Source organism: Streptomyces sp. NPDC059866, assembly GCF_042731325.1.
Lineage (GTDB): Bacteria > Actinomycetota > Actinomycetes > Streptomycetales > Streptomycetaceae > Streptomyces > Streptomyces flavusporus.
This window is the reverse complement of the sequence record NZ_JBHWJT010000034.1, coordinates 1-56,182: the sequence shown is the minus strand read 5'-3', so window position 1 is coordinate 56,182 and position 56,182 is coordinate 1. Positions and strand designations below refer to the sequence as shown.

Genomic DNA, 56,182 nt, shown 5'->3' with positions numbered 1-56,182 from the left:
TTTTGCTGCTTCCTGCCGCCTGTTTCCCGGGACCGCGTCGAGCCGCGGCGCGTACAGCCCGTATGGCCGTCGCGGCGGTTCTTCACACCAAGCAATTTCCGACGGGCCCGCTTCTGCACGCTGCAAAGAAGGTTCGGTGAGTCAGTGCCATCATCGGTGACAGATACACTCAGCCACCATCTCGCTCACATCACTGCTCTTGCACCGGACGAAACCGCCTTCACGTTCGTCGACTACAGCGCTCATGTCGAGGGAGCGGTCTCCTCACTGAGCTGGCGGCAGCTGGAGGACAGGGTTCGTGCCGCTGCCAACGGACTGCGCCAGCTGGCAGCGCAGGGTGAAAGAGTCGCCATCGTCGCGCCGCAGAGTCTCGACTATGTCGTGGGCTTCCTCGGCGCCGCCTGTGCCGGAACGATCGCGGTCCCTGTGTTCTCCCCGTCGCTGCCGGGTCACGAGGAGAAGCTGGCGGCGGTCGTCAAGGATGCCGCCCCCACGGTGCTGCTGACCGTCGAATCCCAAGGCCGGCTCCTCGCGGACTTCTGCGCGAGGCACGGTCTGGCCTCCGACAGCCGCATCGTCACCGAGCGGGACTTGCGCGAGCAGGCGGCACACTCTCAAGCCGGGATCGTCCGGCTGCGGCCCGACGACGTGGCGTACCTGCAGTACACCTCGGGCTCCACCCGTGTTCCGACCGGGGTGGAGATCACGCATGCCAATGTGTGCGCCAACGCGCGCCAGGCGCTTGAGGCCTACGACCTGCGGCGAGGCCGCAACTGCACCGTGGGGTGGCTGCCGCTCTACCACGACATGGGCCTCGTGCTGGCGATCGCACTGCCGGTCATCGGACACATCCCCTCGGTCCTCATGGATCCCCTGGCCTTCCTCCAGCAACCGGGGCGCTGGCTGCGCCTGCTGAGCCGGCACCCCGGGGCCCTGACCGCCGCTCCCAACTTCGCCTACGACTACTGCGTCCGACAGGTGGACGCCGATGAGCGTGCCGGGCTGTCGCTGGGGGCGGTTGCCGCCATGGTCGACGGCAGCGAACCCATCACACCGGACACCCTCGAACGCTTCCAGGCGGCCTTCGCCCCGGCCGGCATGCTGCGCACGATCATGAGACCGTCCTACGGGCTGGCCGAGGCGACCGTGTTCGTGTCCGCCTCTCCCGCGGGCGAGGAACCGACCGTCATCGCCGTCGACCGGGAGGCGCTCGGCCAAGGCATGGCCCGCCCCCTGGAGATGACCGACCAGGCAGCGGCGGTCGAACTGGTGTCATGCGGCCGGCCGACCGGTCAGGAGATCGCGATCGTCGATCCGGCGACATGTCAGCGCAGGGAAGACGGTCATATCGGCGAGATCTGGGTGCGCGGCCCCAACATCGGACGCGGTTACCGGGGCCGCCCGGAGCAGAGCGAGGCCACCTTCCGCGCGGTCCTCCACGGCGAGGAGCACGGCGGGCCCTGGCTACGCACCGGAGATCTGGGCGTGTGGCACGACAAGCAGCTGTACGTGACCGGCCGGTTGAAGGATCTGGTGATCATCGACGGCACCAATCACTATCCGCATGACATCGAAGAGTCGGTCCAGGACGCCCATCCGGCCATCCGGCCTCACCACATCGCCGCCTTCGCCGTGGCCACCGGCGACGGCGAGCGCCTCGTCGTCGTGGCCGAGCACCGCCGCGATACGAGCCCCAACGACGTCGCCGTACAGGAAGTGACGAGCGCGGTGCGGTCCGCGGTCGCCGGCAGGCACGGAGTCGCCGTCCACGACTTCGTGCTGGTGCCGCCCGGCAGCGTGCCGCACACCACCAGCGGCAAGGTCGCCCGCAGCGCATGCCGGGAGCAGTACCTGGCGGGCGCCTGGAACACGGCCGCCAGAACCTGAAACGCCGGGAGTCGGCACCATCGCAAGGGGCGGGCAGGGAGAGAGCCAGATGGAACCAGACAGGGAATCGGCCGCAGCATCCGGGCAGACGCCGGCCGGCGCCGCCGAGCTACGGGCAACCCTGCGCACACTCGTCACCGAGACCTGCGGTATCCCCGAGGAAGAACTCGACGACACCCGTCCCCTGGTCGACCACGGTCTCAGCTCGCGTGCCGCCGTCGGCCTGACCGGACGTCTGGAACGTGCACTGGGCCGGCCGCTGCCGGCCACGCTGCTGTGGGAGCATCCGACGGTCGAACAACTCGTACAGCTCCTGAGTACCCCCCAGCAGCCCGCGCCGGAGGACAGGCGGGAGAACCAGGAGCATGCCGCGCACTGCGACTCCCGCAGTACTGCGGCTTCCGCCACCGGCGGCGACTGCCGGAAACCCGCCCCGGTGGTGTGCCCCGTCGCCGTGATCGGCATCGGCTGCCGCCTGCCCGGTGGCATCCACGGACCCGAGGAGTTCTTCAGACGTCTCCTGGCGGGCAGCGACCTCGTCGGTCACGTCCCCGCCAGACGGTGGCGGGACTTCGCCACCGGCCCCGGCGCCGGTGCGCTCCTGGAGCGGACCACCCGCCAGGGGGCCTTCCTCGACGACGTCGAGGCCTTCGACGCGGGCCACTTCGGCATCACGCCGCGCGAAGCCGACGTCATGGACCCCCAGCAGCGCCTGCTGCTGGAAGTCGCCTGCGAAGCGCTGGACCATGCCGGACGCCCCGCTTACAGCCTCGAAGGCAGCAATACCGGAGTGTTCGTCGGCATCAGCGCGCTTGAGTACGGACAGCTGACCACCGCAGACCCCGCGCGTCTGACCCCGTGGACCAGTACCGGGGCCGCCGGCAGCATCGCCGCCAACCGGCTGTCGTACGTGTTCGACCTGCACGGTCCGAGTCTGACCATCGACACGGCCTGCTCCTCGTCCTTGGTGGCGGTGCACCAGGCGTGCCGGAGCCTGGGCAGTGGCGAGTGCGACACCGCGCTGGCTGCGGGCGTCAACGCCCTGCTCTCACCCGTGGTCATGGCGTCGATGGGGCAGCTGGGGGCGCTCGCCGCGGACGGACGCTGCAAGCCGTTCGACGCGTCCGCGAACGGCATCGCCCGCGGTGAGGGCTGCGGTGTCGTCGTACTGAAACGACTGGTCGAGGCCCAGCGCGACGGCGACCGGATCCTGGCCGTCATCAAGGGCACAGCCGTCAACTCCGACGGCCGCTCGGCGGGCTTGATGGCCCCCAACCCCGCTGCTCAGGAGAGCCTGCTGCGCAGCGCGCTCAGCAACGCGCAGGTCGACGCCGCCGACATCGACTACGTCGAGACACACGGAACCGGGACACTGCTGGGAGACCCCATGGAGGCATCTTCCCTGGGGGCCGTCGTCGGCCGTGGCAGGCCGGCCGACCAGCCACTGCTCATCGGCTCCGTGAAGAGCAATCTGGGCCATCTGGAAGGCGCCGCGGGCATCGTCGGCCTGATCAAAACAGTCCTGGCACTGCATCATCGGCACCTCCCGCACAGCCTTCATTTCCACACGCCCAACCCGCACATCGACTTCGAAGCGCTGCGCCTGCGGGTCGTGACCGCGCCCACCGCCTGGCCCGAGCGGGGCCACCCGCCCCGGGCCGGGGTGTCCGCCTTCGGCTTCGGCGGCACGAACGCACATGCCGTCCTCGAACAAGCGCCCGCGAGCCCGCCCGGCGACAGCGTGCCCCACAGCGGCGACGGCCAGGCAGTACGCCCGCATGCGCTGGTCGTCTCAGCGCGCTCCCGGCATCGCATCGGCGACGTCGCGGCCGGTCTGGCCCGGCAGACGGTGGCCGACGACGCGCCGACGCTGAAAGATCTCGCGCACACCCTGGCCGGTCACCGAAGGGGCCCGGTTTGTGCCGCCGTCGTCGCACGCACCCGCCAGGAGGCGGCCGACCGGCTCGCCGCGCTGGCAAGCGACCAGGAAGGCCCCGGCATCGTCGCACCCTGCACCGACAACCCCGCTGCCCGCTCGTCCGGCACCCGCCGCCCCGTGTTCGTCTTCTCCGGCCACGGCTCGCAGTGGCCGGGCATGGGTGTGCGCCTCCTCGAAGAGAACCCCTTCTTCGCCGCCGCCGTGGACGGACTGGACCCCGTCTACCAGGAGCAGGCGGGCGTGACGCTACGGCAGATGCTCACCCGGCCGGCCCCCGGCAGCGGCTTCGAGCACCTCCAGCCTGCGCTGTTCGGGATGCAGATCGCCCTGGCCCGGACCCTGCAGTCCTACGGAGTGCACCCTGCTGCTGTCATCGGCCACTCGGTGGGAGAAGCCGGCGCCGCGGTCATCGCCGGAGGCCTCGACCTGGCCGACGGCCTGCACGTCGTCCTCAGCCGGTCGGCGCGACTGGCCACCCTCGACACCGAGGGCGCCGGTGCGATGGCCGCGGTGGAGGTGGCCGTCGAGGACCGTGCAGAGGTTCTGTCCCGCTTTCCCGGCGTGGAGATCGCCGTGGATTCCTCCCCGCGCCGATGCACCGTCACCGGCCCCGGACCCACCGTGCGTCGGCTGGTCGACGAACTCGCCGCCGAGGGTCGTCTCGCGCGGCTTCTGGAGATCGGGGCAGCCGGCCATTCCCCCGCGGTCGACCCCCTCCTGCCCGAGGTGCGGCAGATCCTGGGCACGCTGAGCCCCCGTCCGCCCGCTGTCCCCTGGTACACCACCGTGCTCGACGACCCACGAGCCGACGTGACCGCCGACGCCGCCTACTGGTGCGCCAATCTGCGCCGTCCCGTACGTCTGCACCAGGCGGTCGCAGCCGCGGCGGCCGACGGCCATGATCTCTTCCTGGAGGTTTCGCCCCACCCCATTGCCCTCATGCCCGTCAGTGAGACCCTGCAGACGGCGGCAAACGGCTCTGCGGCGATCGCCGTGTCCACCCTGCGCAAGCAGGGCGACGAAGCCGTCGACCTGTGCACGGCACTGACGCGGCTGCACTTCGCCGGGGTGCGGGTGGCGGAGGACCAGCTGTGGCCCCGGGGCACCCGGATCCCGCTGCCCAGCCCCCTCTGGCGCCACGAACGCCACTGGTTCGGCCGCCGCGGCCCGGCAACCGGAGCCATCGGCCAGTCCCACGCCGTGCTGGGTCGCCGTACCGACGATCCCCGCTCGGGCGCCGTCCTGTGGCAGACGGACCTCGGCACGGGCGATGCGCAGGCCGCCGGACGCCGCCTGCACGGTCGGCCCGTCCTGGACCTGCCCGCGGCCGCCACACTCATGATCACGGCGGCGCAGGAGATCCACGGGCGGGACGGCATCGCAGGCCTGCGCATCGAGGAGCTCGCCGTTCACCGGTGGCTGCCGCTGTCCCGCAGCACACCCGTCACCATCACCTGGGAGCCCATGGACGCCCATGCGGCCGTCGCCGTCAACGCCCGGGCCACGGACGGCACATGGCACTGCTACGCATCGGCACGGGTGCACACCGACCTCGAACCGATCAAGGACGACACCCCGGACACCCCGCCCGCCGTCGTGACACGCTGGGCCCCTGCCACACCGGAGGAGTCGGGCCCGCCCTCGTACGAGGAGCTCCTCGCCGCCGTGCTGCACGCACCCGCCGAAACCGGCAGGGCCGCCTCCGACGTCGTCCCCGCCCTCGTGCAGAGCCTGCAGCTCGAGGACCTCACCGCACTCGGCACGGAGTGCACCATTCAGGCCTTTCCCACCCCGCTCGCGGCCCACGAACTCGCGTCCGGCGCACCCACCCCCAGCGATGACCAGGGCCTGAGCTGGACCGTTGTGGCCGACGGGGCACAGTCGAGGATCACCGCAACAGGGGTGCAGCCGGGTCCGGCCTCGCGTTGCGACGTGCCCAAGCCCTTGGAAGCACTCACCTACGAGATCGAGTGGCAGAAGTCGCCCGTGCCGCTGCCCGGCCGGCTCGGCAGCGCCCTGCTCCTCGTCGACGAGCCCACAGCCGGGACAGGCAGCACCCTGGCCACCGCCCTCGGTGCGGCGCTGAAGGCCAGGAACGTGTCCACCACCACTGAGGCCGCTGAGGCAGCCCGCTCCGGGCAGTTGGTCGAGGACTGGCTGCAGAACACCGCGCCGGAGGGTCCCAGGGCTGTCGTGCTGCTGCTGACCCGGCCGGCCGAGACCCATGACCTCCAGGCTCTGTACACCGCCGCACAGACCGCGCGCCGCCTCGCCTCCCGCCCCGGCGGGGTGCAGCCGCCCCGGCTGTGGCTGGTGACCGAGCGGTCCCGCTGCGCCGCACCGGGCGAACCCGGCCGGCCGGACCTGGCCTGCCTGCGCGGTCTGGTACGCACACTCGCCATCGAGGAGCCCGCTCTGCGGGCCTGCCTGGTCGACATCGACACCCAACCCGAAGCCGTCGAGAACCTCCTGCAGGAACTGCTCGGCGACAGCACCGAAGACGAAGTCGTCTGGCGAGCCGGAACCCGCCTCGTCGCCCGTCTGACCTCCGCCGACCTGTCGGGACAGCAGTACGAGGCGCCGTTCGTCCGCGGCGACGGCGCCTACGTCATCACCGGCGGCCTGACCGGTCTCGGCCTGGAAACGGCCCGCCGCCTCGCCGAACAGGGAGCCGGCCGCCTCGTCCTCAACGGCAGGCGGCCCCCCACCCCTGCAGCCGAGACGGTCATCTCCCGGCTCGGCGCCAGCGGAACCTCCATCGCCGTGGTGCAGGGAGACATCGCCGACGCCGGTGTGGCCGAGCGCCTGGTGCAGGCCGCGCTCAGCGAGGGACACACCTTGCGCGGAGTCGCCCACTGCGCGGGCGTCCTGCGCGACCGTATGATCACCGATCTCGACACCGCCGACCTCGACACCGTGCTGCGGCCCAAGGTCACCGGCGCGCTCAACCTCGAGGCCGCCCTGGCCCACCACGACATCGACTGGTGGGTGTTCTACAGCTCGGCAGCGGCTCTGCTCGGGTCACCCGGACAGGCCGCACACGCGGTCGCCAACGCCTGGCTGGACGCGATGGCGCAGCTACGCAGGGCGGAAGGCAAGCCCGCCATGTCCATCGCCTGGGGTCCCTGGCGTGACGCCGGTGCCGTCGCCGACGATCGGGTCCTGGCTCTGGACTCCCTCACCGTGGACGAGGGACTGGATGCCCTGCAGACCCTCGTCGTCCACAACCGCACGCACACCGGCGTCCTCCATCTGGACCCCCCGCGCCTGTTGGAGGCGTTCCCCGGCTTCTCCGGCATCCCCTTCTTCGCCAACAGCCTCCGTACCGACGACCTGCCCCCGGAGGAGGACTGGAGGGGTCCCGCCGGCATCGACGCTCTCGGTGACGGCGCGGCGGACAAGGTGCGCCGGCGCCTGGCCGAACGCGCCGGCGCCATCATGGGCTTCAGCGCATCGGGCCTTGACGAAGCCGTGCCGCTGCCGCAGCTCGGCCTGGACTCGCTGATGGCCGTGCGCATCCGGAACGCGGTCCAGCAGGACTTCGCCGTCGACCTGCCCCCGGCCCTCATGCTGCGCGGCGCGACCCTTCGCGACCTCGGCGACACCGTCCTGCGAGCACTCGGAATCCGACGGGAGACAGCCGAGCCGGCCGCGTCACCCGCACCGCTCGACGCATCCGACGACACCACGCCCCTCGGCCCACCCGCCGTGACAATGCCGTCCACCATCCAGCCGCGCGATGCCGCCGAGCGCGTGGTGGCCGGCGCCTGGGCGGAGGTCCTGCGGCAGCCCCCCACCGACGTCCGCGCCGACTTCGTCTCGGCCGGTGGCGACCAGCGCGCGGCCGAAGACCTCGTGGGCCTCATCCACCGTCGGCTGGGCTGCACCCAGCTGGACCTCACCGCCCAGGCCGTGCTCGAGCAACGCACCGTCGCCGCCATCGCCGAACTGATCCGCCCGATCGTCAACCACTCCGGCGACTGCCTGGTGAATGTCCTGCGTCCGCCTCGAGCGGGTTCCTCCAGGCCCCCGCTGTTCACCTTCCATCCGGGCGGCGGTCCCACGTCCGTCTACCAGCCCCTGACCCAACTCCTGCCGTCGGACCAGGCCGTGTACGGAATGGAACGGCTGGACGCGCTGGGCACCATGGAGGAAAAGGCCGCCCACTACATCGCCCTCATGAAGGATCTCCAGCCGCAGGGACCCTATCGGCTCCTGGGCTGGTCCTTCGGCGGCTTCCTCGCCTACGAGACGGCGCAGCAGCTGACGGAAGCCGGGAAGACCGTCGACTTCCTCGGCCTCATCGACACCATCCTGCCCGCATCCCGACCGGACCTGAACTCGTCGCAGGTGCTGCTCGAACGCTTCGGCCGTTTCGCCGAATACATCGAGAAGACCTACGGCCACCACCTGCAACTTCCCTACGAGGAACTGGCGGCCACACCCGAGGACAAGCAGATCGACGTCGTCATGGGTCTGGTGGCCGACGCCGGCCTCGACATGAGCCCGGGGATCATGGAGCACCAGCGGACGTCCTACCTCGACGCCCGTGTCGGTGAGCGTTACCGGCCGCGCCCCTACGACGGCCAGGTGGTGCTCTACCGCGCTCGGCAGGCCCACAGACTCATCAGCGCGCTCGACCCGCGCTATCTGAGGACGGAAGCCGACCTCGGCTGGGCGTCCTTGTGTCCGCGCCTCGAAGTGGTGCCCGTCGAGGGCGACCACCTCTCCCTCATCGACCCGCCCCACGTCGCCACGATCGCCCACCACCTCGAGCAGTCCTTCGGGGCGTGATCGCCATGCCGTCGGCGGCGCAGCCGCGGCTGCGCCCGTACGGCCCCGCCTGCGTCGCTTCCGCGGTCCACCGCCACTCCGCGCACATGAGGTGAACCGGGTTCGGGCAAGGTCATCGCATGCACCGCTCGACCACTGCCGCGACCCGTTCTGTGGCCGGTGAGTTCTGGCGTGCTCGGCGTGCGAGTCCCAGTCGGACGGTTTCGGTTTCGGTGAGCGGGGCGTAGGTGACACCGTCGAGGCGGAGGCTCTGGACCGACTCCGGGACCAGAGCGACACCGTGTCCGGCCGCGACGAAGACGACCAGGGTCGAGGTCTCGCCGACCTCGATCAGGGGTGAGGGCTCGAACCCGGCGCGAGCGCACGCGTCGAGAATCCGGTCGTGCATGGAGGAACGGCTCCGGGACGGGTGGACGACGAACGGCTCGCCGGCGAGTGCCGCCAGGGGGACCGTGCGGCGGCCGGCCAGCGGATGGCCGGTGGGCAGGACGGCAACCAGTCGTTCGGACCGGAGCGCGGTGACCTCGAAGTCGGCGCCCACCGGAGCGTCGGTCCGCAGCAACGCGAGGTCGTAGGTGCCGTCGAGCAGGCCTTCGACGAGTTCGGGGTTCAGCAGCTCACCGTGCAGTTCCAGCGTGATGTCCGGGAGCTGCGCCCGTACCGTACGGGCGATCCGCGGCAGGACGTCATACGTGGCGGTTCCGACGAACCCGATGGACACGCGGCCGGCCTGGCCGGTGGCGAGCAGGGACATCTGATCTTGGGCTCGTTCCACCTCGACCAGGATCGACCGGGCGTACGTGACCAGGTGCCGGCCGGCCTCGGTGAGTTCGACGCGCCTGGTCGACCGCGTGAACAGCGTCGTCCCGAGCTCCTTCTCCAACTGCTTGATCTGCTGGGAGAGGGCCGACTGCACCACGTGCAGGCGCTCGGCGGCGCGGCTGAAGTGGCGTTCCTCGGCGAGCGCGAGGAAGTAACGGACATGCCGGAGCTCCATGAGCGCATCTTATCTGGATCAGTGATTAATTGAGCAGAACTGGACATTGGACGAGATCAGTCCCTGAACCTACGTTGAGTCCCATGGTTACCAGCTTCGTTTACGACGCAGTGCGAACGCCCTTCGGACGGTTCGGTGGTGCCCTCGCCGACGTCCGGCCCGATGACCTCGCCGCCCTCGCTGTCTCAGGAGTCCTGGCCAAGGCTCCGTCACTCGACCCCGCCCTGATCTCGGACGTGGTCTGGGGCAACGCCAACGGCGCGGGTGAGGACAACCGCAACGTCGGCCGGATGGCCGTCCTCCTGGCGGGGCTGCCGACGTCGGTGCCGGCCACGACCGTCAACCGGCTCTGCGGCTCCTCCCTCGACGCGGCGATGATCGGCTCCCGTGCCGTCGAGACCGGCGACGCCGACATCGTCCTCACCGGTGGTGTGGAGTCGATGACTCGCGCCCCGTGGGTGCTGCCCAAGCCGTCACGCGCTTTCCCCGCCGGCCATGTGACCGCCGTGTCGACCACCCTGGGGTGGCGGCTGGTCAACGACCGCATGCCGAAGGAGTGGACGGTCTCGCTGGGGGAGGCGAACGAGCAACTGGCCGAGAGGTTCCCCATCCCCCGGGAACGGCAGGACGAGTTCGCCGCCCGCTCGCACAACCTCGCGGACGACGCCTGGAACTCCGGGTTCTACGACGAGCTCGTCGTGCCGGTCGTGGTGGACGGCGAGGTCCGGCTCGCTCGTGACGAGGGGATCCGGCCCGGATCCACGCCGCAGAAGCTGGCAGGCCTCAAACCGGCGTTCCGCCCCGACGGCGTCATCACGGCCGGGAACGCCTCTCCGCTGAACGACGGTGCGTCCGCCGTGCTGATCGGCTCCGAGGACGCGGCCTCGCACATCGGCCATGCGCCACTGGCGCGGATCGCCGGCCGCGGGGTGGCGGCGCTGGAGCCGCAGATGTTCGGGTTCGCGCCGGTCGAGGCGGCCGAGCGTGCACTGAGCCGGGCGGGGATCTCCTGGTCGGACGTGTCGGCGGTCGAACTCAACGAGGCCTTCGCCGTACAGTCGCTGGCCTGCGTGGATGCCTGGAAGATCGATCCGGCGATCGTGAACACGAAGGGCGGTGCGATCGCGATCGGCCACCCGCTCGGCGCCTCCGGCGGCCGCATCCTCGGCACGCTGGCCGCGCGACTGCGTGAGTCGGGGGAGCGGTGGGGTGTCGCCGCGGTCTGCATCGGTGTCGGGCAGGCGCTGGCCGTGGTCCTGGAGAATGCGGCATGAGCGTCGAGCTGTACGCGCATGCCGATGACGCCGTCGCCGGGATCGAGGACGGATCGACCGTGCTGGTCGGCGGGTTCGGTATGGCCGGTATGCCGGTCGAACTGATCGACGCGCTCATCCGGCAGGGCGCGACCGATCTGACCGTGGTGTCGAACAACGCTGGCAACGGCGACACGGGGCTGGCCGCGCTGCTGGCCAAGGGACGGGTGCGCAGGATCGTGTGCTCCTTCCCCCGCCAGTCCGACTCGTGGGTCTTCGACCGGCTCTACCGCGAGGGACGGATCGAGCTGGAAGTGGTTCCTCAGGGCACCCTCGCCGAGCGGCTGCGCGCGGCCGGGGCCGGTATCGGCGCGTTCTACTCGCCCACGGGCGTCGGCACGCCGCTCGCCGAAGGCAAGGAGACCCGCGAGATAGCGGGCCGTTCCTACCTCCTGGAGCACCCGATCAAGGGCGACGTCGCGCTGATCGGCGCCCACCGGGCCGACCGGATGGGCAACCTCGTCTACCGCAAGACCGCTCGGAACTTCGGGCCGGTCATGGCCACCGCCGCGACCACGGTCGTGGCACAGGTGCGCGAGATCGTCGAGACCGGTGACCTCGATCCGGAGGCCGTCGTCACGCCGGGCATCTACGTCGACCGCGTCGTACAGGTGGTGCCGGCCGCATGAACCCGACGAACGCCTTCGTGGAGAACCTCGACCGGGAGCCACTGACCAAGCACGAGATGGCCGCCCGGGTGGCGCGCGACATCCCGCACGGTTCCTACGTCAACCTGGGCATCGGCCAGCCGACCCTGGTCGCCGACCACCTGCCTGCGGGATCGGGCGTGGTGCTGCACACCGAGAACGGCATGCTCAACATGGGCCCGGCAGCCCAGGAGGGGCAGGTCGACCCCGATCTCACCAACGCGGGGAAGGTCCCGGTCACCGAACTCCCCGGGGCCGCCTACTTCCACCACGCCGACTCCTTCGCGATGATGCGCGGCGGACATCTCGACGTCTGCGTACTCGGCGCCTTCCAGGTGTCCGCGGCCGGCGACCTGGCCAACTGGCACACCGGCGCGGCCGACGCCATCCCGGCCGTCGGAGGCGCGATGGACCTCGCCATCGGCGCCAAGAGAGTGTTCGTGATGATGACGCTCTTCGCCAAGGACGGCACACCGAAGCTGGTGCCTCGGTGCACCTACCCGCTCACCGGACTCGGGTGCGTCGACCGCGTCTACACCGAGTTCGCGACGTTCCGCGTCGGTCCCGGGGGCGTGACCGTGCTCGAGACCTTCGGCATCACGTACGACAATCTCGCGCAGCGCCTCGACGTCCCCCTGTCGCTGCCGGACGGCAGCTGACCGGCCCTCGGCCGGCTGCGGCGCATGGGCGGCGTTCCATGGCCCAGGGCATGCGACTGAAGCACTCGGTCAGAGACTCGCCGCGTGATCGGGGACGTAGGTCTGCAGATCGCGCGGCGGGCGCTCGTAGCCCGTCGACGCAGGCCGCTCCGGCAGCTCCAGCACCGGCGGCGGCACCTCGTGGTACGGCACGGAGTCCAGCAGGTGGGCGATCATGTTCAGCCGGGCCCGCCGCTTGTCGTCGCTCTCGACGACGTGCCAGGGCGCCTCGGCGATGTCGGTGTGCACCATCATCTCGTCCTTGGCCCGGGAGTACGCCTCCCAGCGGGTGATCGACTCCAGGTCCATCGCGGACAGTTTCCAGCGCCGCAGGGGATCCTCCAGCCGGCGCCGGAAGCGCTCCTGCTGCTCGGTGTCACTCACCGAGAACCAGTACTTGCGCAGCAGGATCCCGTCCTCCACCAGCATCCGCTCGAAGATCGGGCACTGCCGAAGGAAGAGCTGGTGCTCCTCCTTCGTGCAGAAGCCCATCACGTGCTCGATGCCGGCCCGGTTGTACCAGGACCGGTCGAACAGCACGATCTCCCCGCCGGCCGGCAGATGCTCGACGTACCGCTGGAAGTACCACTGGCTGCGCTCGCGCTCGGTCGGCTTGGGCAGCGCCGCGATGCGTGCGACACGCGGGTTGAGATGTTCGGCGACCCGCTTGATGGTGCCGCCCTTGCCGGCCGCGTCCCTGCCCTCGAAGACCACGACCAGCCGGGCGCCCTCGGCACGTATCCACTCCTGCAGTTTCACCAGCTCCGTCTGCAGGCGCAGCAGTTCCTCTTCGTATGCCTTGCGCGGCACCTTCTCCGCCTTCTTGCCGGTCATGCCGCCTCCATCGCCCGATGACCTACGTCGATGACTTCAACGTAGTCACTGTTGTTCAAACCGCGAGGACAGGTGCGGCAACGATCTGTGGCGTACGGGCCGGGGTGTCGCACCTCCGTCTCCTGGGCCGGTGAGCGCGGGGTCGAAGCGTCAGACAGTGGCGTGGGGGTGTGCGGGGCTGATGAAGTGGACGGTGGTCTTTTCGGCGTGCGGGACGAGCAGACCCTGCAGTTCGTCTGCTGCCATCTTGAGGTGGTGGCCGTCGCGGGTGGCGTGGAGGGTTTCGAGGACGAAGACGACGTGGGTGGAGTCTTCGGTGACGCGGGTGCGGTGGGCGTCGCGGTGGTTCCAGTGGCGGGTCAGGACGCCGGTGGTGTCCGCGTAGATGATCTCGCCGGGCTTGGGGTTCTCGGTGGTGCCGGGTTCGCCGAGCGGGGTGAACTCCTCGCTGCCGTCCGCATGGCGGATGTCGACGTCGCCGGTGACGTGAGCGAGGTCGAAGGCGCCGGCGGGCAGTCCGTTGCGGACGGAGACGGCGTTGTAGGAGTCGACGGCCGGGTTGATGCGCGGCAGCGTTCCCTTCTTCGCGAAGCGCCGGCCGAGCGCGTCGACGCTGGGGCGGATACGGCGGGGGTTGGTGCCGAAGGACCGGTAGGCGGTGTGCCACGCCTCGATCCGGGGATCGGTCTCGTCGGCGGGCTGCCAGGTGCCGTCGGCGAGCTGCTGCTCCAGGTCCTCCAGGGCGGCGGTGGTCTCGGGCCAGGGTTCACGGCCGCGCAGGCCGGTGGCGGTGATCAGGGCGATGAGGGTGTCGGGGAAGGCGTCGGCGACGGCGGGGGCGATCCGGAGGGCGGTCATGGGCGGGGCTCCGTTCCTTGGTGGGTGCGGATGGATCGTGTGCGGTGGACGGGGTCAGGGCTTCCAGGGGCCGATGCGGTCCAGGCCGCGAAGCTGCCGGCGCATGCTGCTCCTTGCGCGGTCGTGCTGCGGGGGGTGGCGGCGGGCCGGCGTCAGGTGAGGGCGAGGAGGCTGACGGCGACGGCGGCGGTGCCCAGGCCGACGAGCTGGCCGCGGTGGATGCGTTCGGCGAGCACGCTGCGGGCGAGCAGGACGGTGCCGGCCGGGTAGAGGGCGGTGATGACGGCGACCACGGCGAGGTCGCCGCTGCGGACGGCGAGCAGGAACAGCAGGTTCGCCACCGAGTCCAGCACGCCGGCGGTGGCTGACATCGCGTAGGCGGGCCGCTCGGGGCCGAGCCTGCGGTGCAGCAGTCCGGCTGCGGTCAGGGTGACGGCGGAGGAGACTGCCCGGCCGATGATCAGCGGGCCGACGCCGCTGTCGGACGGGGCCTGGTGCAGGAAGATCAGCTGGAGGGCGATCGCGGCACCGGCGCCGAAGGCCAGCAGCAGCGCGATACGGGAGGGACGTGCGCTTCCGGCACCGTGTCCGGCGCTGACCAGTACCACCGCCATCAGCGCGAGCGGCAGGCCCACCAGCCCGGTCAGGCCGAGGTGTTCGCCCTGCAGCAGGCCCACGCCGACCGGCAGCACGGCGGACACCAGCGCGGTCACCGGCGAGAGCACGTTCATCGGACCGATGGCCAGGGTGCGGTAGAGCAGGGCGAACGCGGCGGCCGACGCGACACCGGACGCGGCGCCCCACCCCAGGGTCTCGGCACTGAACGAGGCGCCGAGGAACGGCCACAGCAGCAGCTCGACCGCGAGAGAGGCCGGGGCGGCGATCATCACGGTGCGCAGCACATGCGCCTTGCGGGCGCCGAGGCCGCCGAGGAAGTCGGCGCATCCGTAGGCCAGCGAACTGCCCAGGGCCAGCAGCAGAGCGATCACGGTGTATCCCTTACTATTTCAATGGAACGACCAAACCGTACAACGGACCGACCGGGGGTCGTCAACCAAACGACCGGACGGTGCATTGAAGTGGTCCACTCACGAGGAGGGTGATCGGATGGCCGAGACCGAGGCAGCCCTGCGGACGCTCGCGCACAACGTCAGGGCGGCCCGCAACCGCGCCGGCCTGTCCCTGGACGAACTCGGCCGGCGCGCCAAGGTCAGCAAGGGCGCCCTGGTCGCACTGGAGAAGGCGCAGGGCAACCCGAACTTCGCCACCCTGGTCCGGCTGGCCGACACCCTCGGCATCTCGGTCTCCGCCCTGATGGAGGGGCGGACCGAAGGGCGCGTCCGCGTCGTGTCCGCCGACACCGTGATGCCGCTGTGGACCGGAGAGCAGGGCAGCGAAGCCCGGCTCATGCTGACGACCTCAGGCCCGGCCCCGACCGAGGTCTGGCGCTGGAAACTGGAGCCCGGCGAGGAGTACCCCAGCCACCCCCACCAGGCCGGCGTCGTCGAAACCGTCAGCGTCACCGCCGGACGGATGACGCTGATCGTCGACGGCGTCGAGCACCCGGTCGAAGCCGGACAGACCGCCACCTTCGACGGCGACGCCCCCCACACCTACCGCGGCAGCGGCACCACAACCTGCCATCTGATCATGACCGTCCACCTGCCACCCGGCCCCGCCTCCGCCACCTGACCCGCCCCTGCGTGCGCCCGGGGGACGTATCGCATGCAGTACGTCCTCCTTGACTTGAAGCGCGCTTCAAACTGAAGACTCCCGTTCGTGCCCGCACAAGCGGGCCGAACGGGAGGGACCACCATGAAGTACCGCACCATCGGCACCGATCCGCGCCACCGCCGCGAGGTCAGCGTGCTCGCGCTCGGCGCGATGCTGTTCGGCTCGCTCACGGACGAGCAGACCTCCTTCGCCGTTCTCGACCGCTATGTCGAGGCCGGCGGGAACTTCATCGACACCTCGGACAACTACGCGTTCTGGACCGACGGCAGCCAGGGCGGCCACAGCGAGGAACTGCTCGGCCGGTGGCGGCGCAGCCGAGGCGTCGGCGACGAGGTCGTCATCGCCACCAAGCTCGGCGCCCGCCCGCTCGCTCCCGGCACCAGCTACACCGACAACGCGGAGGGCCTGTCGGCGAAGGTGATCCGCGAGTCGGCCGAGCGCAGCCGGGAACGGCTCGGCGTGCAGAAACTGGACCTGCTGTACGCGCACATCGACGATCACGGGGTTCCCCTCCAGGAGACCGTCGAGGGGTTCGCCGCACTGGTCGCGGAGGGCACCGTCGGTCTGCTCGGCGTCAGCAACCAGGCGATCTGGCGGGTGGAGCGGGCCCGTGCCCTGGCTGCCGCGGCCTCCCTGCCCGGCTATGAGGTGCTCCAGTACCAGCACAGCCATCTGCGGCCCCGCTTCGACATGCCCAGCGACCTCTTCCCCGACGGCAGTCTCGGCCACGCCGGTGCCGAACTTCTCGGCTATCTGCGCTCCGAGCCCGCGCTGACGCTGGTCGCCTACTCACCACTGCTGGGCGGGGCGTACGGGCGGGCGGACAAGCCGCTGCCGCCCGACTACGACCACCCCGGAACGCCGGCCCGGCTGGCCGTGCTGCGTGAGGTGGCGCGGGAGACCGGGGCGAGCGTCAACCAGGTGGTGCTGGCCTGGCAGATGGGCGCGGAGCTGCCCGTCGTTCCGCTCGCGGGGGCGTCGTCGGTGGCCCAACTGGAGGAGAACCTCGCCGCCGTGGACCTGGAACTGTCGGCGGAGCAACGGGCCCGCCTCGACGCGGCGCACTGACGTCAGGGTCGTACCAGCAACTGGAAGTCGAACGCGTACCGGGACGCGCGGTAGATGTGCGTCCCGTACTCGACGGCGCGGCCCGTGTCGTCGTAGGCCGTGCGCTGCATGGTCAGGAGCGCGGCGCCCTCCCGCTCCTGCAGGAGCGCGGCCTCCTCGGCGGTGGCGCAGCGGGCGCCGATGGACTGGCGGGCGCTGTGCAGGGTGATGCCGGCGGAGCGCATCATGCGGTACAGGCCGGTGGATTCGAGGGCCTCGGAGTTCAGGCGCAGCAGGTCCGTGGGCAGGTAGTTGACGAGGAAGGCCACCGGCCGGCCGTGGGTGCAGCGCAGCCGCTCCAGAACGGTGACCTCGCTGTCCTCGGCGACGCCGAGGGCGGCCGCGACGTCGGGTGGGGCCGGCACGGACTCGGCCCGCAGCACGCGCGTGGTGGGGCTCTGGCCCGCCGCCTCCAGGTCGTCGTAGAGGCTGCTGAGCTTCAACGGGCGTTTGACCTGGCTGTGGACGACCTGGGTGCCGACGCCCCGGCGGCGGACCAGCAGACCCTTGTCGACCAGGGACTGGATGGCCTGGCGGACCGTGGGCCGGGACAGTCCGAGACGTACGGACAGATCGACCTCGTTGCCGAGGCGGTCGCCGGGGGCGAGCACCCCGCGCTCGATGGCCGCCTCCAACTGCTGTGCAAGCTGGTGGTAGAGAGGTACGGGGCTGGTGCGGTCGACTGTGAAGCGTACGGCGGCGAGTCCGGAGTCAGTGCTGGGCATGGCATCCCTCCCGCGGCCCACCGTAGCACTTTGTACTTACATTCTGACCTGTTTGTGAAATGATGTCTTAACAAAGTATTGACAGTGGTGGCGCCAAGGGAGTTGGATCCGGTCCCAACACAGCCTTTCCCCCGGTCGCACAGTGAGGTGCAGGAAAGATGGACCGCTCTCGCAGAATCATCCCCGCCCTGGCCGTGGCAGCGGCGGCGGCCCTGGTGCTCGCCGGCTGCTCCAGCAGCTCCGGCGGCAAGAAGGCCGAGGAGGGAGCGGACGGTGCCTCGGCAGGCAAGGCCACCACGCCCCGGATGACGGTCGCGCTCGTCACCCACCAGGCGTCCGGCGACACCTTCTGGGACATCGTGCGCAAGGGCGCCGAGGCCGCCGCCGCCAAGGACAACATCGACCTCGTCTACTCCGCCGACCCCAACGCCGGCAACCAGGCCACCCTGGTGCAGAACGCGATCGACCAGAAGGTCGACGGCATCGCCGTCACTCTTGCCAAGCCGGACGCCCTCAAGGGCGTCATCGGCAAGGCGGAGGCGGCCGGCATACCCGTGGTCGGACTCAACTCCGGGGTGAGCGACTGGAAGGACCTCGGCCTGCTGGAGTTCTTCGGCCAGGACGAGACCGTGGCCGGTGAGGCGCTGGGCAAGCGGCTCAACGAGGTCGGCGCGAAGAAGGCCGTCTGTGTCATCCAGGAGCAGGGCAACATCGGCCTCACCCAGCGCTGCGACGGGGTGAAGAAGACGTTCTCGGGCACCACGGACACCCTGAACGTCAACGGCACCGACATGCCGTCCGTGAAATCGACGATCACCGCCAAGCTGAAGCAGGACAGCTCCCTCGACTACGTCGTCACGCTCGGCGCCCCCTTCGCGCTCACCGCGGTGCAGTCGGTGTCCGAGGCGGGCAGCAAGGCCAAGGTCGCCACCTTCGACCTCAACAAGGAGCTCACCAGCGCCATCGAGAGCGGCGACATCCAGTTCGCCGTCGACCAGCAGCCCTACCTCCAGGGCTACCTCGCGGTCGACTCCCTGTGGCTCTTCAAGAACAACGGCAACTACAGCGGCGGCGGTGAGCAGCCGGTGCTGACCGGCCCGGCGTTCGTCGACAAGTCCAACGTCGAGCGGATCGCCGGGTTCGCCGCGAAGGGCACCCGGTGATGAGCATGGCCCAGCAGGCTGGGCCGGCGGTGACCACCCCGCCGGCCCCCGGCCCCGGGCAGTCCGACGGGCGGACCCGGCAGCGTCCCCTGGCGCTGCGGCTGCTCGCCCGGCCCGAGGTCGGTGTCTTCCTCGGCGCCGTCGCGGTGTTCGTCTTCTTCCTGATCGCGGCGCCCTCGGTCCGCCAGGGCTCGTCGATGGCCACGGTCCTGTACCAGGCGTCGACCATCGGGATCATGGCGCTGCCCGTGGCGCTGCTGATGATCGGCGGCGAGTTCGACCTGTCGGCCGGTGTCGCCGTGATCACCTCGGCGCTGACCGCGAGCATGCTCAGCTACCAGCTGACGCTGAACATCTGGATGGGCGTGATCGTCGCGCTCGTGGTGTCGCTCGGTATCGGTGCGTTCAACGGCTGGATGCTGGTGAAAACGGGGTTGCCGAGCTTCCTGGTCACCCTGGGCACCTTCCTGATCCTGCAGGGCGTGAACCTCGCGGTCACCAAGCTGGTCACCGGCAACGTCGCGACCGACGACATCAGCACCATGGACGGCTTCGACCAGGCGCGGGCGATCTTCGCCTCGTCCTTCGACGTCGGCGGTGTCCAGGTGAAGATCACCGTGGTGTGGTGGCTGGTCTTCGCGGCCCTGGCCACCTGGGTGCTGCTGCGCACCAAGTACGGCAACTGGATCTTCGCGGTCGGCGGCAACCAGGGCAGCGCCCGCGCGGTCGGTGTCCCGGTGACCTTCACCAAGATCACGCTGTTCATGCTGGTCGGTTTCGGTGCCTGGTTCGTCGGCATGCACCAGCTGTTCTCCTTCAACACCGTGCAGTCCGGCGAGGGCGTCGGCCAGGAGCTGATCTTCATCGCCGCGGCGGTGATCGGCGGCTGTCTGCTCACCGGAGGTTACGGCTCCGCGATCGGCCCGGTCTTCGGCGCCTTCATGTTCGGCATGGTGAACCAGGGCATCGTCTACGCCGGATGGAACCCCGACTGGTTCAAGGCGTTCCTCGGTGTGATGCTGCTCGGGGCCGTCCTCATCAATCTGTGGGTCCGTCGCACGGCGACCCGGAGGTGACGCAATGACCAACGCCAACGGAACCGGCACCCACGGAGCCGTCCTGAAGGACACCGTCCCCGAGCAGGACCGGCCGATCGTCGAACTGCGCGGCGCCGGGAAGTCCTACGGCAACATCCGCGCCCTGCACGGCGTCGACCTCGCCGTCCACCCGGGCAAGGTGACCTGCGTCCTCGGCGACAACGGCGCCGGCAAGTCCACCCTGATCAAGATCATCTCCGGGCTGCACCAGCACACCGAGGGCGAGTTCCTCGTCGACGGAGAACCGGTCCGCTTCTCCACCCCGCGCGAGGCCCTCGACCGGGGCATCGCCACCGTCTACCAGGACCTGGCGACCGTGCCCCTGATGCCGGTGTGGCGCAACTTCTTCCTCGGCTCCGAGATGACCAAGGGCCCCTGGCCGATCCGCCGCCTCGACATCGAGCGGATGAAGAAGACCGCCGACGAGGAACTGCGCAACATGGGCATCGTCCTCGACGACCTGGAGCAGCCCATCGGCACGCTCTCCGGCGGCCAGCGCCAGTGCGTGGCCATCGCCCGCGCCGTCTACTTCGGCGCCCGCGTCCTCATCCTGGACGAGCCCACCGCCGCCCTGGGTGTCAAGCAGTCCGGCGTGGTCCTGAAGTACATCGCCGCCGCCCGCGACCGCGGACTCGGCGTCATCTTCATCACCCACAACCCCCACCACGCCTACATGGTCGGCGACCACTTCAGCGTCCTGCGCCTCGGCACCCTGGAACTGAGCGCCGACCGCAGCGAGATCGGCCTCGAGGAGCTGACCAACCACATGGCCGGCGGCGCCGAACTCGCCGCCCTCAAGCACGAACTGGCCCAGGTGCGCGGCGTCGACGTCGAGGAGCTTCCGGAAGAGGAAGACCTCACCGCGCCCGCGAAGGCATCACCCGCTTCTCCCGAAGGGACCTCCTGACATGGCAACCGCCCCTTCCCTCGACCGTATCCGGGTGGGTTCGGCGCCGGACTCCTGGGGCGTCTGGTTCCCCGACGACCCTCAGCAGGTGCCCTGGGAACGCTTCCTGGACGAGGTCGCCGAGGCGGGCTACTCCTGGATCGAGCTGGGCCCGTACGGCTATCTGCCGACCGACCCGGCCCGGCTCACCGACGAGGTCGACAAGCGCGGCCTGAAGGTGTCGGCGGGCACGGTCTTCACCGGCCTGCACCGCGGGCCGTCCGTCTGGGAGTCCACCTGGGAGCACGTCAGCCAGGTCGCCGCGCTCACCCGGGCCATGGGCGCCCGGCACCTCGTGGTCATCCCGTCGTTCTGGCGCGACGACAAGACCGCCGAGATCCTGGAGCCGCCGGAGCTCACGGCCGAGCAGTGGGCCCACCTGACCAAGGGCATGGAACGCCTCGGCCACGAGGTCAAGGAGACGTACGGCCTCGACATCGTCGTCCACCCGCACGCCGACACCCACATCGACACCGAGGCGCACGTCGAGCGCTTCCTCGACTCCACCGACTCCGAGCTGGTCAACCTCTGCCTGGACACCGGGCACTACGCCTACTGCGGCGGCGACAGCGTCAAGCTGATCGAGACGTACGGCGAACGCATCGGCTACCTGCACCTCAAGCAGGTCGACCCGGAGATCCTCGCCGACGTCGTCGCGGGCGGGGTGCCGTTCGGGCCGGCCGTGCAGCGCGGGGTGATGTGCGAACCCCCCTCCGGTGTACCGGAGTTGGAGCCGGTGCTGGCTGCGGCGCAGGGGCTCGGCGTCGAGCTGTTCGCGATCGTCGAGCAGGACATGTATCCCTGCGAGCCGGACAAGCCCCTGCCGATCGCGGTCCGCACCCGGAAGTTCCTGCGTTCCTGCGGCGCCTGACCACGTCGGTCTCGGGTCTCTTGCGGCGCGCGCGTCACCCGTCCTCGGGACGCGCCCGCCCGCGTACCAGCAGCACACCCCCCGCGGCCGCGAGGACGAACCCCGCCGCGGCCGCACCGATCGGCACGGTCCGCCCGACCGCGCGCAGCCGCACACCGTCCTCCTCGGCCTTGCCGACCGCGAACTCCTGCGTGGCCGGCGTGTGGCTCAGCTTCGGCACGTCCAGGAGCACCACGGCATCCTTTGTGCCGCCCGGTGCGCGCAGGGTCTGGCGGGGGCCCAGTTGGGCGGAGAGGACACGGCCGGTGGCCTGGTCGACGACCAGCTTGATGCCGTGGTTGGAGTACCACTCCTCGGCGAACACCTGAGCCGCCTCGGGCCGGCCGACCAGGGCCCCCGGGACCTGACGGGTACCGATCTTTGTCGGCGGAACGGTGCCCGTGAAGACGTACCCCTGGTAGCCGCGGATCTTCTCGGTGCCCCGGTAGGAGAGGGTGACGGCCCCGCCGAGCTGGCTGTCCCACCAGCGGTACGGGCGTTTCTGTACGTCGAAGGGGAACTTCAGGTAGGCCTCGCCCTCGTGGTACGGCTGCTCCTGGCAGCAGTGCGCCGGCCGGTTGGTCCGGCGGTCGGTGACCCAGCGGGCGGTGGAGAAGTCCAGCGCGTCATGCGGATCGGCGGCCGGCAGGGACTTGTCCGTGTCGACCGTGGTGACCACGTCCCACACCGCCCGGCCGCTGCGTTCGCTGTCACCGACGTCGCCGCGCACCCGCTGGGTGACCGTGATCCGCTTCTCGCGCAGCGTCTCGGCCTCGTCGACGTCGAAGTAGCTGCCCGTGCCGGTGTAGACCGCGGTCACATCGATGTCGACCGGGTTCACCGCCGCGCGCGGCTTGACGTACCACGCGAGCATGGGCGCGAGGACCAGCAGGAAGACACCCAGGCCCAGCAGGAGCAGGGCGAGGGGGGAGGAGCTACGGCGCATCCGGCACTCCAGGGCTTGGCTGCCCGGAGACCGTAGGTGCTTGCCGTACGGCGCGTCTACGCATGCGCGTGACAAAAACGCCGCCCGGGGCGCAGGTCAGCGGCTCGCGGCGAGGGCCGCCAGCACGGCGTGGGTGAGGCGGGTGACGTAGGCGTCGTCGGTGGGGCCGCCGACCGCCAGCACCCTGAAGTACAGCGGGGCGCCGAAGAGGTCGACGGCCAGGCCCATGTCGATGTCCGCCGGCAGCTCACCGCGGTCCACCGCCTGCCGCAGGAGGGTCGCCACCGCGGCACGCCGGGGCGCGAGGACCGCCTCGTGCAGGGCGTCGCGCAGGGACGGGTTGCGGGCCGACTCGGCGACGAGGTCCGGGATGATCCGGCCGACCAGGGGATGGCGCAGGTCGGCCATCGTGTCGCGGACGAAGCGCTCGACGTCGGCGGGCAGTGAACCGGAGTCGGCCGTCGCCGGCAGGTGGGCGGCGGCGGCCTCGGAGACCAGCTCCACCACCATGGCCTCCTTGGTGGGCCAGCGGCGGTAGAGGGCGGCCTTGCCGACGCGGGCCCGGCGGGTGACGGCCTCCATCGACATCCGGGCGTACCCGGTCTCGGCCAGCTCCTCGAACATCGCCCGCCGGATCGTCTCCGTCACCGACTCCCGGAGCGTCGCGGAGCCGGTGGGCCTGCGGGGGTCCAGTGCGCTTCTGCCGGTCGAGTCCCTGGTCGAGTCCACTGCGGGAGGTTAACACCGGACGGAACGGTTGCGTTCCGTTCCGGGCGGGTGTACGTTCCCGGCCAGACGGAACGGACCTGTTCCGTTCCGCCGAGCTCCGTTCGGAGCATGGGGGTCTGTTCGGGGCAAAGGGGGCCCGGATGAAGTTCCTCTTCGACCGGCACGACGAACGGCCGGCCCGGGCATGACCGTGGAGGCCCGCACCGAGCCCGCCGCGTCCGACGGCACCGGGCCCCGCGCCCGGACCGTCCTCGTCCTGCTGGCCCTGTTCATCGTGATCAACGCCGCCGACAAGGCCGTCCTCGGGCTGACCGCGGGGCCCATCAAGGACGATCTCGGGCTCACCGCCACCGAGTTCGGCACCATCGCCAGCAGCTTCTATCTGCTCTTCAGCCTCTCCGCCGTCTCGGTCGGCTTCCTGGGCGACCGCATCCACCCCCGGCCCCTGCTCGCCGTGCTCGCCCTCGTGTGGGCGGCGGCTCAGCTGCCGATCCTCCTCCCCGCCGCCGGATTCGGCGCGCTCGTCGCCACCCGGGTGGTGCTCGGGGCGGGTGAGGGGCCGGGCTATCCGCTCGCCAACTACACCGCGTTCACCTGGTTCCCGGAGAAACGGCGCGCCCTTCCCTCGGCCGTCGTCGTCGCCGGCGGCGCGGGCGGCACCGTGCTGGCCGCGCCGCTGGTCATCCTGGTCAGCGACACCCTCGGCTGGCGCGCCGTGTTCGGACTGCTCGGGGCCGTGGGGGTGGTGTGGACGGTCGCGTGGCTGCGACTGGGCGGCGGCGGACCGTACACAGCACGGCTCGGCCCGGCAGCCACGGACGACGATCCGCCAGAAGCCCCCCGCGTCCCCTTCTGGCGCATCGTCACCACCGGTACCTGGCTCGGCGCCACCCTCTCCACCTTTGCCGTCATGTGGACGCTCGCCCTGGGCTTCGCCTGGCTGCCGCTCTATCTGGAGGAGCAGGTGGGGTTCAGTGACGCGGAGGTCGGTGCGATCGTCGGGCTGCCCGCCCTGTCGATGGCCGTCCTGGTCCTCACCGCCGGCGCCGTCGCGCACCGGCTGCTGCGGAGGGGGGTGACCGCCCGGGTCGCGCAGGGACTGCTCGGCGCGCTGCTGCCGCTGCTGGCCGGGCTCTGTCTGCTGCTCGCGACCCGGGCCGGTCCCGCCGCCCTCCTGCTGCCGCTGCTCGTGCTGGCGTTCTCCGCGGGCAACGGCCAGACCCCGCTCACCAACGCGGCCATCGCCGACATCTGCCCGCCCGCCCGGCGCAGCGCCGCCCTCGGACTGTCGTACGCCCTCGCCGCCCTCTCCAGCCTGCTCGCCCCCTACGTCACCGGCCGGATCATCGACGCCGCGCCGAACGAGACCGTCGGCTACGGCCGGGCCTTCGACCTGGCCGCCTGCCTGCTGATCGGCGGCGCCCTGCTCGCCGCGCTGCTGATCCGCCCCGACCGGGACGCCCGGACCCTGCGCCCGGCGCTCACCCGCACGAGTCCCGAGGAGTGAAACCGATGTCCCCGATGCCTTTAGACATCGCCGTCGTCAACGGGGCCCGCACCCCGATCGGCCGGTACCAGGGCGCGCTGAGCTCGGCCCCCGCCCACCGGCTCGGCGCCCTTGTCGTCCGCGAGGCCGTCGTCCGTGCCGGGCTGCAGCTCGGCGCCGTCGACGAGGTCGTCCTCGGCTGTGTGGGCCAGGTCGGCCCCGAGGCGTTCAACGCCCGGCGTGCCACGCTGAGCGCGGGCCTGTCCGTGCGGGTCACCGCCCACAACGTCAACCGGCTGTGCGGATCCGGACTCCAGGCGGTCTGGTCGGCCGCGCAGAGCCTCGCCCTCGGCCTCGCCGACGTGATCGTGGCGGGCGGCAACGAGTCGATGACCCGTCAGCCGCGGCTCGACTACAGCGAACGCGCCCGCGACGAACTGCCCGGAGAACCGGCCGTCGACGGCACCGTCTCCCTGGTCACCGACCCCTTCGGCCACTACCCGATGGGCATGACCGGCGAGGTGGTCGCGGGCCGGTACGGCATCTCCCGGGAACGCCAGGACCGCTGGGCCGCCGAGAGCCAGCGCCGGGCGGCCACGGCCGTGGCGGCGGGGCGGTTCGACGCGCAGATCGTGCCCGTCGCCACCCCGGACGGCATCGTCGAGCGCGACGAACACCCCCGGCCCGGCACGACGGTGGCGAAGCTCGCCGCCCTGCCCCCGGTCTTCGCGCAGGACGGCACGATCACCGCCGGGAACTCCGCGGGCATCAACGACGGCGCCGCCGCCGTGCTGCTGATGCGCGCCGGCGACCTGGAGCGCGGCCCCGCCCCGCTGTGCCGGCTGCTCGACGCGGTCGTCACCGCGCTGGAGCCGGAGATCATGGGTGTCGCCCCCGCCGACGCGATCCGCGCCCTGCTCCAGCGCCACGACCTCACCCTCGACGACATCGACGTGATCGAGCTCAACGAGGCGTTCGCGGCCCAGGTGCTGGCCGTGATGGACACCCTCAAACTCGACCCGGACCGGGTCAACCCCAACGGCGGGGCCATCGCCCTCGGCCATCCCATCGGCGCCACCGGCACGGTGCTGCTGCTCAAGGCGGCCCACGAACTGCGCCGCACGGGCGGCCGGTTCGGCGTGATCGCCCTGTGCATCGGCGGCGGCCAGGCCATCGCCGCGCTGATCGAGAACGGGGCCCGATGAGCGCCTACGCCTGGTACCCGACACCGGAGTTCACCGAGCACGGCAACATCGCCGCCTTCTGCCGCCGGCACGGCGTCGAGGGCGGCTACCGCACACTCCAGGCCCGGTCCGCGGCCGACCCCGAGTGGTTCTGGGAGCGGGCCCTGCCGGACATCGGCATCGTCTGGCATGTGCGCCCGCAGCGTATGTGCGACGAGTCGGGCGGCATCGCGTTCACCCGGTGGTTCCCGGGCGGGCGCACCAACCTCGTCGACTCCTGCCTGGAACGCCACCTCCGGCAGGGCCGCGGGCAGGCGCCCGCCCTGCGCTGGGAACGCGAGGACGGGACGCTCGGGACGCTGTCGTACGAGGAGGTCGCCGCGTACAGCGCCCGGGTGGCCGGCGGGCTGCGTGGGCTCGGGGTGGGGGGAGGGGACCGGGTGGCGTGCTGTCTGCCCCCCGGTCCCCATGCCTTCGTCCTGCTCTTCGCCTGCGCGCGCATCGGCGCGATCCTCGTGCCGCTCTTCTCCGGCTTCGGCGCCGAGGCGATCGCGCTCCGGCTCCTCGACGCCGGCGCCCGGGTGCTGGTGACCGCACGCTCCACCCTCCGGCGCGGACGCCGGTACGACCTGGAGGCGGTGGCGCGCACGGCCATGGCCGGGGCGCCGAGCGTACGTCGACTCGTCGTCGTGGCCGACGGATCGGGCGACTGGGAGCGGCTGGCCGCCGCCGAACCCGTCGGAACCGAATCCCTCTCCGCGGCCGCCCCCTTCCTCCTGCTGCACACCTCCGGCACCACCGGCCGCCCCAAGGGCGCGGTCCACACCCACGGCGGATTCCCCGCACAGGTCGGCAGCGAGACCCGCTACAACCTCGATCTACGGCCGGGCGACATGGTGTTCTGGGTGACCGACCCGGGCTGGATCATGTTCCCGCTCGTCGCGATCGGCGCCACCCTCGCCGGTGCCTGCGTCCTGGCGTACGAGGGCGCGATCGACCACCCGGACGTGAGTCGCCTGTGGCGGCTGCTCGACGAGCACGAGGTCACCGTCTTCGGCAGCTCGCCCAGTCTGTCCCGGATGCTGATGGCACGGGACTCACGGCACCCGGCCGCGCCCCCCTCCGTGCGGGTCCTCGGCTCGACGGGGGAGCCGTGGACCGAGGAGGCGTGGCGCTGGTACTCCGCCGAGTTCGGCGGCAAACGCTGCCCGGTGATCAACATCTGCGGCGGCACCGAGGTCGGCGGCTCCCTGCTCGCCTCCGCGCCCACCCTGCCCCAGTCGCCGTGCGGCTTCACGGGACCGTGTCTCGGCATCGACGCGGCCGTCGAGGACGAGGCCGGTGCCGAAGTGGCCGAGGGGCGGCTCGGGGAGCTGGTCGTACGGCGTTCGTGGCCGGGGATGACCCGGGGGCTGTGGCAGGCGCGGGAGCGGTTCGCCGACGCCTACTTCGGGCGCAGGCCGGGGCGCTGGTCCCACGGCGATCTGGTGTCACGGTCGGGGGACGAGTGGTTCGTGCACGGCCGGCTCGACGACGTCATGAAGGTGGCCGGCAAGCGCCTCGGACCCGCCGAAGTGGAGGACGCCGTCCTCGGCGACCCGGCCGTCGCCGAGGCCGCCGCCGTCGGCATACCGCACCCCGTCTCGGGCGAGGCCCTGTGGTGCTTCACGGTTCCCGCCCCCGGCCGGACCCTCGACGCGGCGGACGCCGAGCGGATCCGCGAGCGGGTCGCCGCCGCGCTGGGACCCGCGTTCCGGCCCGGCCGGGTCGTCGCCGTGCCCGAGCTGCCCAGGACCCGCAACGGCAAGGTGATGCGACGTCTGGTCCGCGCCCTGGTCACCGGTGAGGAGCCCGGCGATCTGTCCACGCTCGTCAACCCGGCGAGCCTCGACGCGATCCGCACGGCCGTACCCGGCACACCCGACCACCGTCCGTGAACAGCCCCCGCCTCCAAGGGAGTTCCATGCCGACGATCGACATCCTCCTGCCCGGCTTCGCCATCGACACCGACCAGGGCTATCCCGCCTTCTGCGGGGTGTTCCTGGTCCGCGGCCCGGACGCCGCCGGACGGCCCCGCACCCTCCTCGTCGACGCCGCCCACGTCGGCCGCCGTCCCTTCCTGTGGGATGCGCTCGCCGCCCACGGCCTGACCGCCGACGACATCGACACCGTCGTCCTCACCCACGCCCACTGGGACCATGTGCAGAACATCGACCTGTTCCCGCACGCCACCCTCGTCCTCCACCCCGACGAGCGCCGCTACGCCCACACGCCGCACGCCAACGACTGGGCCACGCCCGCCTGGACCGGGCTGCTGCTGGAGCAACTGCCCGTCCGCGAGGTGGCGGACGGCGAGGAGCTCATCCCCGGCGTGTCCGTGATCGCCCTGCCCGGGCACTCGCCGGGCAGCATCGGCGTCGTCGTGCAGACCGAGGCGGGCCGCGCCACCATCACCGGCGACGCCCTGCACTTCGCGTACGTCGCCCGCACCCGGCGCAACCCGCTGGTCTTCTGGGACTCCGACGCCGCCGCCCGCAGCATCGACCGGGTGCTGGCCGTGTCCGACCTGATCTACCCGGGCCACGACCGGCCGTTCCGGCTCGCCGCGGACGGCGGCATCGACTACCTGGAGTCCTTCGCGCTCACCCTCACCGGGCTGCGCCCCGACACGGAGGGCCTCGCCTTCGCCGACGGCTCCGCACGCCCGCTGTGGGTGATGCCGGGCGTGGAGGAGCAGCGCGCGCTGTATGCGAAGAACGCCGACGACATCGAGCGGCGGATCAGCCGGGTTCCGCGCGTGGTGGGCCCTGCGCGGCAAGGAGCCGGTCCAGGGAGCGGTTGAGCCGGTCGAAGAACGGCACGGGCGCCTCGCGGGGGAAGAAGTGGCCGCCGGGGACGGTGGTGAGGCGGAAGCCGCGCGCGTACCGCGCCCAGGCCCGTACCGCCTCCGCGTCGACCAGCGGGTCGTCGGTGCCGGCGAAGGCCTCCACGTCCAGCGGCAGCCGGGCCCGTTCGTCGTCCGGGTCCGGCAGCCGCGCCCGCCGATGGCTGGCGCAGATCCGCAGATCGTCCCGTACGACCGGCAGCAGCGCCCGCAGCCAGTCCGCCCGGTCCAGGAACTGCGGGGCGAGCCCGCCGAAGTCCACCAGCAGGCGGGCCAGTTCACCGTCGTCGTACCGGTCGGGCGCCGGCAGCGTGGGCGTGCGGTGCGGCGCCGCGTACGCCCCGAGGAAGAGCGCCTCGGGGCCACGGGCGCCCGCCCGCAGCCGGGCCGCCGCCAGCGCGAAGGCCAGCAGCGCGCCCATGCTGTGCCCGTACGCCGCCCAGGGCCCCTCGTCGAGCAGGGACCCGAGGTCGCGGTCGAGGGCCTCGACCGCCTCGCCGGCGTCCTGGAAGCGGCGCTCGCAAAGGCGGGCCTCGCGGCCGGGCAACTGCACCGGCAGAACGTCCACTTCGGGCGGCACGCGGGCGGGCCAGGACGCGAAGAAGGAGGCCCCGCCGCCCGCGTGATGGAAGCAGAACAGCCGCAGCCGGGCATCCGCCCGGGGCTCCCGGCCCAGGCAGGACGCCGGAGCACTGGTGGTCATACGGGGGCTCCCGCCGACGTACGGGCGAGGCGGTGACGTGCCCTGAGGACCCGGGCCCGGGCGGACGCGGCCCGCCGCACGCCACCGGCCGTACCGGCCATCCGCAGCGCCTGCGCCAGCAGCCACAGCCGGGTCTCGGCCGCCCGCTCGGGCGCGCCGCCCAGCACGTCGTTCTCCACCAGCCGCAGATGCGGCACGCTCCGCTGGAGCAACTCCGCGTCGGAGTACGGCGCGATCTCGTCGTCGCGACTCACCGCACAGGCGACCGGGATGCGCAGCCGGGCGAGTTCGTCCTCGGCCAGGCCCCAGTCGGCGAGCGCGGCCGGGAGACGGTCCAGGGGGGTGCGGGTGACGTGGGACAGGGTCAGGTTCACCAGCTGCGGCAGCCCGGTGCCCTGCGCGGCGCGCACGAAGAAGTCCCGGACCGGTGCCCCGACGGTGGCCAGGCCCCGGACACGGTCGTCCGCCAGGGCGTACCGCAGTGCCAGGTGCCCGCCGAAGCTGAGGCCCACGACACAGGTGCGGGTGGTGTCGGCGGCGCGGCCGAGCAGACCGACGAGGTACATCAGCATGCGGGTGCTGTCCGTTCCGTAGGGGAGGGTGTTCTCGCCGACCCCGGGCAGCTCCGTCACCACGACGGCGGCGCCCAGCCGGTCGGCCTCGGCCAGGACGGGCGCCCACTGCTCCTTGGTGCCGGTGATGCCGCCGACGACGAGGATCAGCGGCAGCCGTCGATGCTGCGACAGGCCGGCCGCCCAGCAGGCGAAACCCGTGTCGTCGAAGGGCAGGTCGAGCCGGGTGATCCCGCCGGCGCGCTTGCGCCAGCGGTCGAAGGCCGCCACGCAGCCGTCCTGCGCCGCGCGCCGCTCCGGGCCGTCGACGTAGGGGAAGCGGGCCATGGCGTAGTAGCGGACGGCGTCCAGGTTCCGGCCGCGGGCCTCGGCCGCCACCGCGAGCGACGACCAGGCGTGGGTCCAGGCGCCGGGACCCTCGTCCTTGGCGTCGTCGCTCAGCTGGTGCAGCACCCGGTGCAGGACGTCCGGGGGGACGCCCTGGGCGTGCGCGTGCGGGAGGGCGAACCTGCGCAGCTCGGCCAGGGGGATCATCGGACCGCTCCTTTCTCTGCCGGGATGTCCTCCGGCTCCTTGTCAGGCAGGGGTGGGGGATCGCCGGCCGGCGGCCGGCCGCGCCCGCGGCCCGCGACGAGCCGCGCGAGGCCGGGCGGGCAGAAGATGTCCAGCTGGGTGTCGAGGAACAGGGCGTGGAACCGCAGACAGGGTTCGGGGTCCGGCTCGGGCGTCGTGGTCATCGGCCCGCCACCGCCTCGTACAACTGCCGGAACGTACGCGCCTGCAGCAGGTCCGCCACCGGGATCCGCCGTCCGGCGAGGCTCTCCACGACGGTCACCAGCCGCAGCAGCAGGACCGAGTCCCAGTCGGGGAAGTCGTCCAGCGGCCGGTCGAGGTCGTCGGCGTCGACGTGCAGGCCGAGTTCCTCCTCGAGGAGGATGCGGAACTCAGTGGGGTCGGCGAGTGCCGTGGTCATCACTTGTCTCCGTGTCCGTCGGTTGCCGCGTCGAAGGGTCCGAACGCCGCGTCCAGCCGCAGATGGGCGGGGGCCGGGGCGACGGTCGCGAGGTCGTGCCGGAAGTGGACGGCGTCCGGGTCGTCCCCGTCGCCGCCCAGGACGGCGAAGCCGTGGTCGGCGTAGAAGGTGGCGAAGGCGGAGTTGCGCGGCGAGGGCAGGTAACGGCCCGTCACGGCGCTCGCCCCGGTGGACCGGGCGAAGTCCAGCACCGCCGCCACACAGGCGCTCTCGATGCCCCGGGAGAACACCCGGCAGCTCAGCACGAAGTTGTCGATGCGCAGCAACTCGCCCTCGCGCCGCAGGAACAGCGCACCGATCAGCCCGTGGTCGCCGAACCGGTCGCGGGCCCGGACCGCGATCACATGCCGGCCGGGGTGCGCCGTCCAGTCGGCGACCTGCGGCACCTGGAGGCGCTCGGTGGCCAGGTGGAACTGGTTGGTGCGCAGGGTGAGCTGGGAGACCCGGGCGAGCTCGGACTCGTCCGGCGGGCGCAGGACCACCTCGATACCGAGCCCTTCGAGGTAGTCCTGGTAGGAGCCGACGTCCTCGCGGAACTCCTGCCGCAGCGCCTCGGTGCGGTAGCGGCCCGCCCGCTCCAGATCGGCCTCGGTCAGCTCGAACAGGTCGAACCAGCCGTCCGCCAGCAGCGCCGACGGGTGCAGGGCCGGCTCCTCGTCGACCGGGACCACGGCCACCTCGGGCAGCCGCTCCGCGACCAGTCCGCACTCGAAGAGGCTGTCGTCGACGAAGACGAAGCTGTCCAGGCCGAGGCCCAGCCGGTCGGCGATGTCCCGCAGATTGTCGTGCTTGGCCTTCCAGTTGGCGTTGACGCGCACGAAGGCGTCCTCGCGCAGCACCATGGCCGGGTGCCCCTTGAGCACCTCGCGCACCAGATCGTCGTCGTTCTTGCTGCTGACGGCGAGCAGCACGCCCTGCGAGCCGAGCTGGCGCACCGTGCGCTGGAAGTCCTGGAACGCCTCGCCGCGCAGCCCCGCGCCGAGCTCGATGCCGTGCGGCCCGGCTTCGCCGAGCACCCCGCCCCACAGCGTCCCGTCCAGGTCGAGCACCAGCACCTTGCGGGTGCGGCCGAGGCGGGCCCGTACCACGTGGGCGGCCTCCCGGGCGTAGGCGGCCAGCAGCGGGTCGGACAGCCGGGCCCGGGCGTACTGCGCGGTGCGCGGCTCGCAGGCGGGCACCCCCTCGCCGACCAGCGGATCGAGGTCGACGGTGACCACGGAGGGATGCTGGTCGGCGAGTGACAGCAGCCCCCGGTTGAACTCCCGCCACACCGCGCCGAGCCGGGCCCGGGAACGCAGGTCGACCAGCTGGTGGGTGAACCGGCGCAGCAGCGGCACCGTGTTGAGGACGAGCAGCCCGCGCCCCGCCTCCTGATGGGCGCGCACGGCACCCGCGAGCAGCGACAGCTTCGCCCGCGCCGCGGCCTCGACGTCCTCCGCCCGCCACGGCACGGTGACGTCGTCGAAGACGGTGTACGCGTCGAGCAGGCAGAGCGTGAGCTGGGGCAGCGCCTCGTCCGAGGGGCGCATCAGGTCCTGTACGTACGCCCCGTACGGCGCGACCTTCGGCTCCAACATCAGCCCGTGCCGGGCCAGTTCGGCGGTGAGCGGCGCGACGACCGGGGCCACCGTCGAGTGCCCCGTGACGGCGACGGACACCACCGGCACGTCGGGTGCGTGCCGCCGTACCTCCGTCGGGTCGAGCCGGGACAGCAGCTGCCCCGCGGCCGGGAGGTCGGCCGCCGGCATGCAGGACAGCAGGCCCGGGACGGCCCGGTACTCGGCGGCGAGCCTGCCCGACCGGTGCAGGATGCGCAGGGTGCGCAGCGCCCGGGGGTCGTGCCAGGTGCCGGGACCGACGGTGCTCTCCAGGTGCGTCTCGGTCTGCGTCATGACCGCTCCAGGGCGATACCCGACTTGATCCACTTGCTGGACTCGACCGCGACCGCGACGGCCCGCCCGGGCCCCTCCCACTGCCGCAGCAACTCGGCGAGCTGGAGGAACGGCAGAGCGTTGCCGTTGTTGCCGACGTGGCGCACCACGTTGATCCGGCGGGCGTCCGGGGCGGGCATCTCGGCGGAGATGCGGTCGCTCATCCGGCCGGACAGCTGCGGGGGCAGCAGGAAGTCCACATCGTCGGCGGCCCAGCCCAGGTCCTCCAGGAGCTCCCAGAACATCTGCTGGGCCAGCGCGGGCACCGTCTCCTCGATCGCCTTGTAGTCCTCGGAGACGGCGGTGCGGTCGCTGTGCCGGTCGCCGAGCCCGAACCAGTCGATGACCTGGCCGGGCTCCCGGCCCAGGCCCACCAGCCGGTTGAGCACCTGGCGGATCTCGATGCCCGTACCGCCGACGGGCTCGGCGCTGAGCACGGCCGCGCCGGCCCCGTCGCCGAACAGCACGTAGTTCACGAGCTCGGCGGAGGTGCGGCTGCCCGGGTCGAAGTCGGTCTCCAGGTGCTTGGCGCACACGTCGCCGCCGATCACCAGCACGGTGCGGCAGCGCCCGGCGAGCAGCAGGGTGCGGGCCACGTCCAGGGCCTGCACGGCTCCCGCGCAGCCGGACTGGAGCTGGTAGGTGGGGACGTTGTCGATGCCGAGCCGGTCCGCCACCAGGTTCACGGTGGCCGGCATCAGCTGGTCGGGGGTTGCGGTGCCCATCACGACGCAGTCGATGTCGTAGGGCTCGAGTGCGGCCTCGGCCAGCGCCCGGTCGGCGGCGGTCGCCGCGATGTCGGCGAGGGTGTGCCGGACCTGACCGGTCGCCAGGTCGACGGCGAAGTGCCGGCCGGTGTTGCCGATGAACATGTCGGCCCAGCTCTCGTCGACGCCGACGAGCTTGGCCAGGGTCGTGTTGTCCACCGGGTCGCCGGGCAGGCAGGTGCCGACCGAGGCCAGGTAGGCGGTGGGGGCGGTCATCGGTGGGTTCCTTCCGGGGCTGCGGGTACGGGGGCGTCGGTGAGGTGCAGGGACCGCAGGTAGCGGACGAGGTCGCCCACGGTGCGCAGACTGGCGAGGAGGTCCTCGACCGGCAGCTCGCCGAGCCGCGGCAGCGCGTGCTCGATGCGTGCCTTCAGCTCCATGACGCGGATCGAGTCGAAGCCCAGGTCCTCGTGCAGCCGGGAGTGGTCGTGCACATGGCCCGGGTCGTGCCCGCCGACCCGGCACACCAGACGGCGTGTCAGTTCGGCGAGGGAGTCCGGCAGGTCCTCCGCCGGGGCCGGCGGGCACGGTGCACCGCGGTCCGCGCCACTCGGCACCGCGGTGGTGTCCGCGCCAGAGGGGACGTGCGGCGCGGACAGTTCCGGAAGGCCGGGTGCGGCGCCGGAGCGCCAGGCCCGGAACGAGTCGTCGAACACATACGGCGGCAGCCGGCGCGGCACCCGGTCCGCCTCGTCGTAGAGCACGTCCCACTGAGGGGCGAGCCCGGCGCACCACAGCTCGCCCAGCAGCTGCTGCGGCCGGTGGCCCGGCGCGTGCTCCCCGGGGTGCGCGGCGTGCAGGCTCGCCGGATGCCCGTCCGTCGTCAGCCGGGCCAGCAGCGGGGTGAGTACGGAGCGCGGTCCGATCTCCACCACGTGGGTGACCCCGCCGGCCAGCAGGGCACCGGCGGCCTGAGCGAACCGCACCGGCGCGGTGATCTGCCGGGCCCAGTAGCCGGCGTCCATGGTCTCCTCGCCGGTCAGCTCACGGCCGTACACCGTCGAGAACACCGGGAGCAGCGGGCGCCGGGCAGGCACGTCCCGGCACTCCGCGCGGAACTCCTCCACCACCGGCCGCATCAGCGGCGAGTGGAAGGCGTGGGACACGGTGAGCCGCCGCGCGGTCACCTTCCGATCACTCAACTCCCGCTCGACCTGGGCCAGTTCCTCGAGGTCCCCGGCGATCACCGTGGCGTGCGGGCCGTTGACGGCGGCCAGACCGAGGCGCTGCCGCCCCACCAGCAGCGCCTCGGCCTCCGCGGCGTCCAGGCCCACCGCGAGCATCCCGCCGTCCTCGGGCAGCGACTCCATCAGCGCCCCGCGCCGGGCCACCAGCCGCGCAGCGTCCGGCACGTCCAGCGCCCCGGCCACGCAGGCGGCGGCGAACTCGCCGATGCTGTGCCCGATGACGTACGACGGCCTGATCCCGGTCTCGGTGAGGGTCGCCGCCATCGCGTACCCCACCGCGAACAGCGCCGGCTGGGCGAAGCGCGCCCGGTGCAGTTCGGGATCGCCGTCGAGCACCAGGTCGCGCACCGACCGTCCGGTGTGCGGGGCGAGCTCCTTGTCGATGTCGTCGAGGTGGCGTGCGTACGCGGGGCACGACCGGTACCAGGACGCGGTCATACGAGGATGCTGGGCGCCCTGACCGGTGAAGGCGAACGCCACCGACCCCACCGCCCGACGCCCCGTGTCCACCCGCGACGCCTCCTCGGCACGCTCGGCAGCCTTGCGCAACTCCGCGACCAGCGTGGGCAGATCGCCGGCCGCCACGGCCGCCCGGTGCGGCAGCCGGGACTTGACGCGGTTGCTGGTCCAGCACAGCTGCGCCAGCTGGTGCTCCGGACGGCGGGCCAGCGCGTCGGCCTGCGCCAGCAGATTGGCGCGCAGCCGCTCGGGGGTCCGGGCGGAGACGGTGAACACCCCCGGCGCGCCGGGCCGGCCGCGGTGGACCGCGCGGGGCGCGGACGCCAGTACCGCGTGCGCGTTGCTGCCGCCCATGCCGAAGCTGCTGACCGCGGCGTGCACGGTGCCCGACGGCAGCCGCAGCGGCGACTTCAGCAGGGTCAGCCTGCGGCCGGGCAGGTCCAGCTTCGGGTTCTCCTCGTGGGCGAACCGGCTCGGCGGCACCGTGCGGTGGTGCAGGGCGAGGACGGCCTTGATCAGCCCGGCGATCCCGGCCGCGCCCTCCGCGTGCCCGAAGTTGCTCTTGACCGAGCCCAGCGCGACGCTGCCGCCGCTGCGCCCGCTGGTCAGCTCGCCGAGGGCCTGCGCCTCGATGAAGTCGCCGAGCAGGGTGCCGGTGCCGTGCGCCTCGACGAACCGGATGTCGTCGGCGGTCACGCCGGCCCGCTGCCACACCGACTCGATCAGCCGCTGCTGCGCCCAGCGGTTGGGCGCGGTGATGCCGTTGCTGCGCCCGTCCTGGTTGGTGCCGGTCTCCTTCAGCACCGCGTACACCGGCTGACGGTCCGCCAGCGCGTCGCTCAGCCGGCGCAGCACCAGCACGGCCACGCCCTCGGCCCGTCCGATGCCGTCGGCCAGGGCGCTGAACGGCTTGCAGCGGCCGTCGGGCGCCGAGAGGCCGGCCTGGGCGTAGAAGATGTTGATGACCGGCGTCATGATCAGGTTGGTGCCGGCCGCCAGCGCGTAGTCGGACTCTCCCGAGCGCAGCGCGCTCATCGCGAGGTGCACGGCGACGAGGGACGAGGAGCAGGCCGTGTCCACGGCGAGGCTCGGGCCCTTGAGGTCGAGGTGGTACGAGACGCGGTTGGCGCCCATGAAGTAGCCGTTGCCGGAGCCGTAGCGGGCGGTGATCCGGTCGTAGTCGGCGAGTTGCAGATACGCCCACTCGTTCGCCATCACGCCGACGAACACGCCGGTGTCGGTCCCGGCCAGGTCCTGCGGCGCGACGGCGGCGTCCTCGAGGGCCCGCCAGGAGCTCTGCAGCAGCAGCCGCTGCTGCGGGTCCATGGCCTGCGCCTCCCGCGGGGCGATCCCGAAGAAGGCGGGGTCGAAGGCGTCGGGGTCCTGGATGAAGCCGCCGCGCACGGTGTTGGTCCGGCCGGGCACCCGCTTCTCCGACGTGCTGCCGGGGGAGGACGGCACGGCGGTGTGATAGCGGTCGGCGTCCCAGCGCTGCTCGGGGACCCGGCCGGTGCCGTCCCGGCCGTCCATGAGCAGCGACCAGTACTCCTGGGGGTCGCGGGCACCGGGGAAGCGGCAGTCGAGGCCGACGACGGCGACGGGCTCGCGTACGGAGGTCACTGCGGTCGTCTCCGTCATCGCGTGTCCTCGGCGGCCAGCCGCTCGGCCAGGTGGTCGCCGATCGCGTGCACCGTCGGGAAGTCGTACGCGATCGTCGGGGAGACGGCGATCCGGAACCGCTCCTCGATCTCGCCGCAGATGCTGATCGCCGCGACCGAGTCGATGCCGTAGTCGGCGAGCGGGGTGTCCGGGTCGATCTCGTCGGGGGACCTGTGCAGATGGAAGGCGACGCGTTCGGCCAGCCATGCCTCCAGGCCGGGCGCGTGGTCCGGGTGCAGGGGGTGTTCCACAGGGGCGGTACGGGTGTCGTGGGCAATGCTCATGGCGTACGTCTCTCTCCGAATCGCGGGGGGTCAGGGGCGCAGGGACGCGGCCGCCGGTTCGGGCGTCACGTCGGTCGCGGGGAGCAGGTCGGCGACCGGGCGCTGCAGGCGCTGGTGCAGTACCGGCAGCGCACCGTCGAGGAAGAGCTGCCGCATGAGCGTGCGCTGGGTCTTGCCGCTGGTGGTCTTGCGGGTCACCCCCTGACGCACCAGCACCACGCTCACGCCGGCCAGCTGGAACCGCCGGCTGAGCAACGCCTGGACGGACGCGGCCAGTTGGGGCAGGTCGGTGTCGACGGCGGCGCGGGAGCGCAGTTCCTGCACCACGACCACGTGCGAGCGGCCGTCGGCCCGGCCGGTCACGGTGAACACGGCGCCGCCGCCGCGCCGGAACGCCTCACCCGAGTCCTGGACCGCCTGCTCGATGTCCTGCGGGTAGAGGTTGCGGCCGTGCTGGATGAGCATCTCCTTGATGCGGCCGGTGACGTAGAGCTCCCCGTCGAGCAGGGCGCCGAGGTCGCCGGTGCGGAAGTACCCGCTGCGGCCGTCCGCCGTCTCGGCCCGGAAGGTCTGCGCGGTCAGTTCGGGCCGGTTCCAGTAGCCGGCGGCCACCGACGGGCCGCGCAGCCAGATCTCGCCGACCCGCCCGTCGGGCAGCACCTCCAGGCTCACCGGGTCCACGATCAGCGCCTCGGTGTCCGTCGGCCGGCCGCAGCCCACGAGGGTGCGGCCCGCCCGGTCGCTGCGCGCGGGCCGCAGCTCGTCCCGCTCCAACGCATGGGCGTCGACGGTGAGTTCCAGGTGCGGCGCCTCGGTGTCACCGCTGGAGACCAGCAGGGTGTTCTCGGCCAGCCCGTAGGAGGGCAGCACGACCTCGGGGCGCAGCCCGTTCCCGGCGAAGCGCTGCACGAACGCGCGCAGGGTCCCGGCACGCACCGGCTCGGCCCCGTTCAGCGCCACCCGCAGGCTGGAGAGGTCGAGGCCGGCGGACTGCTCCTCGGTGACACGGCGGACGCACAGGTCGTAGCCGAAGTCGGGGGAGGCGGTGCCCTCCACCCGGTAGTCGTGGATCATGCGCAGCCAGCGGTGGGGCTGTTTGATGAAGGAGACCGGCGACATCTGCACGCTGGTCCCGCCGACCCACAGCGGCTGCAGCGTCATGCCGATCAGCCCCATGTCGTGGTAGAGCGGCAGCCAGCTGCCGGTCACCACGCCGTCCGGGGTGCGCATGGCCGTGCGGATGGCCTCCTCGTTGGCGGCGAGATTGGCGTGCGTGACCATGACGCCCTTGGGCTCGCTGGTGGAGCCGGAGCTGTACTGCAGGAAGGCCACGTCGGTGTCGCGTACCGCGGGCGGGACCCACAGACCGGCGTCCACGCCCGCGTCGTCCTCCGCGCCGGTCGACAGGCACACCACGTCCGGGATTCCGGTGGCGGTCAGCCAGGCGCCGATGGCCTGCCGGTACTCGGGGAGCGTCAGCACCGCCCCCACCTCGGCGTCCCGCAGGATGCTGCTGACCCGGGCCAGCCGTTCGCCGGGCTCGTCGGGCAGCGGCGCCGGGATCGCCGTACGCCCGGCGTAGAAGCAGCCGATGAACGCCGTGACGAAGTCCAGGGTCGGCGGGTAGAGCAGCAGGACCGGACGCGTCGGATCGCCCTTGGCGGCCTCGCGCAGCCGGGTGGCCACCACGCGGGCCCGCCGGTCCAGTTCGGCGTAGTCGATCTCCTCCGGACGCATGTCCGGGCCGTCCTCGTGCAGGTACACGAACGCGGTGCGTTCGGGGTGACGGTGCACGCCGTCGCGTACGGCGTCCGTCAGCGTTCGGTGCTGAAGCTGGTGCGGCACTGGCTGTCCTTTCGCGGTCGGTGACCGGTGCGGGATGAGACCTCCGGGCGGCACCGGGTGCCATCCGTGCGGCCAGGCTTTAGGCGCCGCGAAAAGGCGGCGTAAAGCGAAAATTGGTGCGCACGTCATGGCTGCGGGGTTGGGCGGACGGCAGGCGCACCGGCCGGTACAACGGTGTGTGTACGGAAGGGCACGATCCGTGCCGGCATGCGGTGCCTGCGGAGAGGAGTTCGTCATGGCGCCCATCGGACTGACACCGGGGAACGATGCGTCGGGTGCGGTGCAGGAGGCTGCGCTGAGGGACGGGTTCGTGGTCTGCCACGGCCGGTTGGGCGACTGGGCGCGGGCGGCCGCAGGGCCGTCCGCCCCCGGCCTGCTCGGCGCCGACTGGCCCCGCTATCTGGCGACGCGGGAACCCGCCGCACGGGCGCGGCTGTTGGGTTCCCGGCTGTTGCTGCGCCGCGCGGTGGCTGCCGTGTCCGGCGTGGCACCGGACCGGGTCCGGCTGGGGCGCGACGGGTGGGGCCGGCCGGTGGTGCACGAGCCCGCGGGGCTGGACGCGGGCATCAGCCACACGGCCGGGGTGCTGGTGGTCGGAGTGGCCCTGGGCCGCCGGATCGGCGTGGACGTGGAGGCCCGGCAGCGCCCGCTGCTGGCGCCCGGGCTCGCCGAGCGGTTCTGCCACGCGGAGGAGCTTGCGGAGCTGCGCGAACTGCCCTCCGGTGAGCGCAACGCCCGGCTCGTGCGCCTGTGGACGCTGAAGGAGGCGTACGCGAAGGCGCTCGGCGTGGGCCTCGCGTACGACTTCAGGCTGCTGCGTCCGCGGCCCGAACCCCACGGCGAGGGCTGGGTTCTGGGCCGGATCTCGGCCGAGTGGCGGCTGCGCTGCGACGGTGTCGAGCGGTTCCTCGTCGCCAGTGCGCTGGGACCGCAGGGGCGAGCGCAGCAAACGAGTCAGTGATGTATCGATACACCATTGACTCGATTGACCGTCAGGTCTAGCGTCGAACACACAGCTGGGAAAGGGCAGTCGGCTCACCACCCCATGGAGGTCCGATGCGCAAGCCGCCCCACGCCCGACAGCCGGCGGCCGCACCGGTGCGCACTCCCCGCGGCGGTCGTCAGCGTGACCCCGCCGCCGACCGGGCGATCCTGGACAGCACCCTGGGCCTGCTCGGCGAGGGATGCAGCTTCGGCGACCTGTCCATGGACCTGGTCGCCCAGCGGGCCCGCGTCGCCCGCGCGACCATCTACCGCCGCTGGCGCAACAAGGAAGAGCTGGTGCTGGCCGCGCTGGGCACCCTCGACCTGCCCGTGCCGCAGCTGGACGGACTGACCCTGCGGGACAAGCTGGTGACGCTCGTCGACCAGCTGCGCCATCGCGGCCAGGACACCCAGCTGCACCGGCTGATCGGCAGCCTCCTCGGTGAGGCGGTACGCCGCCCGCACCTGGTCGAACGGTTCGAGGACACCGTCGTCGCGGCGCGGCGCGAGGCCCTGGTCGAGGCCCTGCGGGAGGGCATCGACAGCGGCGAACTGCGCGCCGGCCTCGACCTGGACGACGCCGTCGAGATCCTCACCGGACCGATGGCCGCCCGCCTGATCCTGCGGCAACGCCCCGTGGAATCCGCGGCGTTCGCCGAGTCGATCGTCGACACGTTCCTGAACGGAACCCGCGCGAACCGTGCCGGGCCGGGACCCGGCACGGCACCGGAGCACCTGCCGCCACCGTAAGGAGCCGCTGCCATGAAGTTCCTCTTCGACGACCCAGCCTTCGACTACCAGGCCCTGCGCACCGCCGGTTACGCCGACTACGGCGGTGCGCAGCTCGGCGAGGTCGTCTCGGTCGCCGCCCGGATCCCCGACGGCGACACCGAGGCGTGGCGGAGGGAGTGGGCCCAGCTCGCCGAACGCGTGCACCGCCTGGGCACCACCGCCCTCGACGAGGGCCGCTGCGTCGACGCCCGTGCCGCACTGCTGCGGGCGCACAACTACTACCGCACCGCCGAGTTCTTCCAGCGCGACGACCCACAGGACATGGAGGCCCTGCGGTTGATGCGGCTGTCCCGGGCGACCTTCGCCGACGCCGCCGAACTCATGGAGCGGCCACCGCAGTTCGTCCGCATCCCCTACGAGGACACCTCGCTGCCCGGCTACCTCTACCGGGGGGAGGACACCGGCGAGCCCCGGCCCATGGTCGTCCATCACGGCGGCATCGACTCCACGCTCGAGGAGGGCTGGTTCTTCGTCGCCGCGGCCGCCCTTGCCCGCGGCTACGACTGCCTGTGCTTCGAAGGCCCGGGGCAGGGTTCCGTGCTGCGCGAGCAGGGGCTGGTCTTCCGGCCGGACTGGGAGCAGGTGGTCACCCCGGTCGTGGACTACGCGCAGGACCTGCCCGGTGTGGACCCCGACCGCGTGGTGCTGGTCGGCACCAGCCTCGGGGGGCTGCTCGCCGTGCGGGCCGCAGCGTTCGAGCACCGGCTGGCCGGGTGCGTCGCCCATGACGCCGTCTGGCAGCTGGGCGACGTCGTGGCGTTGCCTCCGTTCGTCCTGGAGTGGGTCGAGCAGGGCTGCGACGACTTCGCCGACCCGGTGATGTGGGGCATCGCCGCCCAGCAGACCTTCACCCGCTGGCTGCTGCGGCAGGCGCTGTGGACCTTCGGCGCGGACACCCCGTCCCAACTGCTGCGTACGCTGCCCGCGTTCGGCCTGTCCGAGGTGATCGGGCAGGTGCGGTGCCCAGTGCTCGTCCTGGACGCGGAGGAGGACATGTTCTTCGCCGGTCTCGAGCACGCGAAGAAGGTGTACACGGGCCTGAACTCGCCCAAGACGCTGTACGTCTTCACCGCGGACGAGGGCGGCGGAGCGCACTGCCACTCCGGCGCCATGCGTCTCTACCACGAACAGCTGTTCACCTGGCTGGGCCGGACCCTCGGGGAGGGCCGGCCGGTAGCGGCGTGACCGGTACGCGAAGCCACAAGCCCGGCCCGTTCCCCGCGGGCCGGGCTGTTTTAATTGAACGGCGACTCATTTGTTTACGGCCAGGGGGTGTCCGAACCGGGCCAGTTTTACTCGGATTAATAAGTGTGTAACGGGTAGGGCCTGGCATCGGTGGACGAGCTGGCATAGGCTTCCCGAGAAAGAAGATACTTTCGAGTAACAGGCGTCCCAGGATCTCGGGACGGACGGGGGAGCCGGTTTTAGTTGAATGCGTTCCACGCATTCGGGGGGTTGCCGTGTCCCTGTTCTCTGCACAAGCCGACCATCCACTGCGCTACGAGCTGCTCGGGCGGCTGCGGGTCACCCGTGGGGGCGTCGATCTGACGCCCGATGCGCCCAAACTCACCAAACTGCTCACCCTGCTCCTGGTCAGGGCAGGTGAGGCGGTGCCCGGAGAGAAACTCGTGGCGGAACTGTGGGAGCAGGGTCCGCCGCGCTGTGCCTTCGCGAGCCTGCGCGTGTACGTCTCGCAGTTGCGGAAAATCCTCTGCGGCCCTCGGGGAACGTCCCCGATCGTCACGACGTCGTCCGGATACATTCTCGACCTGAGTGAGGCCATGACCGATTTCCAGGAATTCGAGCAGCTCTACACCTGTGGCCGGGAACGGTACTCAGTGGCCGATTTCCGGCCGGCCGGCGAACTTCTCCGCCGGGCCCTGTCCCTGTGGCGCGGTCCGGTTCTGGAGGGAGTGCCGAGCTCCCTGGCGATCGAATCCTTCAGGGCCGTCCAGGAAGAGAAACGGCTGAACTGCACCGAACTCGCCGTCGACGCCGCTCTCGCGGTCGGCCGCCATCACGAAGTGATCGAGGAACTCAAGGGCCTCCTCGTCCAGCATCCCCTGCGGGAGCCGTTCTACCGCCAGCTGATGGCCGCGCTGTACCGGGCGGGCCGGCAGGGCGACGCACTCGGCGTCTACCACCACGCCCGCAGGGTGCTCAGAGAGGAACTGGGCGTCGAACCGGGACCACCGCTGCAGCTCGCCCTGGAGGCCATCCTCCGGGCCGACCCGTCACGACTGGAGGCCACCGGGGTGATACCCGCGGCGCGCTGAGGGAGTGCCTGAGACCCACGAGCGAGGCCCGAGCCCGTCATCCGGGTGCGCTCGGAAGGCGCGGCCGGGCCCGGTGTGCGAGATTGCGGACTGAGGGAGGCCGGGGGCGAGTCGCTGTCCCTCACATGTGCTGCTCGGGTACCCCCCCGGCCTCCCTCGCGACGTCCGTACGATCCGGGGGTTCCCTCCATGGCCCTGCACGAGACCAGCCGCCCCCTCGACGACGTGTACGCGCTGCCCATCAGCGCGCGGGCGCTGCCGAAGTACCGGATGCCCGACGACGTGTCCGACGCCCGCGCGGTACGGGCCCTGATCCACGACGAACTGAGCCTGGACGGCAACGCCTCGCAGAACCTCGCGACCTTCTGCACCACCTGGGCGGAGCCGGAGGTGCACGCGCTGATGGACGAGTGCCTCGGCAAGAACATGATCGACAAGGACGAGTACCCGCAGACCGCCGAGATCGAGAGCCGCTGCGTCCATATGCTCGCCGACCTGTGGAACGCCCCGGACGGAGTAACGACCATCGGCTGCTCCACCACCGGCTCCAGCGAGGCCGGCATGCTCGGCGGACTGGCGCTGAAGTGGCGCTGGCGCGAGCGCCGACGGGCCGAGGGCAGGCCCGCCGACCGGCCCAACCTGGTCGCCGGGCCGGTCCAGGTGTGCTGGGAGAAGTTCGCCCGCTACTTCGACGTCGAACTGCGCCAGATCCCGCTGGAACAGGACGCGTTGGGACTGCGCGCCCACCAACTGCGCGAGTACGTCGACGAGAACACCATCGGTGTGGTGGCGAACCTCGGCGTCACCTACACCTGCGTCTACGAGCCGGTCGCCGAGATCGCCGCCGAACTCGACCGCGTCCAGGCCGAGACCGGCCTCGACGTCCCTGTGCACGTGGACGCGGCAAGCGGCGGCTTCGTAGCGCCCTTCCTCCAGCCCGGCCTGGCGTGGGACTTCCGGCTGCCCCGGGTCGCCTCCATCAACGTCTCCGGCCACAAGTACGGCATGGCCCCGCTCGGCGTGGGCTGGGTGGTGTGGCGGTCGGCCGGCCTGCTCCCCGAGGACCTGGTGTTCCGCGTCTCCTACCTCGGCGGTGAGATGCCCACCTTCGCCCTGAACTTCTCCCGCCCCGGCGGCGAAGTCGTCGCCCAGTACTACAACCTGCTGCGCCTGGGCCGCGAGGGCTACACCAAGATCCACACCGCCTGCGCCGCCACCGCCGGGATGCTGGCCGAGCAACTCGCCGGCATGGGCCCCTTCACCGTCCTCTACGACGGCCAGGACGCCCTCCCGGCCGTCACCTGGACCCTCACCGACCCCGCCGCGACGTCCTTCACGCTGTACGACGTCAGCGACCAGCTGCGCCGTCGAGGCTGGCAGGTCCCCGCCTACCCGCTGGCCGCCGGCCGTGAGGACACCGTCGTCCAGCGGGTTCTGGTCCGGCACGGCACCGGGTACGACAAGATCGCACTGTTGGCGGACGACCTGCGCACCGCCGTCGGCCGTCTGTCGCAGGGGCCGACGGCACGCGCGGCGGACTGGCCATGCTTCCACCACTGAGTCAGACGGTGCGGACCTCCTCGATGCGCACCGGCCGGTGCTCCTTCAGGGAGAGCGTGCACGCCTCCGCGATCCACCCCGCCTCCAGCGCGTCCGCGACCGTGCACGGCGAGGGGCGGGAACCCGACACCACCTCGGTGAACGCGGCGAGTTCGGCCCGGTAGGCGGCGGTGAAGCGGTCCATGAAGAAGTCGTGCGGAGTGCCCGCCGGGAAGGTCACGCCCGGCTCGACCGACCGCAGCGGCAGCTTGTCCTCCAGCCCGACGGCGATGGAGTCGTCGAAGCCGTGCAGCTCCATCCGCACGTCGTGCCCCCGGCCGTTGTGACGGCTGTTGGACACCACGGCGATCGTGCCGTCGTCCAGGGTGAGGACCGCGCCGGTGGTGTCGGCGTCCCCCGCCTCCCTGATGTAGTCGGCGCCCCGGTTGCCGCCGACGGCGTACACCTCGCTCACCTCACGGCCCGTCACCCAGCGGATGATGTCGAAGTCGTGCACGGAACAGTCGCGGAAGATGCCACCGGAGGCGGCGATGTACGCGGCCGGCGGCGGCGCCGGGTCCAGCGTCGTCGACCGTACGGTGTGCAGCGTGCCCAGCTCACCGGCCTGCACGGCGGCCCGGGCGGCGACGAACCCGGCGTCGAAGCGCCGGTTGTAGCCGATCTGCACGGGCACGGCACTGCCCTCGACGGCCTTGAGGACCTGCACCCCCTCGCTCATGGTCTTGGCGACGGGCTTCTCGCAGAAGACGGGGACACCGGCCTCGACCCCGGCCAGGATCAGGGCGGGGTGGGCATCCGTCGCCGCCGCGACGACGATGCCGTCCACGCCGGCGGCCAGCAGGGCCTCGGGCGAGTCCGCGACCTCGGCCCCGAACCGCTCGGCGGCGGCCTTGGCCGCTTCCGCGAACGGATCGGCGACGACGAGCGACTCGACGGCGTCGAGTCCGGAGAGGGTCTCGGCGTGGAAGGCGCCGATACGGCCGAGGCCGAGGATTCCGATGCGCATGGGGGTTGCAGCTCCTTGGGGGTCGTACGAGGAGGGGAGGGCTAGTCGAGGCCACCGAGCACGTTCTGGTCCCAGTCGATCACCGAACCGGTCACCACGCCGGAACGGTCCGACAGCAGGAAGACCACGAAGTCGGCGATCTCGTCCGGTTGGCCGAGCTTGCCCATCGGCAGCCGGGCGGCGGCCTGTTCGCGCCAGTCGTCCCCGGCGCCGTGGAAGGTCTTCTGGGTCGCGTCCTCGCCCTCGGTCGCGGTCCAGCCGATGTTCAGGCCGTTGATCCGGATCCGGTCCCAGCGGTGCGCGTGCGCGGCGTTGCGGGTCAGCCCGATGAGCCCGGCCTTGGCGGCGACGTACGGCGCGAGGAACGGCTGTCCGCCGTGTGCGGAGGAGGTGATGATGTTGACGATCGTGCCGGGTGCCCTGCGCGCCACCATGTCGGCGACGGCGGCCTGCATGGTGAAGAACGGTGCTTTGAGGTTGATGGCGATGTGCGCGTCGAACAGCTCCGGCGTGGTGTCCAGCAGCGTGCCCCGGGAGGTCAGGCCCGCGGAGTTGACCAGGCAGTCGATCCGGCCGTACGCGGCCACGACCTGCGCGACGGACGCCTTCGCCTGCTCGGGGTCGGCCAGGTCGGCCCGTACGAACATGGCCTTGCCGCCGGCCGCGACCAGCTCCTCCACCAACGCCTCACCGGGCTCGGCACGCCGGCCGGAGACGGCCACGACCGCGCCCTCCCGGACCGCGGCCCGCGCGATCGCGGCGCCGACGCCCTGACTGCCACCGCCCACCAGGACGACCTTGTCGTCGAGAAGTCCCATGGTTCTGGGGTCCTTTCAGCTCGCGCGCCGTTCGGCGCCGGCCCGCAGTTCGTCCCGCAGCGCCTCGGGTGTCCAGGCCTCGCGCAGCGCCCGCCGTACGACGTCCGCCTGCGCGGGCGGGGCAAGACCGTCGACCGGCGGGTCGCTGTCGAGGTTGGTGGGGAAGGAGTAGCCCTCGGCGCTCGCCGCGATCACGTTCTCCAGCCACCGCTCGCCCTCCGCCCTGCGCTTCAGCAGTACCGGGAAGACGGCGTTCACGATCGCCGCACGGTCCACGGTTTCCATCGCGCGCCCGAAGGCGGAGGACACCTGGAGCAGATTGGCCATCCGCCGCACGTCCGCGGAGCGGTTGGTGCCGGCGGCGTGGAACAGCGCGGGACTGAAGAAGACGGCGTCGCCCTTGGCGAGCGGGAGCTGGACGTGACGGTCCTCGAAGTACGCCTGGAACTCGGGGAGCCGCCACGCCAGATAGCCCGGCTCGTACGTCTGCGAGTACGGCAGGTACATCGTCGGGCCGGTCTCGACCGGCATGTCGCAGTGCGCGACCGCGCCCTGAAGGGTGAGCGCGGGGGAGAGCCGGTGGACGTGCGCCGGGTACGCGGCCGCCGTCTCGCTGGAGAGGAAGCCCAGGTGGTAGTCACGGTGGGCGGTCTGGGCCGCGCCGCCCGGGTTGACCACGTTGACCTGCGAGGTGATCTGGTAGCCGGGGCCGAGCCAGGCCGCCGAGACGAGGGCCAGGACATCGTTGGCGTAGTAGTCGGCGAACGCCTCGGGGTCGGACAGGGCCGCCTTCTCCAGCGCGTTCCACACCCGGTCGTTGGCGCCCGGCCTGGCGAAGTGGTCACCGGCGGTCGCGCCCGAGGCGTGCTGCTCGGCGATCAGGGCGTCGAAGACGTCCGTGATCCCGTCGACGATCGCCGGATCCGGGAACGCCCCCCGGAAGACCACGATGCCCGGGCCCTCGGCGAGCGCGCGCACCAGCTCGGCCTGGAGGTCCCGGCGGCTCCCCGGCAGCCGGTCGCTCTCGTACACCAGGACGTTCCGCTCCACGGACGCGGCGCAGGGGTAGTCGGCGACATCGGTCTTCCGCTCGACCAGCGCGCGGAAGGCGTCGAGAGCGCAGTCCCGCTCGGACAGCCAGGAAGTGAAGGACATCCTCGTCCTTTCGGTGACAGGGGCGACGCAGCGCTGTCATTCTTGTCAGCACAAACCCCTCGAACAACCAGCAGCGAGCCATCAAAAAGCCCTCAAGGAGCCGACCGTATGGGCCACCCCTTCCCGATCCGGGAGATCGCACGGCAGGCGGGCCTCAGCGAGGCCACCGTCGACCGGGTCCTCAACGGCCGGGGCGGGGTGCGGGAGAGCACCGCCCGTGAGGTCCGGCAGGCCATCGCCGACCTGGACCGGCAGCGCACCCAGGTCCGGCTCGTCGGCCGCACCTTCATGGTCGACATCGTGATGCAGGCGCCCGAGCGGTTCACCACCGCCGTACGCGCCGCCCTGGAGGCCGAACTGCCGTCCCTGCACCCGGCGGTGCTGCGCTCCCGCTTCCACTTCCGGGAGACCGGCCCGGTGGGTGAGCTGGTCGCGACGCTGGACCGCATCGCCCGGCGCGGCTCGCAGGGCGTGATCCTCAAGGCGCCCGACGTCCCCGAGGTCACTGCCGCCGTCGGCCGGCTGGTGGCCGCAGGCATACCGGTCGTCACCCTGGCCACCGACCTGCCCGCCAGTGCACGCCTCGGCTATGTCGGCATCGACAACCGGGCGGCGGGCGCGACGGCCGCGTACCTCATGGGGCAGTGGCTCGGCGACCGGCCCGCCCATGTGCTCACCAGCCTCAGCAGCGGCTTCTTCCGCAACGAGGAGGAGCGCGAGATGGGCTTCCGCGCCGCGATGCGCGCCCGGCATCCGGGCCGCACGCTCGTCGAGATCGCCGAGGGCCAGGGCCTGGACGCCACGCAGTACGACCTGGTGCGCGCCGCACTGGAACGCGACCCGGACCTCCGCGCGGTCTACTCGATCGGCGGCGGCAACATCGCCACCCTCCGGGCCTTCGAGGACCTCGGCCGCGAGTGCGCCGTCTTCGTCGCGCACGACCTCGACCGCGACAACACCCGGCTGCTGCGCGAGCACCGTCTGTCCGCCGTACTCCACCACGATCTGCGCCAGGACGTGCGGGAGGCCTGCCACATCGTGATGCGCGCCCAGGGCGCCCTGCCGCCCGCCGGACCGACCCTGCCCTCCGCGATCCAGGTGGTCACGCCCTACAACATGCCACCGCAGGCGACGGCCGTGTGACCCACGGCGGCGTTCGGGCCCGTGGCCCGGGCGTGTATCCCCGCTCGGCGGGCCCCGGCTCCCTACCGTCGTGCGCATGTGGAAATCCATCCCGGACGGCGGGCCCGAGCGGTTGGTGGCCCTCGCCGACGGCGTGTTCGCCATCGCCGTCACCCTGCTCGTCCTGGATCTCACCGTGCCGCGGGAGCTCGACTCCCCGCAGTACCACGAGGCTCTGCGCGAGCTCCTCCCCGACCTCGGGGCCTACGCGCTCAGCGTGGCGGTGCTCGGCAGCTTCTGGCGCGACCACCGCCGGATCTTCCGCGCCGTCCGGCAGATCGACGGACAGGTCATCGCACTGGCCGTGCTCGGCCTGGGCGTTGCGGCACTGCTGCCCTTCCCCACCAGGCTGATCTCCGACTACGGTGACGAACCCGTCTCGGTCGCCATCTACGCGGCGGCGGTCGCCGCACTCGGTGCCACCCACCTCGCGCTGGTCGTTCTCCTGGCTCGACGCCCTTGGCTGCACGGCGAGGAGCCTTCGGGGGTGGGCACCGCGCTGGACGTCCTGGACGGCGCCACGACGGTGGTGATCTTCCTCCTCACCATCCCGCTGGCTCTGCTGACCGGGTCCGCGGCCGTGTGGTGGTGGCTCGTCCTGATCCCGGTCAAGACCGCGATCGGCCGACGGGCCCGCAAGGCGCGCTGACCGCTCACCGTCACGCCTGTGCGTCCACGGCGATCCAGGCGCCGCTCACCGTCACGCCTGCGCGTCCACGGCGACCCAGGCGCCGCTCTCCGCGGACCGCGCCATCGCGTCCAGTACGGCCGCGCTGTGCACCGCGTCCGACAGCGTGGCGCCGTGCGGGGTGCCCTCGGCGATCGAGCGCAGGAAGCGGTACGCCTCGATGACCTTCAGGTCGTCGTAGCCCATGGCGTTGGCGGCGCCCGGCTGGAAGGCGGCGAACTCACCGTGTCCGGGGCCGACGTACACGGTGCTGACGGGCTGGTCCTGGTAGGTCGTGCCGCGGCTGATCCGCAGCTCGTTCATGCGGCGGAAGTCCCAGAACACCGCGCCCCTGGTGCCGTGCACCTCGAAGCCGTAGTTGTTCTGCTCGCCGACCGAGACCCGGCAGGCCTCCAGGACACCGCGGGCGCCCGAGGCGAAGCGGAGCAGACAGTCGACGTAGTCCTCGTTCTCGACCGGGCCGAGCTCACCGCCCACGGCGCGGGAGTGGCCCGCGGTGGCGCCGGTGGGACGGGCCCGCTCCGGGACGAAGACCGCCGTGTCGGCGGTGAGCGACGCGATGTCGCCGAGCAGGAAACGGGCCAGGTCCGCGCCGTGCGAGGCCAGGTCGCCCAGCACTCCGCTGCCGCCGCGCTCCCGCTCGTACCGCCAGGTCAGGGCGCCCTCGGGATGCGCCGCGTAGTCGCTGAACAGCCGGATGCGGACATGCGTGACCGTGCCGATCTCGCCGGTGGCGATCAGCTCCCGGGCGGCCTCCACGGCGGGTGCGTTGCGGTAGTTGAAGCCGACCGCGCCCTGGACGCCGGCCTTGGCGACCGCGTCGGCGACCGCGCGGGCGTCCTCGGCGGTCAGGCCGACCGGCTTCTCGATCCAGATGTGCTTGCCGGCCTCGGCCATCGCCACGCCGATCTCACGGTGCAGGAAGTTCGGCGCCGTGATGCTGACCGCTCGCACGCGCGGGTCGGCGGCCACCTCGCGCCAGTCGCGGGTCGCCGAGACGAACCCGAACTGCTCGGCGGCCTGCTCGGCGCGGCCGGGCACCTCCTCGGCGACGGTCACGAGGCGCGGGCGGAGGGGCAGTTGGGGGTAGTGGTGGGGGAGGCGGGCGTACGCCTGGGTGTGCACCCGGCCCATCCAGCCGAATCCGATGACGGCGACACCGAACGCATCCACCATGACAGCCCCTCTTTGGACCGGTCCACATTCTGTCCAGGCCACCCTGAGTGGGTCTTCCGCAAGGTGTCAACCCCTTTGACAACCCGCCGCGTCGCATGGAACGGTCCATCCCATGCGACCGCCGACCATCCGTGACGTGGCCGAACACGCCGGCGTCTCCAAGTCACTGGTCTCGCTGGTGCTGCGCGGCTCCGGCCAGGTACGGCCCGAGAAGCGGGAGGCCGTGCTGCGGGCCGTGCGCGAGCTGGGCTACCGGCCGAACGCCGCCGCCCGCAGCCTCAGCGAACAGCGCACGCGCACGGTCGGCGTCCTCCTCAACGACCTCCGCAACCCGTGGTTCGTCGATCTCCTCGACGGCCTGAACTCCCTCCTCCACGACAACGGCCTGCACATGCTGCTCGCCGACGCCCGCCTCAACCGCCGTACGGGACACGACCTCACCGGCCCCTTCCTGGACCTGCGGGTCGACGGGCTGATCGTGGTCGGAACCCTGCCCGACCCGGCGGCGCTCGGCACGGTCGCCGACCGCATCCCGCTCGTCGTCGCCGGCGCCCGCGAACCCGTACCGAGCGGCGTCGACGTCGTCGCCGGCGATGACGAGCGGGGCACACGGCTGGTCACCGAGCACCTCGTCGGGCTCGGCCACCGCCGTATCGCGCACATCGCGGGCTACGGCGCGGTCGGCGAACTGCGGCGCCGCAGCTTCGAGTCGACGATGCGGGAGCACGGGCTCGCGGACGGCGCGGTCGTCGAAGCCTGCGACATGACGGAGGAGGGCGGCCACCGCGCCGCGGTCCGGCTGCTCGGCCGCCCGGACCGGCCCACCGCCGTCCTCGCCGTCAACGACATCGCCGCCGTCGGCGCCCTGTCGGCGGCCGAGGCGCTGGGCCTGCGGGTCCCGGACGACCTGTCGGTCACCGGCTACGACAACACGAGCATCTCCCGGCTGCGGCACCTGTGGCTCACCACCGTCGACAACGCCGGCCACGAGGTCGGCCGCCGCGCCGCCCGCTGCCTGCTCGACCGCTTCGAGGGACGCGAAGGGCAGGGCAGGGTGCACCTCGCCACGCCGACGCTGGAGATCCGCGGCACCACGGCCGCCGTCCGAGGGTGACGTCGCGGCCGCCCTCACTCGCGCCGGGTGACGAGGCTGAGCGCGTTCGCCGTGACGACCGCCCCGATGCCGGCCCACTCCCAGCTCCCCAGGCCCTGACCGAGGACGGCCCAGCCGACCAGCGCGGCGAGGACCGGGTTGACGCTCATGAAGAGCCCGAACACCTGGGCGGGGACGTGGCGCAGCGTCAGCAGGTCGGCGAGATAGGGCACGGCCGAGGACAGGACACCCGCCGCCACCGCCCAGGCGACCGACTCGGCGGTGGGCGGGCGCTGTACGGCGACCAGGATGCCCACCGGCAGGAACAGCACGGCCGAGACGCCCGCCGCTGCCGCCGCCCCCTGCGCGCCGGGGACGCGTCGGCCGACGGTGCGGTTGAGGAGGATGTACGACGCCCAGCACACGGCCGCCAGCAGGGCGAGGCCCATCCCCACGTAGTCGGCGGAGGGCCGCGGACGCATCAGGGTGACCACGCCCGCCGCGGCGATCACCGCACAGCAGGCGTCCAGGTGACGCCGGGCGGCGGCCAGGGCGATGCCCAGCGGGCCGAGGAACTCCAGCGTCACCGCCAGCCCGAGACCGATCCGGTCGACGGCGGTGTACAGACTGAGGTTCATGGTGCCGAACACCACGGCCAGCAGCAGCACCGGCCACCACTGAGGCCAGGTGAAGTCCCGCAGCCGCGGGCGGCCCACGGCCAGCAGGACGGCGGCGGCGACGTACTGCCGGACCGCGACGACCCCGACCGGGCCGATGACGGGGAAGGCCAGGGCACCGACGGCGGCACCCGTCTGGTTGGACAGGCCGCTGGCGACCATCGTGACCACGCCGGTCCAACCCCTGGCGGGCGACTGCGGGTTGGGAAGACGCGTGGGCACGGCGCGGCGTGCGGGAGCTGCTCGCATGCCCGCGATGGTGCAGCCGTACGGCCCTTGCGCAAAATGCAACCTCCGATCCATCCATACGCTGGAGTCATGGATGCGGATGTGGAGCTACGCCAACTGCGCTGCCTCGTCGCGATCGTGGACGAGGGCACCTTCACCGACGCCGCGACAGCGCTCGGCGTCTCCCAGGCCGCCGTGTCGCGCACTCTGGCCTCCCTCGAACGTGCCCTCGGCGTACGGCTGCTCAGGCGCACCTCGCGTCAGGTGACGCCGACGGCGACCGGACTGCGGGTCCTGGCGCACGCCCGGCGGGTGCTCGTAGAGGTGGACCACCTGGTCCGGGAGGCCACCGCCGGGCACATCCAGGTGCGGGTCGGCTACGCCTGGGCGGCACTCGGCCGGCACACACTCCCCTTCCAGCGCCGGTGGGGCGCCGCCCACCCGGAGACCGAACTGCACCTGGTGCGGGTCAACTCGCCCACCGCGGGCCTGCTGGAGGGGATGTGCGATCTGGCGGTGGTGCGCAGGGCGCCGGACGACCGGCGCCTCGACTCCGCCATCGTCGGCCTGGAACGGCGGCTGTGCGCCCTGGCCGCCGACGATCCGCTGGCCCGGCGTCGCTCCGTCCGGCTCGCCGATCTCAGCGGGCGCACGCTCCTCGTCGACCGTCGCACCGGCACCACGACAGTGGACCTGTGGCCCCCCGACTCCCGCCCGGCCACCGAGGAGACCCACGATGTCGACGACTGGCTCACCGTGATCGCCACGGGCCGGTGCATCGGGCTGACCGCGGAGTCCACCGCCCACCAGTACCGGCGCCCCGGCGTCGTCTACCGGCCGGTGCGCGACGCCGAACCGGTCGCCGTACGGCTGATCTGGTGGCGCGACGACCCGCACCCCGCCACCCAGGCCGTGATCGAACTGCTCGTCGCGCTGTACCGGCCCGGCTGAGCCTGGGCACGGCCACGCAGGCCGAACAGTTCGCGCTCACGCGGCTGCTCGGTACGGCGATGGCCGTGGAGACAGCCGCCGCACAGGGGACGGCGGCTGTCCCGCGGTGACGGCCCCAGGGGCGCCCGGTGCGGCGGGCGCCCCGACGTGGGCCGGCACGGTGCTCATGCGGGGGCCAGCTCCGCCGCCCCGAACGACACGTCGAACCGGTCGCACCAGATGCTCACGCTCGTGAACGCGGCCGGGTCCACGCCGGCGGGTACGGCGTAGTTCTGGTCGCCCCTGTTTCCCTTGAGCTGCCCCAGGCTTTCGTACGCGCCGTCGTCGAACACATGCCAGCCTGCCCGGCCCTCCTTCACCGGCGCGTCCGTCAGCCACACCCGCAGATCCGGGCCGTTGCTGGTGTCGAGGTCCTCCAGGCGCAGCACGTGGGAGCCGTCCGCAAGCCGCAGCAGGGTCACCGTGCCGGACGTGGCGTGCTCGTGACTGATCAGCTCGCCGCGCGCCACCGTCACCGGGCCTGCCGGTTCCGGCGATGCCGAGGTGCTCGGCGCGGGCGCCGGTGTGCCGGTTGCCGCGGGCAGCGCCTCCTGCACGGTCTCGTCCTGCCACAGCTTCCACGGCTGGAACCAGTACAGCCCCGCCCCGACCAGCGCCACGGCCGGCACCAGCGCCACCAAGAACACCCTGCCCATACGCCCCACGGCGTCTCCTCCCGTTCCGTTCTCCGGAAGATCCATTCAAGACGTGCGCACGGCCGGACCGCCACGGTCAGGAGATGACGGAACCCTTACGGCGCGCCCGACGATGTCACACTCCCGGCCGCCCACGCCCTCACAACTGGCGGAAACCCACACGCACGAGGGGAAAACCAGTGAACATCGTCATCTTCGGCGCGAACGGCCCCACCGGCCGGCAGACCACCCGACAGGCCCTCGCCGCAGGACACTCGGTCACTGCCGTCACCCGCCGCCCCGACGCCTTCCCGGTCTCCGGCCCCCGGCTGCGCGTCGTCGGCGCGGACGTACTCGATCCGGCGGCGGTCGAACCCGCCGTGGCCGGACAGGACGCGGTGATCTCGGCACTCGGCGTGCCGTACGGCCGCCGTCCCGTCACGGTGTACTCCGCCGGTATCACCCACATCACGCAGGCCATGACCAAGCACGACGTGCGACGCCTGGTGGCCGTGACCTCGACCGTCCTCTTCGACACGGCGGCACCCGGTGAAGGGTTCCTCTTCCGCAGGCTGCTGGAACCGGCGGTCGTGCGCTTCCTCGGCCGCACGGTCTACGACGACATGCGCCGCATGGAGGACGTCGTACGCGAGTCCGACCACGCGTGGACGGTCATCCGCCCCGGCGGCCTGTTCGACACGGAGACGGTCAGCGACTACCAGGTCGGCACGGTACGGCTGCCCGGCCGGTACACCGCCCGCGCCGACCTCGCCCACGCGCTGCTGCACCACGCGGTCGAGGACCGCCACGTGCGCGCCTACGTCGACGTACGCACGACGCAGGGCACCCCCACGTTCCTGGACCTGCTGCGCAAGGAGGTGGTGGGCAGGTAGTGATGTCCTCAGCGCGCGGCGCGCACGCCGTCCAGCGCGACGGACAGGACGCGGTCGCGCTGGGCGTCGTCGACGAAGTTCGTCGAGGTGATGCCCGCGACCATGCGCACCAGGTCGCCGAAGTCCATGTCCGTGCGCGCCACCCCGGCCTGCTGCGCCCGCTCGAACAGCGGGGTGCCGGCCGCGTACATCGACTCCCGGCAGGCCAGGAAGATGTCCGACTCGTCGTTGAGTGCCTCGCGGACCGCCCGCTTGGTCACCAGGTAGCCGGTGAACCGGTGCAGCCAGGCCGTGAGCGCCTCCCACGGTTCCTGGTCCGCGACCTCCTGGGCGACCTGGCACAGGTCGTTCACCTCGCCCGCGTACACGCTCTCGAACAGATGCCGACGGGTCGGGAAGTTCCGGTACAGCGTGCCGATGCCGACGCCCGCGCGACGGGCGATGTCCTCCAGGGAGGCGTCCGCGCCGTGCTCGGCGAACGCCTCGCGCGCGGCGGCCAGCAGGGCGTCGTAGTTGCGGGCGGCGTCCTTCCGGTGCGGCCGCCGGGACGCCACGATCTCGCTCACGGGAAACGTCTGGGCCGTCATTGCTGCCTCCCTGGGGCCGGACGGAATTGAACCGGAGGTGAGCCTCCGCTACAGTGGAGGGGTACCTCCACTTTAGCAGTGGGGTGCCGTCGCGCCGTGGATGCGTGCGGCCGCACGCATCCAC

The 56,182-nt window shown here is 71.9% G+C and carries 48 protein-coding genes; 25 read left to right on the top strand and 23 right to left on the bottom strand.

All coding sequences use genetic code 11. From position 1 onward, the window contains the following. The first annotated feature begins 156 nt into the window (after nucleotides 1–156). A complete protein-coding gene (locus tag ACFV7R_RS37515; protein ID WP_385272169.1) occupies nucleotides 157–1,887 on the top strand; it encodes a fatty acyl-AMP ligase in 1,731 nt (576 codons plus the stop codon). Nucleotides 1,888–1,936: 49 nt separating this feature from the next. Beyond that, nucleotides 1,937–8,620 carry an SDR family NAD(P)-dependent oxidoreductase gene (locus ACFV7R_RS37510; RefSeq protein ID WP_385272166.1) on the top strand — a complete coding sequence of 2,228 codons (6,684 nt, stop codon included), beginning with the start codon at nucleotides 1,937–1,939 and terminating at the stop codon, nucleotides 8,618–8,620. 112 nt (nucleotides 8,621–8,732) lie between these two features. Here the strand turns inward: ACFV7R_RS37510 and ACFV7R_RS37505 are convergent, their stop codons facing one another. Beyond that, entirely contained in the window at nucleotides 8,733–9,617 is an 885-nt protein-coding gene (locus ACFV7R_RS37505) for a LysR family transcriptional regulator (RefSeq protein WP_385272163.1), read from the bottom strand. A gap of 83 nt (nucleotides 9,618–9,700) precedes the next feature. Here ACFV7R_RS37505 and ACFV7R_RS37500 point away from each other — a divergent pair, with 83 nt between their 5' ends. From ACFV7R_RS37500 to ACFV7R_RS37490, 3 genes are read left to right on the top strand one after another with little or no spacing between them, the layout of a single operon-like run. Then, nucleotides 9,701–10,891, top strand: a complete 1,191-nt coding sequence (locus ACFV7R_RS37500) for a thiolase family protein (RefSeq protein WP_385272160.1) — start codon at nucleotides 9,701–9,703, stop codon at nucleotides 10,889–10,891. After that, nucleotides 10,888–11,559, top strand: a complete 672-nt coding sequence (locus ACFV7R_RS37495; protein WP_385272158.1) for a 3-oxoacid CoA-transferase subunit A — start codon at nucleotides 10,888–10,890, stop codon at nucleotides 11,557–11,559. The genes ACFV7R_RS37500 and ACFV7R_RS37495 overlap by 4 nt, the downstream gene beginning before the upstream one ends. After that, the gene (locus ACFV7R_RS37490) at nucleotides 11,556–12,236 is read left to right on the top strand and encodes a 3-oxoacid CoA-transferase subunit B (protein WP_385272155.1); all 681 of its coding nucleotides are present in this window, start codon (nucleotides 11,556–11,558) and stop codon (nucleotides 12,234–12,236) included. Before ACFV7R_RS37495 ends, ACFV7R_RS37490 begins: the two co-directional genes overlap by 4 nt. Before the next feature lie 69 nt (nucleotides 12,237–12,305). Here the strand turns inward: ACFV7R_RS37490 and ppk2 are convergent, their stop codons facing one another. From ppk2 to ACFV7R_RS37475, 3 genes are all read right to left on the bottom strand, one after another. Further along, a complete protein-coding gene (gene ppk2, locus ACFV7R_RS37485; RefSeq protein WP_385272151.1) occupies nucleotides 12,306–13,109 on the bottom strand; it encodes a polyphosphate kinase 2 in 804 nt (267 codons plus the stop codon). Between the two features lie 150 nt (nucleotides 13,110–13,259). After that, nucleotides 13,260–13,967, bottom strand: a complete 708-nt coding sequence (locus tag ACFV7R_RS37480; protein WP_385272148.1) for a B3/4 domain-containing protein — start codon at nucleotides 13,965–13,967, stop codon at nucleotides 13,260–13,262. A gap of 152 nt (nucleotides 13,968–14,119) precedes the next feature. Continuing rightward, nucleotides 14,120–14,956: an EamA family transporter gene (locus ACFV7R_RS37475; protein WP_385272145.1), complete on the bottom strand. Its 837-nt coding sequence runs from the start codon at nucleotides 14,954–14,956 to the stop codon at nucleotides 14,120–14,122. 118 nt (nucleotides 14,957–15,074) lie between these two features. Between ACFV7R_RS37475 and ACFV7R_RS37470 the strand changes: the two genes are divergently transcribed. Together ACFV7R_RS37470 and ACFV7R_RS37465 are read left to right on the top strand one after the other, a co-directional pair. Beyond that, nucleotides 15,075–15,659: a helix-turn-helix domain-containing protein gene (locus ACFV7R_RS37470; protein WP_385272142.1), complete on the top strand. Its 585-nt coding sequence runs from the start codon at nucleotides 15,075–15,077 to the stop codon at nucleotides 15,657–15,659. Nucleotides 15,660–15,782: 123 nt separating this feature from the next. Next, the gene (locus tag ACFV7R_RS37465; protein ID WP_385272139.1) at nucleotides 15,783–16,769 is read left to right on the top strand and encodes an aldo/keto reductase; all 987 of its coding nucleotides are present in this window, start codon (nucleotides 15,783–15,785) and stop codon (nucleotides 16,767–16,769) included. Nucleotides 16,770–16,771: 2 nt separating this feature from the next. On the opposite strand, the gene ACFV7R_RS37460 is transcribed toward ACFV7R_RS37465, so the two are convergent. Continuing rightward, complete coding sequence (locus ACFV7R_RS37460; protein WP_385272136.1) at nucleotides 16,772–17,533, bottom strand: GntR family transcriptional regulator; 762 nt, start codon at nucleotides 17,531–17,533, stop codon at nucleotides 16,772–16,774. A 158-nt stretch (nucleotides 17,534–17,691) separates the two neighbouring features. Between ACFV7R_RS37460 and ACFV7R_RS37455 the strand changes: the two genes are divergently transcribed. Genes ACFV7R_RS37455 through ACFV7R_RS37440 form a run of 4 tightly spaced genes read left to right on the top strand, consistent with a single transcriptional unit; the run spans nucleotide 17,692 to nucleotide 21,610 of the window. Further along, nucleotides 17,692–18,696: a sugar ABC transporter substrate-binding protein gene (locus tag ACFV7R_RS37455; RefSeq protein WP_385272133.1), complete on the top strand. Its 1,005-nt coding sequence runs from the start codon at nucleotides 17,692–17,694 to the stop codon at nucleotides 18,694–18,696. Then, entirely contained in the window at nucleotides 18,696–19,772 is a 1,077-nt protein-coding gene (locus ACFV7R_RS37450) for an ABC transporter permease (protein WP_385272130.1), read from the top strand. The genes ACFV7R_RS37455 and ACFV7R_RS37450 overlap by 1 nt, the downstream gene beginning before the upstream one ends. A 4-nt stretch (nucleotides 19,773–19,776) precedes the next feature. After that, nucleotides 19,777–20,700: an ATP-binding cassette domain-containing protein gene (locus ACFV7R_RS37445; protein WP_385272127.1), complete on the top strand. Its 924-nt coding sequence runs from the start codon at nucleotides 19,777–19,779 to the stop codon at nucleotides 20,698–20,700. Nucleotide 20,701: 1 nt separating this feature from the next. Beyond that, the gene (locus tag ACFV7R_RS37440) at nucleotides 20,702–21,610 is read left to right on the top strand and encodes a sugar phosphate isomerase/epimerase (protein WP_129802909.1); all 909 of its coding nucleotides are present in this window, start codon (nucleotides 20,702–20,704) and stop codon (nucleotides 21,608–21,610) included. 34 nt (nucleotides 21,611–21,644) lie between these two features. Here ACFV7R_RS37440 and ACFV7R_RS37435 read toward each other — a convergent pair whose 3' ends face one another. Together ACFV7R_RS37435 and ACFV7R_RS37430 are read right to left on the bottom strand one after the other, a co-directional pair. Then, entirely contained in the window at nucleotides 21,645–22,595 is a 951-nt protein-coding gene (locus ACFV7R_RS37435) for a DUF3068 domain-containing protein (protein WP_385272124.1), read from the bottom strand. 96 nt (nucleotides 22,596–22,691) lie between these two features. Beyond that, a complete protein-coding gene (locus tag ACFV7R_RS37430) occupies nucleotides 22,692–23,324 on the bottom strand; it encodes a TetR/AcrR family transcriptional regulator (RefSeq protein ID WP_385272121.1) in 633 nt (210 codons plus the stop codon). A gap of 184 nt (nucleotides 23,325–23,508) precedes the next feature. Here ACFV7R_RS37430 and ACFV7R_RS37425 point away from each other — a divergent pair, with 184 nt between their 5' ends. Genes ACFV7R_RS37425 through ACFV7R_RS37410 form a run of 4 tightly spaced genes read left to right on the top strand, consistent with a single transcriptional unit; the run spans nucleotide 23,509 to nucleotide 28,836 of the window. Beyond that, nucleotides 23,509–24,831, top strand: coding sequence for an MFS transporter (locus ACFV7R_RS37425; RefSeq protein ID WP_385272118.1), 1,323 nt, complete (start codon nucleotides 23,509–23,511; stop codon nucleotides 24,829–24,831). 14 nt (nucleotides 24,832–24,845) lie between these two features. Next, nucleotides 24,846–26,015 (top strand): thiolase family protein, encoded by a 1,170-nt coding sequence (locus ACFV7R_RS37420; protein WP_385272115.1) that lies wholly within the window; start codon nucleotides 24,846–24,848, stop codon nucleotides 26,013–26,015. Then, nucleotides 26,012–27,931, top strand: coding sequence for an AMP-binding protein (locus tag ACFV7R_RS37415; protein WP_385272112.1), 1,920 nt, complete (start codon nucleotides 26,012–26,014; stop codon nucleotides 27,929–27,931). The genes ACFV7R_RS37420 and ACFV7R_RS37415 overlap by 4 nt, the downstream gene beginning before the upstream one ends. Nucleotides 27,932–27,957: 26 nt before the next feature. Then, a complete protein-coding gene (locus tag ACFV7R_RS37410; protein ID WP_385272109.1) occupies nucleotides 27,958–28,836 on the top strand; it encodes an MBL fold metallo-hydrolase in 879 nt (292 codons plus the stop codon). Here ACFV7R_RS37410 and ACFV7R_RS37405 read toward each other — a convergent pair. Genes ACFV7R_RS37405 through ACFV7R_RS37365 form a run of 9 tightly spaced genes read right to left on the bottom strand, consistent with a single transcriptional unit; the run spans nucleotide 28,775 to nucleotide 39,318 of the window. Next, nucleotides 28,775–29,581, bottom strand: coding sequence for a thioesterase II family protein (locus tag ACFV7R_RS37405; RefSeq protein ID WP_385272106.1), 807 nt, complete (start codon nucleotides 29,579–29,581; stop codon nucleotides 28,775–28,777). The two genes, ACFV7R_RS37410 and ACFV7R_RS37405, sit on opposite strands and share 62 nt — an antisense overlap. Then, complete coding sequence (locus ACFV7R_RS37400) at nucleotides 29,578–30,687, bottom strand: alpha/beta fold hydrolase (RefSeq protein WP_385272103.1); 1,110 nt, start codon at nucleotides 30,685–30,687, stop codon at nucleotides 29,578–29,580. The genes ACFV7R_RS37405 and ACFV7R_RS37400 overlap by 4 nt, the downstream gene beginning before the upstream one ends. Next, nucleotides 30,684–30,890, bottom strand: a complete 207-nt coding sequence (locus ACFV7R_RS37395; protein WP_385272100.1) for a hypothetical protein — start codon at nucleotides 30,888–30,890, stop codon at nucleotides 30,684–30,686. Before ACFV7R_RS37395 ends, ACFV7R_RS37400 begins: the two co-directional genes overlap by 4 nt. After that, a complete protein-coding gene (locus tag ACFV7R_RS37390; protein WP_129802917.1) occupies nucleotides 30,887–31,126 on the bottom strand; it encodes a phosphopantetheine-binding protein in 240 nt (79 codons plus the stop codon). The genes ACFV7R_RS37395 and ACFV7R_RS37390 overlap by 4 nt, the downstream gene beginning before the upstream one ends. Further along, nucleotides 31,126–33,078, bottom strand: a complete 1,953-nt coding sequence (locus tag ACFV7R_RS37385) for an HAD-IIIC family phosphatase (protein WP_385272095.1) — start codon at nucleotides 33,076–33,078, stop codon at nucleotides 31,126–31,128. Before ACFV7R_RS37385 ends, ACFV7R_RS37390 begins: the two co-directional genes overlap by 1 nt. Then, nucleotides 33,075–34,100, bottom strand: coding sequence for a 3-oxoacyl-ACP synthase III family protein (locus ACFV7R_RS37380; RefSeq protein ID WP_385272092.1), 1,026 nt, complete (start codon nucleotides 34,098–34,100; stop codon nucleotides 33,075–33,077). The genes ACFV7R_RS37385 and ACFV7R_RS37380 overlap by 4 nt, the downstream gene beginning before the upstream one ends. Further along, complete coding sequence (locus ACFV7R_RS37375; protein WP_385272089.1) at nucleotides 34,097–37,168, bottom strand: type I polyketide synthase; 3,072 nt, start codon at nucleotides 37,166–37,168, stop codon at nucleotides 34,097–34,099. The genes ACFV7R_RS37380 and ACFV7R_RS37375 overlap by 4 nt, the downstream gene beginning before the upstream one ends. Further along, nucleotides 37,165–37,473: an acyl carrier protein gene (locus ACFV7R_RS37370; protein WP_385272086.1), complete on the bottom strand. Its 309-nt coding sequence runs from the start codon at nucleotides 37,471–37,473 to the stop codon at nucleotides 37,165–37,167. Before ACFV7R_RS37370 ends, ACFV7R_RS37375 begins: the two co-directional genes overlap by 4 nt. Nucleotides 37,474–37,503: 30 nt before the next feature. Beyond that, entirely contained in the window at nucleotides 37,504–39,318 is a 1,815-nt protein-coding gene (locus ACFV7R_RS37365) for a fatty acyl-AMP ligase (RefSeq protein ID WP_385272083.1), read from the bottom strand. Between the two features lie 235 nt (nucleotides 39,319–39,553). On the opposite strand from ACFV7R_RS37365, the gene ACFV7R_RS37360 reads away from it, so the two are divergent. The 5 genes from ACFV7R_RS37360 (at nucleotide 39,554) to ACFV7R_RS37340 (ending at nucleotide 44,930) form a co-directional block, all read left to right on the top strand. Next, nucleotides 39,554–40,279, top strand: a complete 726-nt coding sequence (locus ACFV7R_RS37360; protein ID WP_385272080.1) for a 4'-phosphopantetheinyl transferase family protein — start codon at nucleotides 39,554–39,556, stop codon at nucleotides 40,277–40,279. A 95-nt stretch (nucleotides 40,280–40,374) separates the two neighbouring features. Next, a complete protein-coding gene (locus ACFV7R_RS37355; protein WP_385272077.1) occupies nucleotides 40,375–41,052 on the top strand; it encodes a TetR/AcrR family transcriptional regulator in 678 nt (225 codons plus the stop codon). Between the two features lie 12 nt (nucleotides 41,053–41,064). After that, complete coding sequence (locus ACFV7R_RS37350; RefSeq protein ID WP_385272074.1) at nucleotides 41,065–42,279, top strand: alpha/beta hydrolase family protein; 1,215 nt, start codon at nucleotides 41,065–41,067, stop codon at nucleotides 42,277–42,279. 275 nt (nucleotides 42,280–42,554) lie between these two features. Further along, nucleotides 42,555–43,370 (top strand): BTAD domain-containing putative transcriptional regulator, encoded by an 816-nt coding sequence (locus ACFV7R_RS37345; RefSeq protein WP_385272071.1) that lies wholly within the window; start codon nucleotides 42,555–42,557, stop codon nucleotides 43,368–43,370. A 189-nt stretch (nucleotides 43,371–43,559) separates the two neighbouring features. Continuing rightward, a complete protein-coding gene (locus tag ACFV7R_RS37340) occupies nucleotides 43,560–44,930 on the top strand; it encodes a glutamate decarboxylase (RefSeq protein WP_385272068.1) in 1,371 nt (456 codons plus the stop codon). 1 nt (nucleotide 44,931) lies between these two features. On the opposite strand, the gene ACFV7R_RS37335 is transcribed toward ACFV7R_RS37340, so the two are convergent. Genes ACFV7R_RS37335 through ACFV7R_RS37325 form a run of 3 tightly spaced genes read right to left on the bottom strand, consistent with a single transcriptional unit; the run spans nucleotide 44,932 to nucleotide 47,909 of the window. Continuing rightward, on the bottom strand, nucleotides 44,932–45,936 hold the full coding sequence (locus tag ACFV7R_RS37335) for a Gfo/Idh/MocA family oxidoreductase (protein WP_385272065.1): 1,005 nt from the start codon (nucleotides 45,934–45,936) through the stop codon (nucleotides 44,932–44,934). 41 nt (nucleotides 45,937–45,977) lie between these two features. Further along, entirely contained in the window at nucleotides 45,978–46,754 is a 777-nt protein-coding gene (locus ACFV7R_RS37330; RefSeq protein ID WP_385272062.1) for an SDR family oxidoreductase, read from the bottom strand. Between the two features lie 15 nt (nucleotides 46,755–46,769). Beyond that, nucleotides 46,770–47,909 carry a phytanoyl-CoA dioxygenase family protein gene (locus ACFV7R_RS37325; RefSeq protein WP_385272059.1) on the bottom strand — a complete coding sequence of 380 codons (1,140 nt, stop codon included), beginning with the start codon at nucleotides 47,907–47,909 and terminating at the stop codon, nucleotides 46,770–46,772. A 108-nt stretch (nucleotides 47,910–48,017) separates the two neighbouring features. Between ACFV7R_RS37325 and ACFV7R_RS37320 the strand changes: the two genes are divergently transcribed. Together ACFV7R_RS37320 and ACFV7R_RS37315 are read left to right on the top strand one after the other, a co-directional pair. Further along, complete coding sequence (locus tag ACFV7R_RS37320; RefSeq protein ID WP_385272057.1) at nucleotides 48,018–49,052, top strand: LacI family DNA-binding transcriptional regulator; 1,035 nt, start codon at nucleotides 48,018–48,020, stop codon at nucleotides 49,050–49,052. A 76-nt stretch (nucleotides 49,053–49,128) separates the two neighbouring features. Continuing rightward, nucleotides 49,129–49,740, top strand: coding sequence for a TMEM175 family protein (locus ACFV7R_RS37315; RefSeq protein ID WP_385272054.1), 612 nt, complete (start codon nucleotides 49,129–49,131; stop codon nucleotides 49,738–49,740). A 51-nt stretch (nucleotides 49,741–49,791) separates the two neighbouring features. Here the strand turns inward: ACFV7R_RS37315 and ACFV7R_RS37310 are convergent, their stop codons facing one another. Then, the gene (locus ACFV7R_RS37310) at nucleotides 49,792–50,955 is read right to left on the bottom strand and encodes a Gfo/Idh/MocA family protein (RefSeq protein WP_385272051.1); all 1,164 of its coding nucleotides are present in this window, start codon (nucleotides 50,953–50,955) and stop codon (nucleotides 49,792–49,794) included. A gap of 112 nt (nucleotides 50,956–51,067) precedes the next feature. Here ACFV7R_RS37310 and ACFV7R_RS37305 point away from each other — a divergent pair, with 112 nt between their 5' ends. Next, the gene (locus ACFV7R_RS37305; RefSeq protein ID WP_385272049.1) at nucleotides 51,068–52,069 is read left to right on the top strand and encodes a LacI family DNA-binding transcriptional regulator; all 1,002 of its coding nucleotides are present in this window, start codon (nucleotides 51,068–51,070) and stop codon (nucleotides 52,067–52,069) included. Between the two features lie 14 nt (nucleotides 52,070–52,083). On the opposite strand, the gene ACFV7R_RS37300 is transcribed toward ACFV7R_RS37305, so the two are convergent. Then, nucleotides 52,084–52,974, bottom strand: a complete 891-nt coding sequence (locus tag ACFV7R_RS37300) for a DMT family transporter (RefSeq protein WP_385272046.1) — start codon at nucleotides 52,972–52,974, stop codon at nucleotides 52,084–52,086. A gap of 69 nt (nucleotides 52,975–53,043) precedes the next feature. On the opposite strand from ACFV7R_RS37300, the gene ACFV7R_RS37295 reads away from it, so the two are divergent. Next, nucleotides 53,044–53,904 carry a LysR family transcriptional regulator gene (locus tag ACFV7R_RS37295; RefSeq protein ID WP_385272043.1) on the top strand — a complete coding sequence of 287 codons (861 nt, stop codon included), beginning with the start codon at nucleotides 53,044–53,046 and terminating at the stop codon, nucleotides 53,902–53,904. A gap of 164 nt (nucleotides 53,905–54,068) precedes the next feature. Here ACFV7R_RS37295 and ACFV7R_RS37290 read toward each other — a convergent pair whose 3' ends face one another. Next, entirely contained in the window at nucleotides 54,069–54,599 is a 531-nt protein-coding gene (locus tag ACFV7R_RS37290) for a DM13 domain-containing protein (protein ID WP_385272040.1), read from the bottom strand. Between the two features lie 179 nt (nucleotides 54,600–54,778). Here ACFV7R_RS37290 and ACFV7R_RS37285 point away from each other — a divergent pair, with 179 nt between their 5' ends. Next, complete coding sequence (locus ACFV7R_RS37285; protein WP_385272037.1) at nucleotides 54,779–55,471, top strand: NAD(P)-dependent oxidoreductase; 693 nt, start codon at nucleotides 54,779–54,781, stop codon at nucleotides 55,469–55,471. 8 nt (nucleotides 55,472–55,479) lie between these two features. On the opposite strand, the gene ACFV7R_RS37280 is transcribed toward ACFV7R_RS37285, so the two are convergent. Further along, a complete protein-coding gene (locus ACFV7R_RS37280; RefSeq protein ID WP_385272034.1) occupies nucleotides 55,480–56,058 on the bottom strand; it encodes a TetR/AcrR family transcriptional regulator in 579 nt (192 codons plus the stop codon). Nucleotides 56,059–56,182: the final 124 nt, after the last annotated feature.

Bases quoted from the DNA above. Each gene is read 5' to 3' on its own strand.
- ACFV7R_RS37325 (WP_385272059.1), bottom strand. From the start codon at position 47,909: ATGTCCTTCACTTCCTGGCTGTCCGAGCGGGACTGCGCTCTCGACGCC.
- ACFV7R_RS37375 (WP_385272089.1), bottom strand. From the start codon at position 37,168: ATGACGGAGACGACCGCAGTGACCTCCGTACGCGAGCCCGTCGCCGTC.
- ACFV7R_RS37500 (WP_385272160.1), top strand. From the start codon at position 9,701: ATGGTTACCAGCTTCGTTTACGACGCAGTGCGAACGCCCTTCGGACGG.
- ACFV7R_RS37385 (WP_385272095.1), bottom strand. From the start codon at position 33,078: ATGACGCAGACCGAGACGCACCTGGAGAGCACCGTCGGTCCCGGCACC.
- ACFV7R_RS37300 (WP_385272046.1), bottom strand. From the start codon at position 52,974: ATGCGAGCAGCTCCCGCACGCCGCGCCGTGCCCACGCGTCTTCCCAAC.
- ACFV7R_RS37505 (WP_385272163.1), bottom strand. From the start codon at position 9,617: ATGGAGCTCCGGCATGTCCGTTACTTCCTCGCGCTCGCCGAGGAACGC.
- ACFV7R_RS37450 (WP_385272130.1), top strand. From the start codon at position 18,696: ATGAGCATGGCCCAGCAGGCTGGGCCGGCGGTGACCACCCCGCCGGCC.
- ACFV7R_RS37320 (WP_385272057.1), top strand. From the start codon at position 48,018: ATGGGCCACCCCTTCCCGATCCGGGAGATCGCACGGCAGGCGGGCCTC.
- ACFV7R_RS37465 (WP_385272139.1), top strand. From the start codon at position 15,783: ATGAAGTACCGCACCATCGGCACCGATCCGCGCCACCGCCGCGAGGTC.
- ACFV7R_RS37310 (WP_385272051.1), bottom strand. From the start codon at position 50,955: ATGGTGGATGCGTTCGGTGTCGCCGTCATCGGATTCGGCTGGATGGGC.
- ACFV7R_RS37390 (WP_129802917.1), bottom strand. From the start codon at position 31,126: ATGACCACGGCACTCGCCGACCCCACTGAGTTCCGCATCCTCCTCGAG.
- ACFV7R_RS37410 (WP_385272109.1), top strand. From the start codon at position 27,958: ATGCCGACGATCGACATCCTCCTGCCCGGCTTCGCCATCGACACCGAC.
- ACFV7R_RS37405 (WP_385272106.1), bottom strand. From the start codon at position 29,581: ATGACCACCAGTGCTCCGGCGTCCTGCCTGGGCCGGGAGCCCCGGGCG.
- ppk2 (WP_385272151.1), bottom strand. From the start codon at position 13,109: ATGACCGGCAAGAAGGCGGAGAAGGTGCCGCGCAAGGCATACGAAGAG.
- ACFV7R_RS37350 (WP_385272074.1), top strand. From the start codon at position 41,065: ATGAAGTTCCTCTTCGACGACCCAGCCTTCGACTACCAGGCCCTGCGC.
- ACFV7R_RS37495 (WP_385272158.1), top strand. From the start codon at position 10,888: ATGAGCGTCGAGCTGTACGCGCATGCCGATGACGCCGTCGCCGGGATC.
- ACFV7R_RS37440 (WP_129802909.1), top strand. From the start codon at position 20,702: ATGGCAACCGCCCCTTCCCTCGACCGTATCCGGGTGGGTTCGGCGCCG.
- ACFV7R_RS37510 (WP_385272166.1), top strand. From the start codon at position 1,937: ATGGAACCAGACAGGGAATCGGCCGCAGCATCCGGGCAGACGCCGGCC.
- ACFV7R_RS37380 (WP_385272092.1), bottom strand. From the start codon at position 34,100: ATGACCGCCCCCACCGCCTACCTGGCCTCGGTCGGCACCTGCCTGCCC.
- ACFV7R_RS37420 (WP_385272115.1), top strand. From the start codon at position 24,846: ATGCCTTTAGACATCGCCGTCGTCAACGGGGCCCGCACCCCGATCGGC.
- ACFV7R_RS37335 (WP_385272065.1), bottom strand. From the start codon at position 45,936: ATGCGCATCGGAATCCTCGGCCTCGGCCGTATCGGCGCCTTCCACGCC.
- ACFV7R_RS37460 (WP_385272136.1), bottom strand. From the start codon at position 17,533: ATGCCCAGCACTGACTCCGGACTCGCCGCCGTACGCTTCACAGTCGAC.
- ACFV7R_RS37315 (WP_385272054.1), top strand. From the start codon at position 49,129: ATGTGGAAATCCATCCCGGACGGCGGGCCCGAGCGGTTGGTGGCCCTC.
- ACFV7R_RS37395 (WP_385272100.1), bottom strand. From the start codon at position 30,890: ATGACCACGACGCCCGAGCCGGACCCCGAACCCTGTCTGCGGTTCCAC.
- ACFV7R_RS37330 (WP_385272062.1), bottom strand. From the start codon at position 46,754: ATGGGACTTCTCGACGACAAGGTCGTCCTGGTGGGCGGTGGCAGTCAG.
- ACFV7R_RS37355 (WP_385272077.1), top strand. From the start codon at position 40,375: ATGCGCAAGCCGCCCCACGCCCGACAGCCGGCGGCCGCACCGGTGCGC.
- ACFV7R_RS37455 (WP_385272133.1), top strand. From the start codon at position 17,692: ATGGACCGCTCTCGCAGAATCATCCCCGCCCTGGCCGTGGCAGCGGCG.
- ACFV7R_RS37370 (WP_385272086.1), bottom strand. From the start codon at position 37,473: ATGAGCATTGCCCACGACACCCGTACCGCCCCTGTGGAACACCCCCTG.
- ACFV7R_RS37280 (WP_385272034.1), bottom strand. From the start codon at position 56,058: ATGACGGCCCAGACGTTTCCCGTGAGCGAGATCGTGGCGTCCCGGCGG.
- ACFV7R_RS37480 (WP_385272148.1), bottom strand. From the start codon at position 13,967: ATGACCGCCCTCCGGATCGCCCCCGCCGTCGCCGACGCCTTCCCCGAC.
- ACFV7R_RS37290 (WP_385272040.1), bottom strand. From the start codon at position 54,599: ATGGGCAGGGTGTTCTTGGTGGCGCTGGTGCCGGCCGTGGCGCTGGTC.
- ACFV7R_RS37360 (WP_385272080.1), top strand. From the start codon at position 39,554: ATGGCGCCCATCGGACTGACACCGGGGAACGATGCGTCGGGTGCGGTG.
- ACFV7R_RS37445 (WP_385272127.1), top strand. From the start codon at position 19,777: ATGACCAACGCCAACGGAACCGGCACCCACGGAGCCGTCCTGAAGGAC.
- ACFV7R_RS37470 (WP_385272142.1), top strand. From the start codon at position 15,075: ATGGCCGAGACCGAGGCAGCCCTGCGGACGCTCGCGCACAACGTCAGG.
- ACFV7R_RS37490 (WP_385272155.1), top strand. From the start codon at position 11,556: ATGAACCCGACGAACGCCTTCGTGGAGAACCTCGACCGGGAGCCACTG.
- ACFV7R_RS37415 (WP_385272112.1), top strand. From the start codon at position 26,012: ATGAGCGCCTACGCCTGGTACCCGACACCGGAGTTCACCGAGCACGGC.
- ACFV7R_RS37295 (WP_385272043.1), top strand. From the start codon at position 53,044: ATGGATGCGGATGTGGAGCTACGCCAACTGCGCTGCCTCGTCGCGATC.
- ACFV7R_RS37305 (WP_385272049.1), top strand. From the start codon at position 51,068: ATGCGACCGCCGACCATCCGTGACGTGGCCGAACACGCCGGCGTCTCC.
- ACFV7R_RS37425 (WP_385272118.1), top strand. From the start codon at position 23,509: ATGACCGTGGAGGCCCGCACCGAGCCCGCCGCGTCCGACGGCACCGGG.
- ACFV7R_RS37400 (WP_385272103.1), bottom strand. From the start codon at position 30,687: ATGATCCCCCTGGCCGAGCTGCGCAGGTTCGCCCTCCCGCACGCGCAC.
- ACFV7R_RS37435 (WP_385272124.1), bottom strand. From the start codon at position 22,595: ATGCGCCGTAGCTCCTCCCCCCTCGCCCTGCTCCTGCTGGGCCTGGGT.
- ACFV7R_RS37340 (WP_385272068.1), top strand. From the start codon at position 43,560: ATGGCCCTGCACGAGACCAGCCGCCCCCTCGACGACGTGTACGCGCTG.